The sequence below is a fragment of the Bacillus sp. TH17 genome, assembly GCF_016651125.1.
Taxonomy (GTDB): domain Bacteria; phylum Bacillota; class Bacilli; order Bacillales; family Bacillaceae_G; genus Bacillus_A; species Bacillus_A mycoides.
Genome location: NZ_JAEKEN010000001.1, coordinates 3921659 through 3979329 on the forward strand (window position 1 = coordinate 3921659; position 57671 = coordinate 3979329).

Here is a 57671-nt window from a genome sequence, read left to right on the forward strand (position 1 = left end):
TTGTAATAAATAGTGGGCTAAAAGATGGTATTTCAATAGGAGATAGTATTGAAATATTTTTGGAAGGAGATGAAATAGTTGACCCATTTAATGAAGGTAAGGTGCTCGGGACACTTGACTTCATAAAAGATACACTAGAGGTAACTGAAGTGTATTCAGAATTTGCAGTTTGCAAAAAAATAATAACTAACGAAGTACATATCCCTTCCCCTCTTCAGAAGGCACTTTCTCATAGTATGTCTGGACTTAGTGGAATTACAGGAACTACAGAAACAAGGATAACAGTAAAAAAAATTAAAATAGATGAAAGTGAGATTACAGGGAGAAGAAAAGGCGATAGAGTTATACGGATTGGTGATATAGCCCGAATCGCTCTTAGTAATTAAGTATTGATATAACACTATTAATTAAGATTAATACCGAGGGCGTTGTGTACAGCGCTCTCTCTTTTTAATAGACACACTATACCTCTACTCTACCACTTGCAAACCAATGTTTTTCCACTTCTATATTAAAACTTTAACAATTACTCACGCCCTTTTGCATATAAAATCGGCGATCATATCCGAAACAGGCAACGCCACGATTACGCATGATATCACTTGATAGCAAATAAGTTCTTACACGACTATTAAATATCGATAAGAAGACGAAGACAGACGTTAAAACTGCGTATATTAACGAAGAATCAACGCTGCAAGCTAACATAGGCAAGGCATTATATCATGCGTTATATTATCAGCTAGTGTACAGTCGATTAATGTACGATATCCCAACGATTAACATACGTATTTGCATCGCTTATCATATAAAAATTATACATATACGAAGTCATAAAAAAGACGCTAATGTGGTTAGTCCTAGCGCCATTTAATACGATGTACCTTTTTATAATGCGACTGGTGGTGAGGTCGGGTGTCGTTCGATGTTCGCCGAGGTGGTTAGCCCATTCGCCGTTTCACCGAAAATATTACACGAGTTTACATCAATATTAACATTCGATTTATACAGTATGGAATTTAAATAAACAGAGGTACGATACAGATGCGGAAAAGGTCGAAAATAGTAAATGGACTAATCACCCTAGCACCCTTTTATCAGTTATTTAGTATTCTTTTAAGAGGAATGTGTTTTCGCTACTTATGTTTTTAATCAATTTAAGGAAAAAGCATACGAATCAATTGCCTCATGTCAACTATATTGTATAATGAGGTTATAAAGAAAAAGAGGTGAAAACATGAATTTGTGGATAGTCTTAGGTGCTGTAATAGCAACCTTGAGTCAATTATCATCACTAAGTGAAAACAGTGTAGAATACATACTACAAGGTTAAAGAGAAAAGAGTCGCTCCCACCAAGAAGACGACTCAAAGTAACCACAGGGAGAGAGAAGCCTCTCCTATACCTAAGATTATAACACATTCATACTAATTATGAAAAAATTCATCTGGACAAATGTCCCTGTTGCTTTATTTTTAATTTTTGTTTTAACAACCCTTGATTATAACAATCTAGATACGGGGAGTTATACCTACATTATTTTTACTGGAATAGCTTTATTTTTAATGTTGGTTAATATAATTACCCTGTATATAAAGGAGAAGAATAATGTTTAATTTTGAAACAAAAGAACAACTAACAAAATTCATACAAGATGAAATTTTGAATTCCTCGGAAGCTTTGGATATTCTCGGGTGTTCGAGACAGTATTTAAACAAGTTGATAAAAGAGGAAAAGCTAATACCGATTAAAGAGACAACACGCGATAGATTATTCTATAAACAAGATATTTTAGTAAGGAAGGAAAAAATGAGAAAATAAAAAGCAGTTTGTGCATATCGCCTAATTATTAGTAATGTATAGAAAGAATGGCGAGATACATTACTAAACAATATAACAAAAAACGAAGTGGGCGCAAATTAATGCGTACCGCTTCGTTTAGAAGTGTTAGAAAATTATTATACAATTTCGCATACCTCAAAGCATAGTAGTCCATGATTACTTTAGGCTTGTTCCTAGTAGTTTCAAAATAAAGATTTAGTTTTTTGTATAGAAAATAACTTTTGGAATCTATAACCAAGTTGGGTTATAATACGAATATACGAAAAAAGCCTGTCGTATTGGTAGTACGGCAGACTTTGCAAGGTGGTGAATACATATGGATGCAATCACCGTTACTGCGGTTTGTTCTTTACTCATGGTCGTTATGGGAATGATTAACATGAGCAAAGGAAAGAAATAATATTTTATCGAAAGTCTTTCAGTGTTGGTAGCACTTGAGAGACTTTTTCTTTATATAGTATTCCACGCAAAACTAAAATTATTACACATTTACACATTTACACAACTTCTATTACTATTATAACTCTGCGATAGCGCACATTTCAACATTAAACTTAACATTATCATTAGCAATTCGCTTTGTCTTCTGCCGATTTTAGATTACGAACCGTTATATCTTTCCTCCGTTGTATTTATTAAATCGATTACTCTCGAGTATCTCTTTCTCTTCTTCTCAGTATATTTTCGGTTAAACACGCCAAACCTACCGATAACGCGAATACAACACCGAAAGCTGATACGTATAGATTACCGAATGCCTTCGTTGCACACATAAATAAAAATGCGAATATAATTAAATACCTCTCTTTACGCTTCCTCATAGCATAATTCCTCCGTCTTTTCCGAACCTTTATACGTCCTCTTTTTCCTTCCTCTTCCGCATAAGCTCTCCAATCCTAGCAGTAATAACCGATGCGAGTACAGCCATTGCAAATACTACTGACATTCCACCTATAATGGCATTTCCGATTATCTTTGTAACAACCAACAATACAAATGCAACTATTAACAGGTTCGCCCTTATATTTTTCTCTTTCTTTCTATCCTTCACGCCCTATCTTCCTTTCTAATATTTCTTTTTCGGATTCTCTGCTTAAATCCTCTCACCGTACTTCTAGCGGAATCAAATGATCGCCCCGTCTTCTTCGATAATACTCTAGAGATTTCGGCTTCTGTAACCCTATTGTAATTCTCTGCCGTATGTATCATAGTATCTAGTACAATGAAATCTATTTTCTTCTTGCATATGTTTTCATATAGCTTTTCGTAAGTATCTCGGTTAGTCATTATATTGCAGATTGCTTTCTCTTCCGCAGTTTCTGCACAACCCTCTAGTGTTTCAAGTACGTTTATATCACTTATAAGTTTTAATACCGTTCTTCCTTTTCCTCTTTCTCCGCAATATTTACGTAAAGCTTGATAAATAAAACACTTAACCCTCTTATCGAAATCGCCCTTATTTATATCAAACGTTCTAATCGCATACCTTATTCTCCGAAAACAATCATCAATAAAATGTACCTCGTTATTTATCTTATACCAGTTATCTTTAGCTAAGCGTTCAATCAACGGTATGTAATGCGCTTCAATTTTTTCTACATACTTATTATCGCATATTCCAGTGTAATAATCTTCCACTTCTTCTTTAGCTAGTATCGCTATTCTATTTAATGTTTCGTTTATGTCCTCGTCTTTATTTGCGTATCGTCTTATAGTAAGTCTGCTTTCCATACGTAAGTCTTCCACCTCTTATAGCACCTGCATCCTCCGATATTCAACCCACTTCCGCTAGTGGCATTCAATATCGAATTTATGCTATTGACGATTGGCGGACGACGTCTAGCCGAGGTGAGCGAAGCTAGGTTGAGTTGGGCGCAGTTTTCACCCCTATTCACATCGATAAAAAACAACAAAGCGTTTAAACTTTTTCATAATTTCGTAGTATCTATGCAAATAAGGGGTAAGGCGTTTTACTAGCGTCGGATCGCTTGTAGTGTATCGTAGTAACGCCCCTTCCGTCCCTGCACTTTCGCACACACTATCTCATATCCATACGTCCCAATATGCGCCCAATCTTACGATTAAGCCCGATAGTACACCCTGTTCCTTAGAACAACGTATTGCCACTCCTTGCCGTTAATGGTCGCAATCACCTAGCCTATACGCATGCGGAAGGGGATACATGTTGGTTGTATAGCGCTGATTTATTTGCGTTGGCTCTCGCTCACCTTTTACGTTTTTTAAGCGGTACGGCTTCCGCTTTTTGACTTACCGCATCAGTACCTAAAAAAGACATTACTAAAGACGCCTTGCAATCTTCGAATTTTTTCGATAGAATGCAAAGTAGATGGTCGAACTGATACGGCTCGTCCGTTATTTAGTTTCGATGTGTATAGTTTTGAGTCTCCGATTGCCGTCGGGGACTTTTTATTTACAAGAAATTCCGTAGACTTTCCGCTACTTCATTTTTATCTAAATGCAGATAACGTGTTGTAACAGATATGTCGCTATGCCCTAGCGCTTTAGATATCAGCGCGACATTTGCACCCTTCTTTAAGAGATTCTTCGCAAAACCTCTACGTATGGCGTGTGGATTAATATTTTTAAGCCCGTATTCCTTCGCATGTTTAGTCATTCGTTTTGATATAATGTTATTCGTCGGACTAGTTAAAACACTTCCACCGCTCTTCGTAATAAAGAGATAATCATTATTCTCTTGGTACTCTCTGCGAATAATTTCGTTTTGTTTCATAAGAACGTCTAGCAATCGTGCGAGAGCGTCATCAAACGGTAGATATATCGATTCATGATTCTTAATAATACCACCATCGACACTTAATACTTTCGCTTCTAAATTGACGTGTTTATGTTCGAGTTGCGCTAATGTACCGACCCGTATTCCCGTCTGATACATAAGTAAGATAGCGGTAGCATCTCGTAAATCTAAAAATCGTGTTAAATCGAGCACCGATAACAAGATATTAATTTCACGGTCTGTCGCACCTTCTTTAACAGGCGTATCCACTTTTATCTTCACATTGCGCCAAAAGTTAATATCAATCCATCCATTATCATGGCAACGTCCTAGAAATGCCTTTAGACACTTCAAACGGGTTAATTTCGTTTGATTACTAACATTCATAGACGACAACCACTCGTAAATATGATTAACGTTCAACTCTTCTATATAGTGCGTGTCTGTTATTTTCGCAAAATGACTAACGTGTATGTAATAATCGTTTATCGTGCGCTCCCGTAAGCCTGTCGCTTTCATTTGACGCACAATTATCTCGAGCGCTTTGTCGATTGTTAAATTGAACGTATAACGATTTTCTGCGGTCTCTTTCTTTCGCTGATCGCTTTTCAATCTATCGCCAAAAACATTCGATAAGTCCTCACTAATCGTTAAAGAATCACGTTTTTTTGACATAAAAAAATAAGCCCCCTAACTCGTTAGCGACCGCACATTGTACGATTCAACTTACGAATTAGAGAGCTTATATATTGCGGACTTTGACGTCACCGCAAAAGGTTTTTTTAGCGTCCCAGGAGAGATTCGAACTCCCGACCGTACGCTTAGAAGGCGTATGCTCTATCCGGCTGAGCTACTGGGACATGGAGCGGGTGAAGAGAATCGAACTCTCGACCAGAGCTTGGAAGGCTCTTGTTTTACCACTAAACTACACCCGCATATGTTATTTTATTTTTCTTCGTTAGCGCCGTTGCCCTATCGACAATATTTATTATATTCATAACTACTTATAAAGTCAACACTTTTTTAAAAGAGGATAATTTTTCTTATCCTCTTTTAAAAATTGCTCGTTCCACCAGCTGTCCATCTAATGTTTCAAAACGAACTTCTATATGATTTTCATCCATTTCTAATAAAGCGAATGTCTTTTCCACACGAGAGCGCGGGAGCAAAATACTTCCTGGATTAATAAATAAAATCCCATCAAGTAATTCTGCCCCTAATACATGAGAATGTCCAAAGCACGCTACTTGTGCTCCTACTTCTTCTGCATGATACGCTAACGTTTGTAACGTCATTTTCACATCATGACGATGACCGTGTACAACTAAGAAACGAATTCCATCTACATCAGTTACAATTTCATCTTGAAAGTTAGCATAATCACAATTCCCTTTTACAACTTGGAAACATTGTAGCTCTTCGTGAGCAGGCGTTAGCTCTGAATCACCACAATGAATCATGACATCTACTTTCCCTTCATATTTCTCTTTTAACTGCTGTAATTCCTTCACAGAGCTATGACTATCGCTTACGATTAAAGCTTTCATCAATCTCTCTCCCTTATTCTTCTAAAAACCATTCCGGGATTTTCTCTTCTAATTTACGAAGAGCGCGTCCGCGGTGGCTAATGGCATTTTTCTCATCTGAGCTTAGTTCCGCCATTGCCTTTTTATATTCTTCTACATAAAAAATCGGATCGTATCCAAAACCATTTTCCCCGCGGCGCTGTTTTAAGATTTTCCCTTCACACGTTCCGTTTACAATAACCGGCTCTTTATCTGCCTCAGGGAAAGCAACCGCTAGTGCACAGTAAAAACGAGCTGTACGTTTTTCTAAATCGATGTCAGTTAACTCTTGCAACACTTTATCGATATTCGCTTGGTCATCTTTCGGCTCTCCAGCAAAACGAGCTGAATATACACCTGGTTTCCCGTTTAAGGCATCTACAATAAGACCTGAGTCATCCGCAATTACGATGGAATTCAACTGTCTACTAAGACTGTCCGCTTTCAAAATTGCGTTTTCTTCAAATGTTTCACCAGTTTCTTCGACTTCTTCAATATGAGGAAAATCGTGTAAAGATTTCACTTCTAAGTCAAATCTCTCAAATAACTCAGCAAACTCACGTACTTTCCCAAGATTTTTCGTCGCTACAACAACTTGCTTCATATTTTCCACCTCTACTCTATATGAGATACGATGTCACCTAACGCTTCTTTTTGCTTTTCAACAAGTTGGAAAATCCCTTGTTCAGCAGCATCAAGTAATTCATTTAATTCATCTCTGCTAAACGTCGCTTCTTCTCCAGTTCCTTGCACTTCAACAAACTGACCTTTTCCAGTCATAATAACGTTCATATCAACGTCTGCTTTAGAATCTTCAGCATAATTTAAATCTAAAACAACACCTTGTTCTTCAACAACACCTACTGACGTTGCCGCTAAATAATCTTTCACCGGAATTTTAGATACTTTTTCTGCTTGCAATAATTTTTCAAAAGCTAATACCATCGCTACATAAGCACCTGTAATAGAAGCTGTTCTCGTTCCGCCATCCGCTTGAATTACATCACAGTCAATCCAAACCGTTCTTTCACCAAGCGCTTCTAAATCAACAACCGCACGTAATGCTCGTCCAATTAAACGCTGGATTTCCATTGTGCGCCCTGTTACTTTCCCTTTACTTGACTCTCTGATTGTACGTTGCTCTGTCGCACGTGGAATCATTGAGTATTCTGCTGTTACCCAGCCTTTTCCTTCTCCGCGCATAAACGGCGGTACACGCTCTTCAATTGTCGCTGAACAAATTACCTTTGTATCCCCAACTTCAATTAGTACTGATCCCTCTGGATGTTTTAAATAATTTGTATGAATATGTATATGGCGTAGCTCTGCTTTTCCTCTACCATCTACTCGCATAAAAATAACCCCCTCATAAATACTCTCATTAGTATAGCCAAATTTAAATGTACGATATGTATAACAATAAAAGAAGGGGAACTCAAAAAGCAACTCCCCTTTCTTACATAAGTATATCAAATTATTCACGATTAAAAACTACCTGTATTCACGTTTTGTGGACGATCAACAGGTTTTATTAACTTTTCACCTTTCTCATCCATAAGATTTGCTTTCCCATTCACTTCAATAGAAACATTTTTCACACCTTGTTTTTCCGTTAAAGATAAGACTAACGATTTCAACACATAATTTGAAATCATGTTTTTGTCTGGGTTCACAAATATATTTTCATTAAAGTTTAATGTAATATTTCCGTTCTCCACTTTTGGATTCGTAATAAGCCTAGCTCCTGGATTAAAATCATTTAGTAGCGATCCTTGAATCGGACCTTTTACAAGCTCATCCACAATTGCCGAGTAATCATTTTCTTTTCCTTCTGCAACGCGCCTTGTTACCGGTACGTAATATTGCTGCTTATTATTATTTTGCGCCATAAAGTAAAGTGTAACCGGTTTTGTATGCGTCACATCTGCTACTTGTTCATCATCAAAGTTAATTCCATTCGCACGACTTACACCTTCACCAAGCGGTGTACCCGCAACAGGCATCCTCACTAACTTTTCACCATTTATTTGGAACTGCACTTGTTTTATTTCTGTAAATTGAGTCAAAGTCCACGCTACTGATTCAACAATTTGACGTTCTTCTTCTTTTGAATAATTTTTCATTTCTTTAGAGAAATCAATTACTGCTGTCCCGCCTTTTTTCAAATTCAAGGTCATCGTCGTATTCGCTGGAAGGACTGCTCGAAATCCATTTGGCAATAAATTTGTAACTGGTCCATCTTTCACAAGATACTCTAACGTTTGCTGTACAACTTCATTCGCTTTCGGAGTAGGCATTGCAATAGTTTGCGGTACGACATATCCATTTTTATCAACGAGGTATAACTCTCTATTTACTGTTTGCTCTTGTTTATCTTTTTTAGCAGTTTCTTTCTTTTCACCTTCTGTATACGTAACTTTTTTTGGCGGATCAATTTGTTCTGTCGCTTTCTCTTGATTTAACAAGCCACACCCTGATAATAAAATCGCACTCACAGTAGCACCAACAACCCATTTAAAAGTGGATTTAGGCATGCCATTCCCCCCTAAAATCTAAGTTTGTACTATTATGTATACGAGCTGTTTCATGTTTTAGAACAAGCTATGGCTACTTATACAGAAAAAACCCCTGATTTCTCAGGAGTTCTCTTATATGAATCTACTATTATTCTGTTTCTAAATTGATATGCTTCACATTTTCAATCGGCTGACCGAACCACTTTGATGCAATTTCTTTAAACAGGCCTATTTTACCAGTCGTTAAGAAGAGATGATCACTTTGTTCTTCTCCCTCATTTAGCATCTTACTATGGTATAAAATCGTGCTTACCTCACGCGCTGTTTCATCACCCGAACTAATTAATTGTACTTGATCCCCCATTACCTTTTTAATAACAGGACCTAAAATCGGATAATGCGTACATCCTAGAATAAGCGTATCAATGTCAGTACTTTTCAACGGTTGCAATGTTTCTCTTACAACTTCATACGCCATTTCACTTTCGAAATTCCCACTCTCTACAAGCTCAACGAAAGGTGGGCAAGCTAAACTTTCTACCATAACACGGTTATTAATAGACTTTAACGCCTCTTCATAGGCGCCACTTTTTACTGTTCCAATCGTTCCAATAATCCCAACATGATACGTATTTGTCACTTTTAAAGCTGTACGTGATCCTGGATGAATAACTCCAACTACTGGAATTGGTAATTGTTTCTGCATTTCTTCTAATACAACCGCAGTTGCTGTATTACACGCAATAACTAACATTTTGATATTTAAATCTAATAAATGCTCCGTCATTTCCCACGTAAATTGACGCACTTCTTCACGAGAACGCGGACCATAAGGGCAACGTGCTGTATCCCCTAAATATATAATACGCTCTTTCGGCAACTGACGAATTAATTCCTTCGCTACTGTTAAACCGCCCACTCCTGAATCAATAACACCGATCGCTCTATTCAACTTAATCACCCGTTTTCTCATTCATCATCTTTTATGTTTATCAGTATATTTTACACACTTTAAGTTCGCTAACTTAAAGTGCCCCTGTATAAAAATTTTCATTTGTACCTATATAGATCAGGACATTTTTTATTTTGCTCCTTTTTTTCATAATTTGCAAGACAGAAAAATAACCGACCTTCTATATGAAAGTCGGTTTCTTCTATATAAAATACGCATTTACCCCGCTCTTTGCCGGACAGTAAGACCCCCACCTCAAAATTCAGCGAAAGCAAAGAAGTTATATGGGGGATCGGGCTGCCCGTAAAAGTCCGATTGGTGTAGGCTAATAATTAGCGGGGGATGCCCCCCACTAATTAAAGTTTCACTTTATTGCTCCATCTTTTTTTGGAAAGAAGACATTCCTATTAATAAGAAGAAATGAGCAGAAATTAAAATGATGATTAAAATAAAATTCAAACGATAACTATTTGTAGATTCCATAACTTTGCTCGCTACAGCTGGTCCAAATGCCATACCGAAAAAGTTAATTAAATTATATAAACCAAGACCGACTCCAACTTTAGCTGGATGTAATGTTTTCGGTATAAATGTGTTTAATGATACTTGAATAGCTGAATAACTCATAAATGTTAAAATAACCGCCACTAAAATAATGATTAAGTTCCCGTTCGGAATAAGCCCTAAAATTAAAAAGCCAACGATCATAATGACAGACGCTACATAAATCATATTCACATTTCCAAACGAAGGGACAATCTTCCCCGTAATAAAACTAGATACAATACCAAAGAGTGATGCAACAAACAATGCAATTCCGATAACGAATGGCGACAATCCGTGCACTCTTCCTAACAGTGATGGCAATAATAATAGACTAGCACATAACGCCACATTAATTATAAACCCGACCGCTATTAAACGAAGAAATGGTTTGTTCGAAAATAACTCAATATCAATAAATGGATGCTCCGCGTTCTTCATACGAACCGTGAATAAAAATAAGAAAGCTACCGATAACACAAATAGCCAACTATTAATATTGACACCTAATAAAACAGTCGTAATGAATGCAAATAATAACGCCGCTCCAATGTAATCAAAATGAAACGCTTCATCCGTATGCTGCGCTTCTTCTGGCATAAATTTTATAAGCAAGAAAATCCCAACTACTGAAATAACCATAAATAAAAATAAATATGTCCACCCTAATGTATTTGTAATAGCCCCGCCAACTAAAGGACCAATGCCTATTGCTAATGCAATAGAAGAACTAATCATCGCTAATGCACCAGGCTTCTTAGCAGGAGCAACTAATTTTGCCACTGCAATCATACTAAGCGCAATAAACGCCGCGCCCCCACTCGCCTGCACTAATCTTGCAAGAATGGTAATCGCATAAGATTGATTCATAAACCCAATAATAGAACCCGCTACAAATATGATAATTGAAATAATCAATAGTTTTTTTACGCTATAACGATCAGCCAACTCCCCATATATCATCGAACCAATACCGACAACTAAGGAATAACCTACTACAACCCAACTTACTTTCGATTGACTAATAGATAAATCATTAGCAATATCCTCTAACGCTACATTAAATAAAACCGCATTCATCGGTCCTAATAAAACGATAAAACATAATGTGAAAACAAACCATTTTGAATGGTTACTTATATCTTTCCCCATGCGTAACACCTCTTCTGATTGTAGTAACTGTAAATGAAAAATAAAGTTGTTTAGCTCCTCTATCACTACTAAACAACTTCATCAAATGTATAAATTTATCGTGCGACAAATTGAATTCGAAACGTAACATTATGTTGTTCGATATTCATGGAACTATCATAGTTTCAGCATTACAGTTTGCCAATGAAAAATATACAAAGTAAACTAATTTAGTGTTTTTAGTTTACTTTGTCCATAAATTGTTATACACTAATTTCGAATCCGGTATAAGGGGGACTGACATGGTTATTCAAATTTGCAATTTCTAACTTAATACAATCAAGTAAATAAAGAACTTTTATATAGAAGAAACATTACAGGAGGATTATGATGAAGAAAAAAATGTTAGTTGTATTAACGAGCGTAGAAAAATACCCAAATTTAAATAGAGCTACCGGGCTTTGGCTTGGTGAAGCTGTCCATTTCGTTAAAAAAGTAGAAGAAGCTGGTTACGAAGTAGATTATGTCAGTCCACAAGGCGGCTATACACCGATTGACCCGCATAGTTTAGCGATGGCGGAGAGCATTGATTGGGAATGGTATCAAAAGAAAGAATTTATGAATCGTCTCGGTTCTACAATGAAACCGAGTGAAGTGAATCAAGAAGACTACGCTGTTATTTATTACGCGGGCGGTCACGGAGTTATTTGGGACTTCCCAGAAAACAAAGAACTTCAAACTATTAGCCGCAACATTTATGAAAATGGAGGAATTGTTTCCTCTGTTTGTCACGGAGCTGCTGGTTTATTCCATATCACATTAAGTAACGGGGATCGTTTAATTAACGATAAAAAAGTAACAGGATTCTCAAATGAAGAAGAGAAACTAGCTGAATTAGATCAATTCGTTCCATTTTTAACAGAAAATGAACTCGTTAAATATGGAGGACTTTACGAAAAAGCTGCGCAACCTTGGGAAGCCTACGCTGTAGAAGATAATCGTGTAATTACTGGTCAAAACCCTGCTTCAGGTGGTCCAGTAGCTGAATTAGTATTAAAACAGTTGCAAAAATAATATGTACTAAAAAAGCAGATTTCCCTCTAGTAAGGGAAATCTGCTTTTTTACGAAATCATTTGTAGATTAGCTATAATTTCTTTTTCAATTTCAGAATCATCAACTACATCTAAAAATTCCGGTTTAAACAGTTGGTATTTCTTCAAATTGTAGAAATCAAGTATCGCTTGCTTTAACGTAATATCGTACTGAATGCAAAAAGTATGATCTATAATGCGTCTTAACATCACATCATCTTGCACCATAAATAGTTGCGCATTCATTTTATTAAAGTAACCTTGTTCCATACCCGATTCAAAAAACATTTGCAAATTACGATTGCGATTTTGTTGTGCAGCGACTAATTGATCCGACAAATGCGGATACGCTTCTTTCAAATCTTGTAAAAAGACGTCCGAAATATACGTCACACATTTTAAAGAATGGATAAACGTCTTTTGGAAACGTTCTGTAAACGACATACTTTCATCTTGATTATCCGCATCTCCTTCAAGAAGATAGTTTATAAAATCCTCTACTACTGCCTCAATAATCTCATCTTTCGAAGAAAAACGTTTATATAAAGTAGCTTTACTAATATCCATATATTTCGCAATTTCATCTATTTTTAATTGGCTAAAACTCGTCTTTCGAATAACGGGCTTTATTTTATTAATATAAGTATTTGCACACGCTACTTTTCTCATTTAAAAGAGCCTCCCCTTTTGTTCATACAAAATAGTATAGCAAATTCATGAATGTTTATAAATGAAGTTATTATACTCATTACGTCTTTTTAGTTTATTACAATTTCAATCTACGCTATACATAAAAAGGTACCCGCTACCTTTGTTAGTAGCGGGCACCTTTTCTATAATTTATTTACAACTCTTTTTATAGCCTTACCTATTCCCACACTAGACTGCGGATTCTGCCCTGTAATCAAACGCCCATCTACTACAACATGCGGCGTGAAATTAGGTGCTACATAAAATAATGCCCCTTCTTCTTTCAACTTACTTTCTAGCAAAAACGGAACTCGTTTTTCTAAATGTACAGCTTTTTCTTCATCGTTTGTATAACCTGTTATACGCTTACCGGCAACAAAAAACGAGCCATCTTTATTTTTCACACCAACTAAAGAACTTACCCCGTGACAAACAGCCGCTACGATCCGGTTATTGTTATACATACTCACAATCAAATTCGCTACATATGGATTACCAGGAAAATCTACAATAGCCCCGTGCCCACCACCAAATAATACCGCATCATACTCTGAAGAATGAACAGTTGAAATCGCCCTCGTATTTTGCAATAAAGAAGCGACATGCTTAAATTCACGAGGTATGCCATTCGGAATAGACACTCTATCAATTGGTACTCTCCCGCCTTTTATCGAAACAATATCAACATCGAACTTAGCTTTTTTAAATAAATGATAAGGAGCTGCGAGCTCTTCCAGCCACAAACCAGTCGGGTGTCCATTCAAATCATGAGCGCTTGTTGAAACTAATAATACCCTTTTCAACATATCCCCTCCCTTACTACCTATTTATGTATGAAGCATCCTTATCATTCATATGTAGCATGAAACAAACAGAAAAATAGCCGACCTTTTGTATAAAAGTCGGCTGCTTTCTTATAGTTCTAGCTCTCCCATACGAAGAAGCTCAACAACTGCTTGTGAACGTCCTTTAACCCCTAGCTTTTGCATTGCGTTTGAGATGTGATTACGTACTGTTTTTTCACTTATAAACAGTTCACCTGCAATTTCCTTCGTCGTTTTATCTTGAACCAGTAATTCAAATACTTCTCTTTCTCTCTTTGTGAGTAACGGTTTAGATTGATACGCTTTTTCCTTCAACTGGTATAACCCTCCTTGCTTAAGCCAGAGCTGTATATGTGTAAGTTGGGTGTTTATTTAGTCAAGATATTGTATGAACGAAATGTGCAGGTGGTGAATGAAAATGGGCTTTATTTCTTATGTTATTTTAGACTTTTATACAGTGCGTACACTCTTTTTATCCACTTACTTTTCAGTACGCCATATTTGTTCTAGTAATATGCTGACAACTGTACCTACGAACAAACCATTTCCGAATATATATTGCATCACAGACGGCAAGGATTGGAGTGCTCCAGACGGTAAAAACATAACACCACTTCCAAATAATATAGCAACTCCTAAAATCGTTACATTCCTTTCGCTAAGTGGTACTTGTTTTATATTATGAAATCCAATTCCAATAAGCTGCACGAACGAAGCCATTAAAACCGCTGATGCGACAGCGGATGGTAAAGACGCTAAGTAACGAATGATACTTGGAAAAAGAGACATTAAGACTAGTAACGCACATGCCATTAAGAACGATCGTATATATTTTTGTTTTGTTAAGCGTATAAACCCTGCCGTTGCTGGTAACGGAACGACACCTACAGTTGAAAATACAGAGGAAATGATATGTGAAATCCCTCCAACCCACGTTCCATCCTTCAACTGTTTTTGTTCAATATTCGCTTTATGAATGGTAGCTTGATTAATTGCTATAATAGCTGCCACTGTATTTGAAACTAAAATACATACCATAACGAAACTTGATACAGCCATACCTGTATTCCATTTTGGAATTCCCCACGCAAATATATGTGGAAGTTGCACAAAATGAGTTACTTGAGATGGGATTGTCACTTTTCCTGCAATGAGAAAAATAATCCAGCCACTAATTAACCCTATTAAAACCGCATAACTTTTAACAAACCCTTTTCCGAAGTTGGAGAGTATGACTACGAATAAAAATATGCAAAAAGCAATTAATGCTGTAAATCCATCAATTTGAGAAACAGTAGCTGTAATTCCTAGCATTCCTTTTAAAAATACACCACTTAATTGTAAACATAATAAAAGTAAGAACGTCCCTGTCACGAGCGGCGTAAATAAAAATAAAATACGCCCGATAACTCCCGTTACTCCTAGCCCTATTAAAACAACTCCCGCAACCATCATTCCTAATTCCAAAATTTGCAATGTACTATGTAATTGATCCTGCCCTACAGTTGCATAAGCAAGCACGGTAAATACACCAACCCAAGATCCAGCTGGTCCATCCGCAATCGGAAGCTTATGTCCAAGCCATCCTTGTAAAAAAGAAGATATACCAACTACGAAAAACGTACGCTGCATTAAATAAAATACTTCTTCCGTCGTAAGATGAAATAATCCGCCAACGACAATTGGTAGCGCGATTGAGTTTGCTAATAAAAAAATAAACCATTGCAAAGTTCCCATAATATGATTTTGATTATGTTGATTGTCCAAACTTTTCATCCCTTCTTGCTTCCTTATAAGGAAGTATAGTACTTCCGTGTTTCTACTAAATAAAAAAGAAGGGTTCTATTTTCACAATTAGAACCCTTCTCAAAACATCTAAACGATTCCTCTATACAAGATTATCAGATTTCACTTGATTTAAATCCCCTATAACAACATTCCCTTTATACATAACTACACGCTTCTCTGTTTGACGAGCCACTGCTTCCGCGGCGCATGTTGCATTCGTTAAAACAAAACTTGCCTCATCCCCTACATTCGGCCACACTCGTTTCCCTTCATTATTTAACGTTTCTTTCCCTCCAGTAATAAAACGAAGAACTTTCCCTAAAGACCTTTCATCACTCCAACCAAATCGTTCTGCCAATCGATTTGCCTTTTGAAGCATATCACCTGTGCCAAACGGAGACCAATGATCTGTAATACTATCATTTCCTAATGAAACTTTAACTCCTTTTCGATCTAATAATGGAATTGGGATTACTTGTTTACCGATTGGAACGGTTGAAGTGATATCATTCTTTAATGCTGCTAGTATTTCTGCCACTTCTTCAGCTTCTTTATCAGTAACACCATCAAGTCCAAGCGCATGACTAATTGTTACACGACCTTGCCATCCTGCTTCTTCCGTTAGACTGGCTAATCTCTTCATTGTAAACGTTCCAAGATTATTCGCATCGTGCAAATGAATATCAACATCCGCATTAAATTCTACCGCAATGTCCATAATCGTATGTAATGATTTTTCAATATCATTATCTACTGTAGCTGGGTCCACTCCGCCAACTAATTGTGCGCCCATACGCATCGCATCTTTCACAAGTTGCATAGAATTACTTCGCAATAATCCATGTTGCGGAAATGCAACTATTCTACTAGACAACCGATCTTTATATGTTCCTAAAGCCGCTAACGTTGCCTCTAAATTACGAAGTCCAATAACCGGATCCACATTACAATGCGTTCTAATATTTGTTGCGCCATTTCGAAGCAATAACTCTAGCATATTTTCCGCCCTGTCTTGAGCAGTTGCTAATTGCTTTGGTAAAATCGTTTTTTCTTCATTAAAACGTGTAAAAATATTTTCTGCTGGCATACAAGCTTTCCAAGGCCCACTATAATATGTTTTATCAATATGAATATGCATCTCTTCAAAAGCTGGTAAAACTAATAAACGATTAGCATCAAAAGTTAACGTTCCTTCCTCTTGGGCGATTCCCGCTATAATTCTTTTAATTCGCCCATCTTCAATAAGAAGACTGCATATCTCAGTTTCCGTTTGTGAAATTTTCGTTTCTTCATATGTATAACCTGTTTCAAGCTTTACATTAGTCAACCAATATAATGTCATTACCATTTCCCCACCTTATATTAGAAAATACGTCACACCCTCATTTTCATTTTAATACCAACTGAAAATTAAGACAATTAATCCACTGTATTGTCCTTTCACAAAAAAATGTAATATAACCTAATGGTCTTCTCATAAAGTGAAACTATAATCAGTGGGGGGGGTTCATCCCCCACTGATTATTAGCCTTCACCAATCGGGCGTTTACGGGCAGTTGATCTCCCACCTAACTTCTTTGCTTCAGCCGAATTTTGAGGTGGGAGTTTTACTGCCCGTTAATGCGGGATAAATTTCCATATAGAATAAAAGTACACTGTATCACTCATACATAACAGCGGTGATATAAAAAGGAGAGGATCATAATATGTCGAAGAGGTTATATAAATCCGAAACTGATAAAATGTTATTTGGTATATGCGGTGGTTTAGGAGAATATTTTGATATTAGCTCTACTCTCATTCGCATACTTTGGGGCATTGCTATTTTATGTTTTGGGACGGGGTTTTTAGTTTATTTTATTTGTTTATTACTTATGCCACGCTCTTACTAATAACATTCTTTCATATATTTGAGCATAGCGTATAAAAAATCCCCTATAGATTTTTCTATAGGGGATTTTTTCATGAAGAATATTTCATCGTTAAATGTAATACCGCTACTTCATCCTCTTCATTTTTATAACTATGTTTCTTATTAGCTTCAAACTGAATGGAGTCAAACTCATTTAGCACATATACGTCATTCTCAACTTGAATAGAAACTTTCCCTTTCATTACTGTTACAAGCTCAATTGCTCCTTCATGATGAGCTTCCGGTTCATATATACTATTCGCCCTTAAACAAGCACGGTGCATTTCCATCCCTGTTTCTTTCGTGTAACGGAACATCGTTTCTAAATGCCATGCTTGTCCTACATCTACTGCAAATCCTTCTCCGCAGCGCGCAACAGCTACAGGTTCTCCAACAACCATTAATCTCGATAAAGGAATCGATAACCCTTTCGTTATTTTCCAAATGACAGCTAACGTTGGATTCGTTTCGCCTCTCTCAATTTTCCCTAATGTTAATTTACTAACCCCTGTTTTTTGGGCTAATTCTTCTAAACTTAATTTTTGTTCATTTCGAATTTGTCTTAATAGCTGACCTACTTGCTGAATTACTTCTTTCGTTTGTATATCTTCATTTTCTTTCATATATAAAACCACCTTGAAATATAAAATAGTTTACTTTTAATTAATTTAAGTATATTATACTATACATAAATACTCAATTTCGAAAGGAGTGCCATACTTCATGCGCGCAATATTACTAGGTCTTTTATCATCGGCCTTTTTTTCTGCAACCTTTATTATTAACAGAGCAATGAATGTATCTGGAACAAGCTGGGCTTGGACTGCTTCCTTCCGTTTTCTATTTGCTCTCCCTATTTTATTCCTTATCGTTTTATTTCGCAAAAACTTAGGAGCTTTATGGGAAGAATTAAAAAAACATCCATTTGTATGGATCGGGTGGGGCTCTGTCGCTGGCATCGGCTTCTATTCTTTATTAAGTTTCGCAGCTGTTTTTTCTCCAGCTTGGCTCGTTGCTGGAACTTGGCAAGTTACGATATTAGCAGGTTTACTTTTATCGCCATTATTCTTCATTAAAATAGAAACAAAATCAGGTACAAAACTTGTACGTGGAAAAATTCCACTACGCAGTTTATACGTCGCTTTATTTATTTTACTTGGTGTACTTTGTATGCAAGCTACTGAAGCGGGTCATATTACAATGACTCAGTTCATCTCGGGATTTTTACCTGTCGTTTTAGCAGCTTTCTTATATCCCTTCGGTAACCGAAAAATGATGGAACTTGTTGGCGGGCGTCTTGATGCATTCCAACGTGTATTAGGAATGGCAATCGGAAGTCTCCCTATTACAATCCTACTTGGTATATACGGATTTTCCACTACCGGTATTCCATCATCAAGTCAAATGATGCAAGGATTTTTGTTAGCATTATGTTCCGGAGTTATTGCGACGATGACATTTTTCTTTGCTACTGACTTAGCAAAAGACAATCTTGCTTTACTTGGAGCTGTTGAAGCAACACAAGCTGGAACGATGGTCTTCACTGTGCTTGGTGAGATTATTTTCTTAAATGGTTCATTCCCGAGCGGGCTGTCACTGATTGGGATGATTATTATCATGCTAGGAATGATCGTAAATAGCGTTTTAAACCGTTCTGTTCCAGTCATTAAACAAAAAAAATCAGCATAAAAATAGATATGGTTCTTCTTCATAGAACCATATCTATTTTTATTATCTCCCTATTTCGCCTTATCAGAATAGTATTTCATTAGCTGTTTATACTAAAACCTATGTTATAATACGTTTCATGTGCATTAATAGGAGGTAAATTATGTTAAAAAAAGCAATTGCTGAATTTATTGGTACATTTGTACTTGTATTATTCGGAACTGGAGTAGCTGTCATTGGTGGTGGAATTGAAGGAATTGGAACATTAGGTATCGCTATGGCTTTCGGATTATCTATCGTAGCTATGGCATATAGCATTGGAACAATTTCTGGATGTCATATTAACCCAGCAGTATCAATCGCTATGTTCATCAACAAAAGAATGAACGCTATGGAACTTAGCTATTATTTATTAGCTCAAATTTTAGGTGGTTTATTAGGAACTGCAACGTTAGTAACAATTTTACGATCTGCTAAATTACCTTTAGATAATTTAGGACAAAATAGTTTTGGAACTCTTGGTTTATCTGGAGCATTTTTAGTTGAATTCATTTTAACTTTCGTATTTGTTTTAGTTATCGTTGCTGTAACAGGTAAAAAGGGAAGTTCTTCTTTAGCTGGACTAGTAATTGGTTTCACATTAGTATTAATTCACTTATTAGGTATTCCGTTAACTGGAACATCTGTTAACCCAGCTCGTAGTATCGCACCAGCTCTATTCGCTGGCGGAGAAGCAATTTCTCAACTATGGGTGTTCATCGTTGCCCCAATTTTTGGTGGTATCGTAGCAGCTGTTGTAGGAAAGTTTATTTTAAATACGGAAAAATAGAACTTTCAATATTTCCGAATAAAAAAAGCGAGCCCTCATCATTGATATGATCCCCTTATAGTAGACAGGAAAAAGAAAGCACATTAACCTGTTTACTATGGAGGGGATTTTTTCATGGGAAAAATTAGAGTCACTTACGATGTAGAATTTAAGAAACAAGCTATAGATTTATACTTAAAAGAAGGCATGAGCTATAAAACCATTGCGAAAGAATTAGGTATTCATCACTCGGTTGTAAGTCGTTGGGTGAAACACTTTGAAGCTGAAGGAATCAAAGGACTAGAAGAAAAACGCGGTAAAGCGAAAGGACCAGGTTTAGGTAGACCAAGGGTTAGACCCGAAGATCCTGAAGCTAAGATCAGACGATTAGAAGCGGAAAATGAAATGTTAAAAAAGCTCTTAGGGATGTAAAAGGAGGAATGAAAGTCGTATCCAAAATAAAAAAATTCGAAGTCATCCATGAAATGACAAAAACAGGTTATACAGTGACCATTCTATGCGATATTGCTGGTGTAACCAGAAGTGGATACTACAAATGGCTAAAACGGCATACGACGCCTTCTAAAAAACAATCAGAGGATATCGAAATTAAGAAAAAGATATTGGAGTGTCATAAAAAATTAAGAGGAATTTATGGATATAGAAGAATACAAGTGTGGCTGAAAGCCACATATAACCTTCATTTGAACCATAAGCACATCCAAAGATTGATGAGTGAACTAGGTATCAAAGCCGTAATTAGGAAAAAACGACCTTATTACGGAAAAAAGAAGCTTATGTGATTTCAGAGAACCATCTAAATAGGGAGTTTCAGGCTTCAAAACCGAATGAGAAATGGGTAACCGATATTACCTATTTGATTTTCAATGGACAGCGCTTGTACTTATCCGCTATTAAGGATTTATACAATAATGAAATTGTTGCCTATGAAACCAGTCGTAGAAACGACTTAAAGCTTGTTTTAGATACGCTTAAAAAGGCAAAGAAAAAACGAAATGTGAAGGGAATCCTCTTACATAGTGATCAAGGATCCCAGTATACATCTCGTCAATATAATCAATTACTTAAAAAATATCAGATGAAGGCAAGTATGTCTCGAAGAGGCAACTGTTGGGATAATGCTTGTATGGAAAACTTCTTCAGTCACTTTAAGGCAGAGTGTTTTCATTTATACTCCTTCCGTAAAGCGAATGAGGTCAAACTTGCCGTGCGTAAATATATGCACTTTTATAATCATCAAAGATTTCAAAAGAAATTAAATAACCTGAGTCCATATAAATATAGAACTCAGGTTGCTTAGTTGCGCTTTTTAAATACTGTCTACTTGACAGGGGTCACTGCACATGAGGAAACTCGCTTTTTTTTATTCTTTAATTTTCGACTTTAAATTTGTAACTAATTGCTGCACCGTTACATTTGCAAGTACGTTTTCCATCGCTTCTTGCGATTGTATTAAAATAATCTCTAATACCGATTGAATATTAGCTCCTACTGGACATTCAATGTTGGGATTTTCATGGAAAGAAAATAGATGTCCTTCTTCTACAACTTCCACAGCTTTATATACATCAAGTAATGTAATTTCATCTAAATCACGAGCAAGTGTTGTACCACCTTTACCAGCTTGTACATCAACAAGTCCTGCTCTCTTCAACATTCCTGTAATGCGACGAATCACAACTGGATTTGTATTCACACTACCAGCAATCCATTCAGAGGTACAGCGAGAGTTTCGATCTATTGCAAGTAACGTTAACATATGAACACCTACTGTAAAACGACTACTAATTCCCATCTGCACACCCTCCTTTTTATTCATTCTATTAAAAGACGACTCTTATCATTATATACTATTTTTAATTTATACATAAAGTGAAACTTTAATCAGTGGGGGTTTTGTTCATCCCCCACTGATTATTAGTTGAACCAATCGGGCGTTTACGGGCAGTTGATCTCCCATCTAACTTCTTTGCTCCAGCTGAATTTTGAGATGGGAGTTTTACTGCCCGTTAATGCGGGGTAAAGAAAAAGCATGATTCCATTAGAAAATCATGCTTTCCCTCTATTATTGACGCTTTATAAATTTCGCCAAATCTTTAAACTTCACTTTATCAGAGTAATTCATTACACCATTTACGTAAATGCGGCTTGTAACAGCACTTAATATACCGATTGTTGTTAAAAGAACCGCCATTGTTATCGTAATTTCTAACATACCAGCTTCACCAGCTACAAAGCGTGAGAATGTGATCATCGGGCTGAAGAATGGAACGTAAGAACTTACAACAACAACAGTACTATTTGGATCACCTAGCGATTTAATACTTATAAAGAACGCGGCCATTATTAAAATCGATACTGGCAATATAACACCTTGTAAATCCTCAGTCCTAGAGACAACCGCTCCAGCAGCCGCATACATCATCGCATAAAGGAAATATCCTGTAACAAAATAAATAAGGAACATACCGATAACTTGTGCATCTATCTTTGTAAAATCAATTGGCGCTCCAAATAATGAACCATTTTCTAAATCTACCCATCCTAGTAACCAAGGAACCAAGTAACCACATGCCAATATGGCAAGTTGTAATAACGCCGTTGAAACAACCGCTAAAATTTTCGCATACATCATCGTAAGTGGTTTTACTTTCGGAATCATAACTTCCATAACGCGAGAAGCTTTTTCAGAAGCAATATTCATCGCAATTGTACTTCCGAACATGATAATAAACATATACAAAGCAAATGTAAAGAAATATGCGATTCCTGCGGAAGCAGAACGATCTTTTATCGCTTCTTGTTTCACAGAAATTTCGGTTTGCAATTGCTGTGCAATTTCCGGTGAAACATTATGTTTAGCAATTGTTACCGCCGTATATTGCGCTTTTAAATAACTAGCTATAATTGTAGAAGTTGTTTCACTAGGTAACTTATTAAACATATACGTAACTTCTGGAACTCCATTCTTTTCCGTCACATGGAATAGACCATCTAAATCTCCCTCTTCTACTTGCTTATGTAGTTTATCAAAATCATCTTTTGAACCGACCGTTATTTTTGCTGATGGCAATAGCTTATTTAGCTCTTCTTTTTGTACTTTGTATGCGGAACTCTCTACTACAACTGCAATTTTATCTTTATCCTTATTTTTATCATCGCCTGAAGTAAAATGATTAAATGCAAAAATCCCAAACACAACCAAAAATAAAATCGCACTCGTAATTAATGATTTTTTAGATAAAAATGCTTCTTTAAAATAAAATGAAAATACATGAGAAAATTTACGCATCTTTATTTCGCCCTCTCTACAAAGATTTCGTTTAACGTCGGCTCTAACATTTTAAATTGTCGTAAACCAACACCTTGTTCTTGCAATTGTTGCAAAATCTTTAGAGCTTCTGCATCGCCTTGTACTTTTACATAAAGAAGGCCTTGTTGTTTTTCATACGGAACGTGTATAGCTTCTAATCCCTTTTCATTCTCTACTGTATCTTCAATAGTTAAATTACGGAAACCGTATTCTTTCTTAATATCACTTAACTGTCCTTCTACGACCGCTTCGCCTTTTTTCAAAATACATACATGTTGGCAAAAAGCCTCTACTTGCTCCATACGATGACTTGATAAAATAATTGTCTTTCCACTCTGTACTTGTTCTCCAATAATATTAGCTAACATTCCCGCATTAACTGGATCAAGTCCGCTAAATGGTTCATCTAAAATAAGAAGTTCTGGATCATGAAGAAGAGCAGCAATCAATTGAATTTTTTGTTGATTCCCTTTCGAAAGCTCCCCTGCCGTTTTAAATTTATATTCTGGAATTGCTAATCGCTCTAACCAGTGATCAATTGCAAGATCCACTTCTTTCTTCGTCATTCCTTCTAATCTGCCAAAATATCGCAACTGATCTATTACTCTACTTTTTGTATATAATCCTCTTTCTTCTGGTAAATATCCAATTGTTACCCCGCTATCACCAAATGATTTTCCATCCCACGTAATAGAACCTTCATTTGGCGTTAATAAGCCTAGTAACATTTTAATTGTCGTTGTTTTCCCTGCACCATTTCGGCCAAGTAACCCTAACACTTCACCTTTCGGTAACGAGATTTGCAAACCATTAACCGCTTTAGATTCTCCGAATATTTTTGTTAATTTTTGAATTTGTAAACTCAATGTATAAAGCCTCCCCTTTATTATCATTCGTACCCTCTGTTAAAGCCTATGATTGTTCAGAATGAAATATAGTACTATATTTCATTCTCTTATATGTATCACTACACCTAACCCATCATTTGTTTCATTTAGTTAAAATTGTAAATAAAAATCCCGTTTTTGTCAATTATAATTGTCATTACGACAATAAAACTTGTCAAAATAATTATTATTATTTAACCCATCTTTCTAATATAGGACAAACTACTACATATACAAAAGACAATATGCAAATGTTCATAAAAAAAATATAAAAAGCATTATATTTTAATATATAATATTAAATGATTTACTAACATCAAGGAGGATACATATGAAGATGAAGAGGGGTATTACCACTTTATTATCTGTAGCCGTTCTTTCCACATCGCTTGTAGCATGTTCAGGAACAGCTGAGAAAACAGTGGCGAAAGAAGAAAAAGTAAAATTAACAGACCAGCAATTGATGGCTGATTTATGGTATCAAACAGCTGGTGAAACGAAAGCACTATACTACCAAGGATACAATATTGGTCAATTGAAGCTTGATGCAGCTCTTGCAAAAGGCACAAACAAAAAACCTGCTATCGTACTTGATTTAGATGAAACTGTTTTAGATAACAGTCCTCATCAAGCAATGAGCGTAAAAACAGGAAAAGGCTATCCTTATAAATGGGACGATTGGATTAATAAGGCTGAAGCTGACGCTCTTCCAGGCGCTATTGATTTCTTAAAATATACAGAGTCTAAAGGTGTAGATATTTACTACATCTCAAATCGTAAAACAAATCAACTAGATGCAACAATTAAAAACCTTGAGCGCGTAGGTGCTCCTCAAGCGACGAAAGAACATATATTACTACAGGACCCGAAAGAAAAAGGAAAAGAAAAGCGTCGTGAACTTGTTTCTCAAACACATGACATCGTCCTATTCTTCGGTGACAACTTATCTGACTTCACTGGTTTTGATGGAAAATCTGTAAAAGATCGCAATCAAACAGTCGCAGATTCAAAAGCACAATTTGGTGAGAAATTCATCATTTTCCCTAATCCGATGTATGGCGATTGGGAAGGCGCTTTATATGACTATGATTTCAAAAAATCAGATGCAGAAAAAGATAAAATTCGTCGTGACAATTTAAAATCATTTGATGCAAAATAACAAAGAGGATGGCTTTCGCCATCCTCTTTTATTGCATATTTCTTGTTAAAGGTAAAATAAATACTTCTACACGTCTATTTTTTGCTTTTCCTTCTGGTGTATCATTTGGTGCAATTGAACGGTATTCTCCGTAACCAATTGCACTAAATTTTTCTGGTTGCAAATCTTTATTTTGAAGTAATACCTGCATAAAATTAACGGCACGCTGTGTACTTAACTCCCAGTTTGATGCAAACTGAGCATTTGCGATAGGAACAGTATCTGTATGACCAGACACTGTAATTTCACGAGGTGATGCTGAAACAAGTAGGTTAGACATCTCTTTTGCAATCCCTAACGATTCCAATTTCACATCTGCTTTCCCTGAGTCAAATAGTACATTTTCTAATATCGTTAACATTAATCCTTTTTCAGTTAACTTAGTTTGAAAAGAAGAGGATAGTTGTTTCTCATTAATATATTGATCAATCTTTTTTTGTAATGCTTTCAACTCATCCATTTCTTTTTTTTCTTTAGCTCTATCTTCCGCTTGTTTTTTTGCTTGTTCTGCCTCAAGGCTACTTGCTGATAATTCTTTTTCCTCATTTGGTTTTTGATCACTTAAAAATTCTTTATTTCCTGTTCCACCGGCTAACTCACTTCGAAAAGCAACTGCCATCTGTTTAAATTTCGCAGCATCTATACTACTCATTGCAAATAAAACAATAAACAGTGCAAACAACAAAGTTAGCATATCAGAATACGGAATTAACCAAGTTTCATCAATATGCTCTTCATGTTTTTTCTTTTTGCCTCTTCTATTTTTCTTACTCCGCATTTTTTTCCGCTCCTTTTTCTAGCTTCTTACGCTCAGTCGCAGAAAGCGCACCTAAAATGCGGTTTTTCATAATAAACGGATATGTACCTTCTTGTAACATTAATAAACAATCAATAATTAAACGTTTCTTCTCTAATTCAGCAGCAGACTTTTGCTTCAATTTGTTTGCAAATGGATGCCATAATACGTAACCTGAAAAAATACCGAAAATCGTTGCAATAAACGCACCTGAAATAGCATGCCCTAGCTTTTCAATATCAGTTAAATTTCCAAGTGCAGCTACAAGACCAATAACAGCACCTAAAACCCCTAGTGTAGGTGCATATGTACCAGCTTGCGAAAAAATAGCAGCCCCTTTTGCATGTCTCTCTTCAATCGCTTCTAATTCGGCTTCTAAAATTTGTTCTAAATCCTCTGCAGATACACCATCAATAACAAATTTCATACCACGCAAAAGAAATTCATCTTCAATTTCATCTAATTGTTGCTCTAAAGACAAAATACCGTATTTTCTACTCTCAGATGTCCAATGAACAAATAATTCTAGCAATTGTTCATAACTTAAATCTTTTTTATTTGAACCAAAAAGAACTTTAAATAATTTTGGAACTTTTTTTAGTTGATTCATCGGAAATGCAATACACACTGCAGCAAATGTACCGACGAAAATAATTAGTGCTGCGGCAGGATTTAGTAAGGCTGTTATGTCAGCGCCCTTGACGACCATCCCTACGACTACCGCTAATACTCCTAAAATGATTCCAATAATTGTTGCAAAATCCATTCCCACTCACTCCTAGTCTATACAAGAAGTCTTTTATTCTTGATAATCGCTACATCTTCTTATATACATATATTACATAAAAAATGGACTTCATGAAAGATAAGAAATGAATTATATGAAAAAATACTACATTTTCTGACATTTTCTTTGCATTTCTATTACGTTACGACTCTTATATTTCTTTTTCAATAAGCTAGACTTATAATAAAACCGATACATATTTTATTAAGAAAGGACAGTGATTACAAGGTATCATGAAAAAGATAATAATTATTTCTGCCGCTACTATTGTAATCGGTATCACATCTTTCTCTTACTTTGGTTCTAAATCACCACTGCAAAACGAGGCGAAAGCTGTCGAAAGTCAAAAGCATAGTAACCATCCAAAAGAAGAAATCCCTGCTTTTCCAAAAGCTAATCCTAATGCAAAGAAACTAAATGATAAATTTTCCGTTGTAACAAACCCAGATTCTGCTCTTGTATTAGTCAATAAACATCGTAAATTACCAGATGGGTACATTCCAGAAGATTTGACGAAACCGAACGTACCATTTACTAGTCCAAAAGATAAAGAGAAAACATTACTTTGTAAAGATGCTGCAGACGCTCTTGAGCAGATGTTCCAAGCAGCAAAAGAAGAAGGGTTAGAACTTACAGCAGTTTCAGGTTACCGTTCTTACAAACGCCAACAGTCATTACATAACACATATATTAAACGCCAAGGAAAAGCTGAAGCTGATTCGGTAAGTGCAATTCCTGGAACAAGTGAGCATCAAACTGGTCTAGCAATGGATATTAGCTCAAAATCTGCTAAATTCCAATTAGAACCAATCTTCGGAGAGACAGCAGAAGGAAAATGGGTTGCAGAACATGCCCATGAGTTCGGATTTGTCATTCGTTATTTAGAGGATAAAACAAAGACAACAGAGTATTCATACGAACCGTGGCACTTACGCTACGTCGGCAATCCATATGCCGCATACATATATAAACACCATCTAACATTAGAAGAGGCGATGGAGGACAAAAAATAAGAGAGCGAATCGCTCTCTTATTTTTCTTTTATTCTATTATATCAGCAATTTTTTCCATTCCTCCGGCCACGGTTCGCCTCTTCCAGTTTTTTTCGATGCTTGCACCATCATACCGCGTCCAACTAAACAAACTTCTCCTCCTGCATTTTTGACCATATAGTGTAAATCTAAAGAAGAATTCCCAACCGTCTCTGCCTTTACATATACCTTCAACTGTTCATCAAAATAAATTTGCTTAATGAAATTACATTGTAAATCTGCAACAACGATCATCGTTTCTGATGATTCATGTGTCCATTCTTGCATAAATCCAAGTTCTTTAAATAATGCGATACGAGCTTCTTCAAAATATGTAAAAGCAACGACATTATTTACATGTCCAAACATATCTACTTCACCAAAACGAACTTTGACAGGATTATAAAATGAAAAACCACTTTCCCATTGCTCAAAGTCTTCAATATAAGAAATTCTCTTCATCGTTCCCTCTCCTTTTCGCCCTTAAAATAAAGTGAAACTTTAATCAGTGGGGGCTTTGTTCATCCCCCACTGATTATTAGTTGAACCAATCGGGCGTTTACGGGCAGTTGATCTCCCACCTAGCTTCTTTGCTCCACCTGAATTTTGAGGTGGGAGTTTTACTGCCCGTTAATGCGGGATAAACAGAATAAACAGAAATATAAAGTTATAAATATTGCCTCTTCAACATGAAGAGGCAATATTTATTAATAGTTATTGTCGCTACCAAAGAAATCTTTGAACGATTGAATTGTTGTATCACGGTTTAATGCTGCAATTGAAGTTGTTAATGGAATACCTTTCGGACATGATTGCACACAGTTTTGAGAGTTACCACAGTTTGCAAGTCCTCCATCACCCATAATTGCACGTAAGCGATCTGCTTTATGCATTTCACCAGTTGGATGCGAGTTAAATAAACGCGCTTGTGAAAGCGGTGCTGGTCCAATAAAGTCAGACTTACTGTTTACGTTCGGACATGACTCTAAGCAAACACCACATGTCATACATTTCGAAAGTTCATATGCCCATTGACGCTTTTTCTCTGGCATTCTTGGACCTGGCCCTAGGTCGTACGTACCGTCGATTGGAATCCAAGCTTTAACACGTTTTAACGCGTTAAACATACGGCTACGGTCAACTTGTAAATCACGTACAATCGGGAATGTCTTCATCGGCTTTAAGCGAATTGGTTGCTCTAACTGGTCAATAAGAGCTGTACATGATTGACGTGGTTTTCCGTTAATCACCATCGAACAAGCACCACATACTTCTTCTAAACAGTTCATATCCCATGCAATCGGAGTCGTCTGGTTTCCTTTTGAATCAACAGGATTACGACGAATTTCCATCAGTGCCGAAATAATGTTCATATTTGGACGATATGGAATTTCAAACTCTTGATCAAACTCTTGTGCATCTGGTCCATCTTGTCTCGTAATGATGAGGCGGATTGTTTTCTCAGACATGTTGCTTATCCCCCTTCTCTTCACCCTTAGCAGCTACATCATGTTTTGAGGAATAGTCACGTTTACGTGGTTTAATTAATGAAACATCCACTTCTTCGTAATGGAATGCCGGTGCCTTTCCTTCTCCCTCAAATTTCGCCATCGTAGTTTTTAAGAAGTTTGCATCATCACGATTTGGGAATTCTGGTTTGTAATGCGCTCCGCGGCTTTCATTACGGTTATATGCGCCAATTGTAATAACACGTGCTAACTCGAACATATTTGCAAGTTGGCGTGTAAATGAAGCACCCTGGTTACTCCATCTTGCTGTATCGTTAATGTTAATGCGTTTGTAACGCGCCATTAACTCTTCAATTTTCGCATCAGTTTCTAGTAACTTTTTATTTTCACGAACTACTGTAACGTTATCTGTCATCCATTCTCCAAGCTCTTTATGAAGAACATATGCATTTTCGTTACCATCAAGCATTAAAATATTGTTAAATTTCTCTGTTTCAATTAATTCATTTTGCTCATATACAGTAGATGAAACAGCATCAGATGATTTAGAAAGACCTTTCATATACTCAATTGCGTTCGGTCCTGCTACCATACCACCGTAAATTGCTGATAATAATGAGTTCGCACCAAGGCGGTTACCACCGTGCATAGAATAATCACACTCACCTGCTGCAAATAAACCTGGAATACTTGTCATTTGCTTATAATCAACCCATAATCCGCCCATTGAATAGTGAACTGCTGGGAAGATTTTCATTGGTAGTTTACGAGGATCATCACCTGTAAATTTCTCATAGATTTCAATAATTCCACCAAGTTTAATATCTAGTTCTTTCGGATCTTTATGAGAAAGATCTAAGTACACCATGTTTTCACCGTTAATACCTAGTTTTTGCTCTACGCAAACATCAAAGATTTCACGCGTTGCAATATCACGAGGTACAAGGTTTCCGTAAGCTGGATATTTTTCTTCTAAGAAGTACCATGGCTTACCATCTTTATACGTCCAAACACGTCCACCTTCACCACGTGCAGATTCACTCATAAGACGTAACTTATCGTCTCCAGGAATTGCCGTTGGATGAATTTGAATGAACTCACCGTTCGCATAATATGCACCTTGTTGATATACAGCAGACGCTGCTGTACCTGTATTAATAATAGAGTTTGTTGATTTTCCAAAGATGATACCAGGGCCCCCTGTTGCCATAATCACGGCATCAGCTTGGAAACTTTTTATCTCCATAGTTTGTAAGTCTTGCGCGACGATTCCTCGGCACACACCTTCATCATCTACAACAGCTCGTAAGAAATCCCAACCTTCATATTTCGTTACAAGTCCTGCTACTTCATGACGACGTACTTGCTCATCTAATGCATATAGTAATTGTTGACCAGTTGTTGCGCCAGCAAATGCTGTACGGTGATGTTGTGTTCCACCGAAACGACGGAAATCCAGAAGTCCTTCTTCCGTACGGTTGAACATAACACCCATGCGATCCATTAAATGAATAATACCAGGTGCTGCATCACACATCGCTTTAACTGGTGGTTGGTTCGCTAAGAAGTCCCCACCATAAATTGTATCGTCAAAGTGGATCCATGGAGAATCCCCTTCACCTTTTGTATTTACGGCACCGTTAATTCCACCTTGGGCACATACAGAATGTGAACGTTTTACTGGTACTAAAGAAAATAGTTCAACATTTACTCCTGCTTCTGCCGCTTTAATCGTTGCCATTAAGCCGGCCAAGCCACCGCCGACTACTATAAGTTTCCCTTTCATGCTCTCCCACTCCTTACTGGTTTGCTAGCTGTGGATCGATGAACGCTAATAATGCACTCACACCTACATAAGATAGACCTAAGAAAATAGCTAATGTTACATAAGTAGAGATTCTTTGTGAACGTGGAGATACTGTAATTCCCCAGCTTATACAGAATGTCCATAGTCCATTTGCAAAGTGGAAAATTGTTGAAACAACACCAACTAAATAGAAACCAAACATAAATGGGTTGTTTAAAATATCTGCCATCATATCATAGTTTACCTCTTTACCTAACAATGCTTGAATACGAGTTTCCCAGACGTGCCAAGAAATGAAGATCAGCGTAACGATACCTGAAATTCGTTGGAAGACGAACATCCAGTTACGGAAATAGCCGTAAGATACCGCATTGTTCTTAGCTGTAAATGCAATATATAAGCCATATATAGCATGGTACAGTATAGGTAAAAAGATGATGAAAATTTCTAGCGCATACCGGAATGGAAGGAGCTCCATAAAGCCTGCAGCTTTGTTAAAAGCCTCTGCTCCCCTTGTTGCAAAGTTGTTTACAATTAAATGTTGCGTCAAAAAGACACCAACCGGAATGACCCCCATTAATGAGTGCCACTTACGAAACGTATACTCGCGGCCTTTCATGTCCCCATTACCCCCTTGAATGTTTGACTGCTGTTTTCAGATTAATTTACAACAATAATGTTTTTTCACTATTGGCATAAGAAAAACTGAAAAAATTATTCGAAATATTTCAGCATAATTTGATAACAAGTTCATTTTACCCCTATTTTTGTCGAAGCGTCAAGAAAACGTATACATAATTTGCACATAATTTGCATATAATTTGCCAATTCTTTTTTTTCTTATATATTCAGATTTCCCCAAAGAAAAATCTATTTTTATAAATGAAAAATGTTATATAATAATCCCTATAGAAAGAGGGGAATATTGTGAGCAAAAATACAATCGATATAACATCTTTAGAAGATGTTTCATTGAACGCCTTCGCTTATGAATTGCTACGTGAAGAATTACTACCTGATTTAATTGGTAACGATTTAGATGGTATTTTATACTGGGCTGGTAGAAACCTTGCGAGAAAATATCCGCTAGAAACAATTGAAGAAGTCATTCAGTTTTTTGAAAAAGCTGGTTGGGGCACTTTAAGTATCATTGAACATAAACGTCGTGAAATGCAGTTTCAACTTAAAGGTACACTTATTACTGAGCGTCAAAAACAAAAAAGACATTCATCTTATCAATTAGAAGCTGGATTTATCGCCGAGCAAATTCAAAGACAAAGAAACGTCGTTGCAGAGTCCTATGAGGAACAGAAAAAGCGTTCAGACTCTATTACATTTCTTGTTAAATGGGATATAAAAGATCTCATTGAAGTGTAGCATCTACTTACAGTCAACTAGACATATAAGTTTAGTTGACTTTTTTGTATATTCATTTAGGTGTGTTTATTTTAAATCTTCAGAAATTATACCGAAAAACAGAAGACGTTGTAAACTACAACGTCTTCTTATCTGTTAAATAAGTATAAATCATCTCTGCAACATTTTTCGGCATACCTGCTTCGACAAATTCCGATATGGAAGCTTCTTTCATCTTTTTTAATGAACCAAAATGTTTTAGCAATACCTTTTTTCGTTTATCGCCGATTCCTGGAATATCATCCAATGCTGATTGAATGACCGATTTCCCGTGCAACTGGCGATGGAATGTAATTGCAAATCTATGCACTTCATCTTGAATGCGTTGCAATAAATAAAATTCTTGGCTATTCCTCTCAAGCATCACAGGTTCAGGCGGAGCTCCAATAATTAAATGTGATGTTTTATGTTTGTCATCTTTTACAAGCCCTGCCATCGGAATATATAATCCGAGTTCATTCTCCAGAACATCACTTGTAGCGGCCAGATGGCCTTTTCCACCATCAATAATGATTAAATCTGGTAAAGGTAAATTCTCTTTAAGCGCCCTCGTATAACGGCGTCTTACAACTTCCCTCATAGATTCGTAATCATCAGGACCTTGAACCGTTTTAATTTTATATTTCCGATATTCTTTCTTCGCTGGTTTCCCATCGATAAAAGCAATCATTGCTGAAACAGGATTTGTTCCTTGAATATTTGAATTATCAAACGCTTCAATACGATATGGTGTTTCAATCCCTAGTTGCTTCCCTAGATTATCAACAGCTTTAATCGTCCGTTCTTCATCACGTTCAATTAAGTGAAATTTCTCTTCTAGTGCAATTTTCGCATTTTTATTTGCTAATTCCACAAGATCTTTTTTCTTCCCACGCTTCGGCTGTGTCGCTTCAACTTCTAAAAAGCGCTCTACTAATTCTGAATCTATACTTCCTGGAACAACAATTTCCTTCGGCTTGAAATGACTACTGTTTTCATAAAATTGACCGATAAAAGTTAAAAATCCCTCTTCTGGTTCATCATAAATCGGAAACATAGAAACATCACGTTCAATTAGCTTTCCTTTTCGAACGAAGAAAACTTGAACACACATCCACCCTTTATCAACTGCATATCCAAACACATCGCGATCCACTAAATCACTCATAATCATCTTTTGCTTTTCCATAATTGCATCAATATGAGCAATTTGATCTCGCAACTCTTTCGCCCGTTCAAATTCTAGCTTTTCTGAAGCCTCATACATCTTCGTTTCTAATTCTGAACGAATTTCTTTATGCCCACCGTTTAAGAATTTAATAATTTCATCAACAATTTCTTTGTTTTGCTCATCCGTTACTTCTTTCACACAAGGTGCTAAACATTGACCCATATGATAATACAAGCAAACTTTATCTGGCATATTTGAACATTTACGAAGTGGATACATACGATCTAATAATTTCTTTGTTTCATGTGCCGATTGCGCATTTGGATAAGGCCCAAAGTACTTTCCTTTATCCTTTTTTACATTTCGCGTAATGAGTAAGCGCGGCTGTTTTTCAGCTGTAATTTTAATGAAAGGATATGTTTTATCATCTTTTAATTGAATATTATATTTTGGATCATATTTTTTTATTAAATTTAACTCTAAAATAAGAGCCTCCAAATTTGAGGAAGTCACAATATATTCAAAATCAACAATTTCTCCAACAAGCCGAAGTGTTTTCCCATCATGCGAACCAGTAAAGTACGAGCGCACACGATTTTTGAGTACCTTTGCTTTTCCGACATATATAACCGTTCCCTGCTTATCCTTCATTAAATAACAACCAGGTTGATCGGGCAAAATTGCTAACTTCTCTTTTAAATGCTCGTGCACTCGTCTCCCTCCATTTCTACATGCTTATGCTTATCATTTTTATTTTCACATAAAAACATACTATGCCAAAACACCCAACATACGTTCTTTTATTGTAACGGAAAGGTTGTAAAAAAGAAAATAAAAAAAGCTACCAAATGGTAGCTTCTTTATTTTAGAAGTGTTTAGAAACTAATTCTACTAACGCTTCTTTCGGTTTATATCCTAACGCTTGATCAACCACTTTACCGTCTTTTAATACGAAAAGAGCTGGAATGCTCATTACTTCGAATTGACGAGCAGTTTCTTGGTTTTCATCAACGTCCACTTTTACTACTTTTACTTTCTCGCCTAACTCTGAATCGATTTCCTCTAATACAGGAGCGATCATTTTACAAGGTCCGCACCAAGGCGCCCAGAAATCTAATAGTACAACACCTTCGCTAGTTTCAGCTGCGAAGCTTTGGTCATTTGCATTTATAATTGCCATTTTATTTCCTCCTTCAAGTATATTCTACCAAGAGTATATCATTAACTTTTATACGTGGCGAATATTATGTATCGTTATGTATTGTAACAAAAAAAATGTTCCTTTATACTATATAAAAATATGGATGAAATACTAAAAAGATGAGAGACAGGGGATCTCTCACCTTTTTCTATATATAGGGGTACTTCACTTGGAACTCAAGGGTACTCAAATCATGAATGTACTTTTAACTTTTTAAACTCTTCTGTTAAAAGAGGTAATACTTCAAACAGATCACCGACAATACCATAGTCAGCTACTTTGAAGATACTAGCTTCTGGATCTTTATTAATCGCAACGATTATTTTTGAATTAGACATACCAGCTAAATGCTGAATTGCACCAGAAATCCCGCATGCAATGTATAGGTCTGGTGTAACAACTTTACCTGTTTGACCAATTTGTAATGAATAATCACAGTACTCAGCATCACAAGCACCACGAGATGCTCCAACAGCGCCGCCTAGTACGTCAGCTAATTCTTTTAACGGTTTAAATCCTTCTTCACTCTTCACACCACGTCCACCAGCTATAATAACTTTCGCTTCAGAAAGATCAACACCTTCTGCAGTTTTACGGACAACATCTTGAATGATTGTACGTAAATCTTTCACATCAACTGTAATAGAAGACACGTCAGCTGTGCGAGACTCGTCTTTTTCAAGAGTTGCAATGTTATTTGGACGCACTGTCGCAAATAATATACCATCTGTTACGATCTTCTTCTCAAATGCTTTACCAGAGTAAATCGGACGAGTGAAGATAACATTTCCACCTTCAACTTCTAAAGCCGTTACGTCAGAAATTAAACCAGCTTCTAATTTCGCTGCTAATTTTGGTGATAAATCTTTACCAAGTGCCGTATGTCCAAATACAATGCCTTCTGGCTTTTCTTCAGCATATACAGCTAAAAACGCTTGTGCATATCCATCAGATGTATATGATTTTAATTTATCATTTTCAACTGTCACAACGCGATCTGCACCGTAATGAATCAATTCATTTGCAAAAGAGGCAACGCTGTCTCCAACTAGAAGACCTACCACTTCACCGCCTTCTGCAATTGTTTTTGCTGCTGCTACCGCTTCAAACGAAACGTTACGTAGCGATCCATCACGAACTTCACCCATTACTAATACTTTACGAGCCATAGATTTTCCCTCCTGCATATATAATTTCGTATTTTATTAGATTACTTTCGCTTCTGTATGGAGCAACGATACAAGTTCTTTTACTTGATCTTGCAGCTCGCCTTGTAACACTTTTCCTGCATCTTTCTTAGGAGGCAAATAGATTTCAATTGTTTTTGTTTTTGCTTCCACATCATCTTCTTCTAAATCTAAATCATCTAATTCTACTTCTTCTAGTGGCTTCTTCTTCGCTTTCATAATACCTGGAAGTGATGGATAACGCGGTTCATTTAAACCTTGTTGCGCTGTTACTAGAAGAGGTAATGATGATTCAATTACTTCTGTATCCCCTTCAACATCACGCTCAATCTTCACATTTGTACCATCAATTTCAAGCTTCGTAATCGTCGTTACGTATGGGATATTTAACGCTTCAGCTACTCGTGGACCAACTTGTCCAGATGCACCGTCAATCGCAACGTTCCCGCCTAAAATTAAATCGATTTCTTTATCTTTTAAATATTCAGCGAGCACTTTTGCTGTTGTAAATTGGTCACCATTCTCAACATCATCTTCAATGTTAATTAGTACCGCTTTATCGCAGCCCATCGCTAATGCTGTGCGAAGTTCTTTTTCACTATCCTCGCCACCAACTGTTATAACAGTAACTTCTCCACCTTGTGCATCTCTTACTTGAATCGCTTCTTCAATCGCATATTCATCGTAAGGGTTGATGATGAATTCCGCTTCGCCATCGTAAATTGCACCGTTTTTAATTACGATTTTTTCTTCTGTGTCAAATGTTCGTTTCATGAGTACGTAGATGTTCATTCCATTTACCCCCTTATTTTTCAGAAAGATTCTATCAATTTTAAAATTCTGTTAATTTTTATTAAAAAAATAATTGGACTACCTACCACTAAATGAAGGCTTACGTTTTTCTAAAAACGCTGCTACGCCTTCTCTTCCATCTTCACTCGTAAATACTTCACCAAAAATCTGTGATTCACGCTGTACACCTTCATAATAATGAGACGATTTTGTCGTTTGTAATAACTCTAGCACAGCACGAGTTGTTGCTGGGCTTTTTCCAGCAATCTGTTTTGCAATTTTAAGCGTATCTTCTAAAATGGATTCTTCAGAAAACACTCCGTTAACAAGTCCCCATTGTAATGCTTCTGCACCAGTAATTGGTGTACTTGTTAACATCATTTCACAAGCTTTCGCTTTACCAACATAACGTGGTAAGCGCTGTGTACCTGCAAAACCAGGAATTAATCCAAGTGTTAATTCAGGTAAACCAAGCTTTGTACTTTCAGTTACAAAGCGCATGTGGCAAGACATAGCAAACTCAAGGCCGCCGCCAAGTGCCGCTCCATGAATTGCCGCAATAACTGGTTTTGAGCATTTTTCAACACGCTCAAACGTAACTTGTCCAAGCTGTGCTAACTCTGTTGCTTGCTTCGCTTCAGTAACAGATGTAAATTCTTTAATATCTGCCCCTGCTGAGAAGAAGCGTCCTTCACCATGTAAAACAACAACACGAATGTTATCATCCTTTTCCACTTGATCGATTAATTCAGTAACGTCATGCATAACTTGTGAAGACATCGCATTAGCTGGCGCATGATTTAACGTCGCCACCGCGATATGATCTTCAACTTTTACAGATAGGAATTTCAACATGATCCCTCCCATTATTGACGATAACCACAAGCTGCAATAAGTAGCCCATGTACCGTTTTTGAAAGTGCGACCAGATCATACTTATGATCGCTCATTACCCAATTGGTCACAACTTCATCTACTGTTCCAAAGATCATTTGTCTTGCCACGCGAACGTTTAAATCCGCCTGAAATTCACCTTGCTTTATACCTGTCTCTAAAATCTCATCCATAACTTGTAAGTAGCCTTTTAATACTTCATTTATTTTAAGGCGCAAGTCTTGATTGGACTGCCTTAGCTCTAATTGCGTAACGATAGCAAGAGGATCATTTTGTGACAACAGCAAGAAGTGCGTTTCTACCAACATGAATAACTTCGCTACAGCGCTTTCAATTCCTGCTATTTTTTGACGAATTGTTTCAACAAATTCTCCCATCTTCTCTTGGAATAAGGATATTAATATATCTTCTTTATTTTTAAAATATAAATAAATCGTGCCATCAGCTACCCCAGCTTGCTTTGCAATTTTAGAAACTTGCGCTTGATGGTATCCATTCTCCGCAATCACAATGACTGCAGCATCAATAATCTGATTGTATTTCGGTCTATTTTTCTTCACTTTACTGTCCCCTTCAAGAAGATGACTGAATGAATAGTCATTCATATTCTTATAATACTGACTATTTAGAAAAGTGTCAATCCTATTTTTTCAAAAAGAAAGGGCCTTAGCCCGTTTGCTCATCCTCATTCTTTCTCTTCTCTTCATCTATTAGGACACGACGTAAAATTTTTCCGACTGTCGTCTTCGGCAACTCACTTCTAAACTCATATACCTTCGGAACTTTGTAAGCTGCTAAATATTTACGTGCAAACTGATCTAATTCTTCTTCAGAACACTCAGCGCCTTCTTTCAAAACAACAAACGCTTTTACAGTTTCCCCTCGATACGGATCAGGAACACCGATTGTTACCACTTCTTGCACCTTTTCGTGTTCATATAACACTTCTTCTACTTCACGAGGATATACGTTAAAGCCACTAGCAACGATCATATCTTTCTTACGATCTTTCACATAGAAAAAGCCATCCTCATCCATGTATCCTACATCACCTGTATGGAGCCAGCCATCTTGCAGTACAGCTGCCGTTTCTTCTGGCTTATTCCAATACCCTTTCATAATTTGTGGGCCCTTTACAACAATTTCACCAATTTCACCTGGAGGTAATGACTCTCCTGTTTCAAGTGACATGATGATTGCCTCTGTATCCGGCCACGGTACCCCAATACTTCCCGGCACACGCTTTTCCCACAAAAAATTCCCATGTGTAACTGGTGATGACTCCGTTAATCCATAACCTTCTACTAATTTACCACCTGTAACTCTCTCAAACTCCTCCTGCACTTCTACAGGAAGCGGTGCAGAACCACTAATACAAGCCTGAATTGAAGAAATATCATATTCTTTTAAAAGAGGACTATTTAATAGAGCAATATAAATGGTTGGTGCTCCTGGAAATAGTGTAACTTTATGTTTCTTAATTGCTTCAAAAACCATTTTCATATCAAACTTCGGAATAAGCACCATTTTATATCCTTGCATAATACTTAAATTCATTACAGCTGTCATCCCGTACACATGAAAAAACGGAAGAACACCAAGAATTACCTCTTCTCCTTCTTTACAATTATATAACCAATGCGCTCCCATTAAAGTGTTCGAAACGAGGTTTTTATGCGTTAACATAACCCCTTTTGGAAACCCTGTCGTTCCCCCTGTATACTGCAAAAGGGCTAGATCATTTTCGGGATCACATGGAACTTCAACATCAGCATTACTTTCTCTTTCTACCGATTTCCAAAGATGAATCGTTTCGCTTTCCGACACATTCACAACAAGATTTGCCTGCTTTTTTTGTACAAATGGATAAAGTAAATTTTTAGGGAATGGTAAAAAATCTGCAATACGGGTTACGATAATATGCTCAAGCTTTGTTGCAGTTTGAACATTAGTAACTCTCGGAAACACTAAATCCAGGCAAAGAATAGCTTTTGCCCCTGAGTCATGAAGTTGGTACTCAAGCTCTCTTTCTGTATAAAGAGGATTCGTTTGTACAACAATCCCCCCCGCAAGCAAAGTACCATAATAACCAATTACAGATTGCGGACAATTCGGTAACATAATCGCAACTCTATCGCCTTTTTCAATACCAAGCCTTTGAAGGTAATTCGCAAATTTCTTTACCTTGTCATGGAAATCTGAAAATGTAACATCTTTACCTAAAAAGTGAAGCGCTTTCTTTTCTGGATAACGAGCAGCCATTTTCTCTAAATATCCATGAAGTGGCTGAATATCATATGAAATCGTACCTGGGATTTCCTCTGGATAACTCTGCAACCAAGGTTTTTCCACTCTCATTCCCCCTTCCAATACTTGTGAAAATAAATGAATGTTCATTCATGATGATTGTTTTCATTATATTATAGTCTTAACAGCGTTACAATCATAATATTCTGACTTTTGTATAACTATGCTTTACTTCGTTAACTTCTTATTATATGTATAAACTCTCTTAATTTTAAAAGAATAAGAGAGTTCACGTTACTTAGCTTAATCTTATAATCGTTAAAACTGCACCAGGTGTAGTCGTTGATAACGTGGCAACAGCTAACAATCCAAACAACTGCAAACTAATTGCACTCCCCGCTGCAAGAGTCGTAATAATTGTTGCACTAAATGAAGTCGTTGCTAATGCAGGAGAGTTGATAGTCCCAGCAAGCGGTGCCCCATTAATTGTAATTCGCGAACTAACTAATAATGAAGCTGTTATATTAATTGTATATGAAATATAATAATTCCCTGCATTTGCGGCCGTAAATACTGTGTTCCCCCCCGACACTGTAATTCCTGGACCGATATTCTGATTATTTGGAAGTGGGACATTTGTCCCACCAAGTAATACTGATATTGCCGTACCCGATGTATTATTCGCAAATGCATACGTCGCAGTTATACTTGTACCTGTTACTCCCGTCGCTCCTGTTTCACCTGTTGCTCCCGTTGGACCTGTTGCTCCCGTTGCTCCTGTTGCTCCCGTTATTCCTGTCGCTCCCGTTGCTCCCGTTATTCCTGTTGCTCCCGTTATTCCTGTCGCTCCCGTTACTCCCGTTGCTCCTGTTGCTCCCGTTGCCCCTGTTGCTCCCGTTGCTCCTGTTGCTCCTGTTGCTCCTATTGCTCCCGTTGCTCCCGTTGCTCCTGTTGCTCCCGTTGCTCCCGTTGCTCCCGTTGCTCCCGTTGCTCCCGTTGCTCCCGTTGCTCCCGTTGCTCCCGTTGCTCCCGTTGCTCCCGTTGCTCCCGTTGCTCCCGTTGCTCCCGTTGCTCCCGTTGCTCCCGTTGCTCCCGTTGCTCCCGTTGCTCCCGTTGCTCCCGTTGCTCCCGTTGCTCCCGTTGCTCCCGTTGCTCCCGTTGCTCCCGTTGCTCCCGTTGCTCCCGTTGCTCCCGTTGCTCCCGTTGCTCCCGTTGAACCTGTCGCTCCTGTATCACCTGTCGCTCCTGTTGGACCTGTTGGACCGAGCTTAGGAACTGTCCCATCGCAACTAAAACAGCACGAATCAACATGTAAACCATTTTGATTATTACATCCACAATATCCATTTGCATTATTACTCCATAAAGACATGTTGACCCTCCTTCGTGTTCGATCTTTTAAGTAAGCCCACTAATTAAAAATATCTTTCTAATAAAAATCAGTTTTTATTTTCCTTATCAACTACCCGCTCTGGAACAAACCTTTTATAAACAAAGTTTTTTTCCTTACATTCTAATAAATATTACATGCAATACGCTCTCCTTTCGCTTGTACTTTCGCCTTCCTCATTAAAGGAATTTCAGCTCCTTCAACCTTGATACACGTATGCATTTCAATACGATATATTAAAATCCGTATAAATCATTATTTTTAGTCAAAATTTTAAAAAAATATTGACACTTAAAACGCCCTCATAGTATGATTTTGGTGTTGTAATTGATAACGATTTTCAATATCGTACATATTGCAAATAAAACATTTTATTTGGGGGCAGAAGATGAAGAGAATTTTCAGTATTTTCATAGTAGTTCTTCTATTCGCTGTTGGATGCGGGCAGCAAAAAGAGGAGAAAAAAGAAACAAAAGCGGACAATAAAAATCAAGCTATAACAATTAAACACGCTGAAGGGGAAACGAAGTTAGATAAACCAGCGAAAAAAGTTGTTGTACTTGAGTGGGTATATTCAGAAGACTTATTAGCGCTTGGTGTTCAGCCAGTAGGGATGGCAGACATTAAGAATTATAATAAATGGGTAAATACAGCAACAAAACCAGGTAAAGATGTTGTCGATGTAGGAACACGTCAACAACCAAACTTAGAAGAAATTAGCCGTCTAAAACCAGATTTAATTATCACAGCTTCATTCCGTAGTAAAGCTATTAAAAACGAATTAGAGCAAATCGCTCCTACAGTTATGTTCGATCCATCAACAAGCAATAACGATCACTTTGCTGAAATGACAGAGACATTTAAACAAATTGCAAAAGCAGTTGGAAAAGAAGAAGAAGGTAAAAAAGTATTAGCTGATATGGATAAAACATTTGCAGATGCAAAAGCGAAAATTGACAAAGCAGACTTAAAAGATAAAAACATCGCAATGGTACAAGCATTTACAGCTAAAAACGTACCAACATTCCGTATATTGACTGACAATTCTACAGCTTTACAAGTTACAAAAAAATTAGGTTTAACAAACACTTTTGAAGCTGGGAAATCAGAGGCAGATGGTTTCAAACAAACAACTGTAGAATCATTACAAAGTGTACAAAATTCAAACTTCATTTACATTGTAGCGGATGATGATAACATTTTTGACACGCAACTAAAAGGTAACCCTGCTTGGGAAGGGTTAAATTTCAAAAAAGAAGACAAAATGTATAAATTAAAAGGCGACACTTGGATTTTCGGTGGTCCTGAGTCTGCAAAATCTTTAGCAACACAAGTAGCAGATGTAATGACAGCGAAGAAGTGATTACACGATGAATAGCTTACAACATACACTTCGAGCAAGTCTTGTATTCGGAGGAGGAGCAGCTCTCTTGCTCCTCCTTTTCTTTATTCATATCGGACAAGGGCAAGCAAACATTTCCTATAGTATGATTATTGATGCTCTTATCTCACCGAACCAATCACTAGAGCATCAAACTTTAATCATGCTTCGATTACCTAGAGCTGTAATTGCCATTTTAGCTGGAGGTGCTCTTGCTGCATCTGGGGTTATTTTACAAACATTAACGAAAAATCCACTTGCTGAATCCAGTACAATGGGTATTCACTCTGGCGCATATTTCTTTCTAGTAGCGGCTACAATTTTCTTACCGAAAGGTCTGCAAATTAATTCACTTCTTTTCACATTTATCGGCGGTGCTATTACTGCTTTATTTGTATACCGTATTTCTGGTGGGAAAAAGGGAACCCCACTTAGAATGGCACTAGCTGGTATGGTCGTTACATTAATGCTTTCTGCCTTTACCGGAACGATGCAGCTTTTCTATGAAAATGAAACAGCTGGTTTATTTTTATGGGGAGCTGGATCTCTTATTCAAAATAACTGGGATGGCGTTCAATTTGCTTTTCCATTTATCATTATTTCTTTCCTAGTTTTACTATTTATGTCTCGTAAACTCAACATCCTCTTACTTGGTGATGATGTTGCTGTTTCTCTTGGTGAAAAAACAGCAGTAACACGTTTTATCGCCTTCATTGCTGCGATTTTTTTAACAGCAGTAATTGTAACTGTTGTTGGACCGATTGGGTTTGTCGGCTTAGTTGCACCACATTTAATGCGTCTTATTGGCTACCGTCAACACTTTACTCTCCTTCTCTCTTCTTTCTTATGGGGAGCTGTACTATTACTTGGAGCTGATGTCGTTGGTAGACTAATAGATCCAACTGGGGCTGAACTTCCTGTCGGAGCAGTCACGGCAATGATTGGATCACCTTGGCTTATTTATTTAGTGTATCGAATGATGAAATCGAAACAATATATGAATGATAACGGCGCAAATGCAGCTGGAGCTAGTTCTCGCTATTATTCTTATAAAAAGGTAATCATTATCTCTATCACACTTTGCATTGTGACGATTGCTCTTGGTGTTACAATCGGTAGTAACGCTTATATCGAAAGTATTACAAATGTTATATCAGGACAATTAACACAATTTGATAAAAATATGATGATGAACCTTCGTTTACCAAGAATGCTCGTTGCTGCTATTGCTGGAGCATGCCTTGCGATAAGCGGACTTGTTTTCCAAGGTATATTACGAAACCCACTTGCCGATCCTTCTATTATTGGTATTTCATCGGGAGCAGGTGTTGGCGCTTTAACTATTATGTATGTCTTTCCCGCACTTCCTGGTTTCTTCCTACCAATTGGTGCATTTATTGGTGGACTACTTGCAGTTGGAATTGTCCTCTTCTTCTCATGGAAATCAGGATTTAGCCCAACAGCTCTTGCTTTAATAGGAATTGGCATTTCCGCGCTCGGCTCAGCGATTATTCAAATCTTTATCGTTAGAGCAAATTTGAATGTTGCTGCGGCCTTAACATGGTTGTCAGGCAGTACGTATGCAAGAGGATGGAATCACTTAGAAAATATCATTCTATATCCATCTCTTATTCTTATACCAATTATCTTTTTCTTAATGAAACAACTTGACGTTCTTGTACTTGGAGATGATTTAGCAACCGGACTCGGGCAGCCTGTAAATAAAACGCGTCTTGCTCTAATTGTGTTAGCGACACTACTTGCATCAATTAACATTGCTGCTGTCGGTACAATTGCCTTTTTAGGTCTTGTTGCACCTCACTTAGCACGAATCGTCGTTGGTATGAATCATCAAAGACTATTCGTTTGTTCAGCACTGTTTGGAGCAATCCTTCTTTCCATTGCTGATTTACTCGGACGAACGATTGCATATCCGAAAGAAATCCCTTCTGGCCTTGTCGTTGCTGTACTTGGAGCACCTTATTTCTTATGGTTGATGAGGAAGAGTGGGAAGAAGGTTGGTTAAAAAAAGAGGCTTCTTAATATGAGAAGCCTCTTTTTTATTCGTTCTGATAGGTTAAAAGGAAACTATCTTTTTTTCACGAATGTAACCTATGAACATAACTAGGAGGGATAAATGTGTACCAAACTATTGAAGGTTTTCTACAATCATGGACATACGAGGCTGAGTCTACTCAAAAGATGCTCGATGTATTAACTGATGAATCTTTATCACAGGAAATTGCACCTGGGCACTGGACTTTAGGGAGAGTCGCTTGGCATATCGTTACAGCACTTCCTGTTATGCTATCAGGGACAGGACTTAAGTTTGAAGGAGAAACGAAAGATTATCCTGTACCAACTTCAGCAAAAACAATTGCAGATGGGTATCGCAAAGTGAATACGGCTTTTATTGAAGCACTTCAAAGTGAGTGGACTGATAAAGACTTAGCTACTATTAATAACTTCTTTGGTCGTCCTATGCCGAATTCTATATTTTTAATGACACTCATCAATCATCAAAATCACCACCGCGGACAGATGACTGTTTTAATGCGTCAAGCTGGCTTAACAGTCCCTGGCGTTTATGGTCCTGCAAAAGAAGAATGGGCTGCTACTGGAATGGAAGCTCCCCAAATGTAACGACAGAAAAAGACAAGGTGTTTATGCACCTTGTCTTTTTCTGTAACTTGTTTCATGTGAAACTATTTTCTACTAAATGGTATTTTATGAGAAAATACGTTAAGATAAATTCATATTAATTGGAGGGAACTAAATTGAATACAAAAAACAAAAAAATAACAATAAGAACTCTCTTACTAACTTCTATCATTGGAGTTATCAGTGTATCTCTTTACTTCACAAATTATGGTACCCCTTGGGAAAAACAAACAGCAATTGCAGAATCAAAAAATTATATTACAAAATACTTTAATCTAGATGCAAAAGTCAAAAATACTTCTTACGATTCTAAAATAGATAGCTATGCAATCTCCTTTGAAACAAATGAAGATGGAGAGTTTACTATCGAATATAAAGGTCCAAATAACTTTAACATTTCTCCAGGAGTTCAAGAATATTTAAGTAAACACTACAAATATACAGAGTAGTAATGAAGCATACATATACAAAAAAGAGTTGGTGTAACGCCAATTCTTTTTTCTTATTCTTGTCATACTGTTACATCTTCCTTCTCTATATTTTTAATTCCGTAATATGCAATCGCAAATCCAATTGCTGCCAATGCTAGTTGAAGGGGAAGAAAAGTTGCTGTAGGAAACGTTGGGTTGCTATTCATTGCAATTGATACAACGATAAGGGATGAAACAATTGTAGTTGGCACTGAACGTTTACGCATTCCGAAATATAATGGGATTAAACTCATTCCCGCAGTTGCAATGGCTAAAGGAACCAGTTTTATTCCTTCTTGCATCAATTGATCTACTGTAAATGGATTAGGAAGAATTGAAAAATAACTATCTATCCCAAAGAAAATTCCTACTACTAAAATGTTCGATAAAATAACTGTTATAAATGTTAATGTTGCTGTAATGGCCAACTTACTAACCATCATTTTCTTTCGGTTAATTGGATAAGAAAACATAAGTAGTATTGTTTTATTTTTATATTCACTAATTATTAACCTTGCGATTAACACACTACCAAAAATAATAAATGTTGCTCTTACTAATGTACTAACCGCTAACAAAATCATCTGCGGATCTCTTATTTCTGGATCTCCTTCTATTTGAGAAACGATGCTCATAGAGGTCAATAATGCCAGTATAGCGATATTTGCAATAATTACTCCCCTTACATACCATCCAAGCTTAAACTTCTTCATTTCTAGCTTCATAAGACGTAGCATGATAGTCCTCCTTTCATTTAAATTTTAATCGATATAAATTACCCCTGTTTCACTTAAAATCTCCACTTTGTTTTTTGCATCACCAATAGTTCCTTCTTTTATCTTTTCTGTATTTTTATCTTTCTTAAGTCCGTTTACATTCACCATTATGTCAGCCGAATTACTTTTAGCCGTAAGTTTCAATGAAGCCGGAACACCTTTATACCTTACGCCAATATCTCCTGATTTTGTTTCTACAAATAATGATTTTCCTTCTTTCATATCTTTCAGTAATACTTCCCCAGATGTTGAAGTGATGTTCATATTTGAGTTACTTACATTTGTTATATAGTTATCACCAGTCGTAGACTTTATATTTAACTCTTGTACTGAACTATCTTTTAGAACTAACTCTCCACTTTGCGATATGAATTCACCTTTCTCTGCGGATAGTCCTACAATCATTTCATCTCCAGACTTGCTTTTTGTGACGATATGTTTCACTGCTATATCGCTTATTTTCACATCACCAGATTTATTATTTAATACAATTTTATCTATTTCTTTCTTCGGAATAAATATAGAAATGATATTCTTCTTCCTAAACGTAAAACCATTAACGAATCCGTTCATCTTCTGTTCTTGCTTAATCATCATTTTATTTCCGTCATTTTCTATTTTAACGGGATCTATCTCTTTATCTAATCGTTGACCTTGAGCGGAAATTACTATTTTATTAGAGTCTGTACTTTTAAATTCAATATCCCAGTTTTCATTGTCCACTTCTATTTCTTTTATATTATTTATCTCAAAAGAATTTTCTTTCTTAAAATCTTTCATATGAAATGTCTTAAAACCAAAAACCATACTAGCAATTGTAATCAATAAAATTGCAATTACTATTATTTTTTTCACTATTCATACCCCAGTTCGTTATTGTTTTAAGCTTGCTTTACTACGCCACATCAATCTTGTCGATTTTACGATACGAAAGATAACTAATGAAAATTCCTAATAAACAAAACACCATTGGGATAGCTATGAAATTAAACATACTTACTTGACCGTTTCCAGTACCAACGTTACCGTTAATTATCATCGCGATTATTACTGCAGAAGTAATTGTTGTCGGTGCCGATTTCTTTCTCATACCAAAAAATAAAGGAATTAAACTTATACCAGATATCATAAATGCATTTATAAAAGTAGCTGGAACAGTAGATATTATTTCGCCCATCGTAACAGGTGTTTCAAGTAGGCCCATCATTGGATTCATACAGAATAGAAGCAAACTAATAATGAAAGTAGCGATAATCGTGCTCACAAAGCAAAAACTAAAAACAATTGCTAATTTCGCTCCCATTACCACTTTTCTTTGCAGTGGGTACATAAACAATAATTGCATTGTTTTATTCTTGTACTCATCAATTACTAAACGTGATAAAATGACCGAACTAAAAATAATGAATGTTATCCTAATAATAAGATTTGCTAAAATCATATATTTTGTGAAGTCAGTGATTGCCGCGTCTCCTTCACCTTTCATTCCCAATGCCATAAGGCTCACCGCAGCAAAAATTGCTATAATGCAAATGGCTACCCCTTTAAAGTAACTAGATAATTTATGTTTCTTCCATTCAAGTTTCATTAATTTAAACATATAAACCACGCCTCCATTACTGACATAACTTCCTCTATGCTACTAACATTCTAATTCCAGCCGTAACTACGCTTACTATCCCTATCACTAGTAAAATTAAACTCCACTTTCGTTCTGGCTTTTTATAATATAAAATTCCACTTATGAGCATTACGATAAATCCCGCTATAAGGTTCACTATTAATGCATTCATCATCATATCCCCCTCGCTGAAATTACATTAAGCGTGAATGCCTTCCCCATCCATTACATTTAAGAAATACTCCTCTAAAGAGCTATGTTTCTTATTAATACTTTCAATTTCTACATCGTTCATAATAAGTGCTTTTGAAATGGCTTGCTGAGACGCTACCGTATCATACACACGAATCATATTTCCGCTCATTATTTTGTAATTTTTTATACCGAGTTTATCTTCTAAAATATAAGCTGCACGCTTCACATCAGGAACAGTGATTTCAATGTACTCTGTTTGTTTCCCATTAATACTCTTCATTGAAACTTCTTTTATTAGTTTTCCGTTTTGAATCATACCAATTGTATCTGCCATTTGTTCCATCTCGCCTAAAATATGACTAGAAACTAATAAAGTAATTCCATATTCCTTACACAGCATTTTAAATAAGTCTCTTAATTCTTTAATACCAATTGGATCTAAACCATTAATCGGTTCATCTAAAATGAGTAGTTCTGGCTTTGTCATGATCGCCCTTGCAATACCAAGTCGTTGCTTCATCCCTAATGAAAAATCTTTTACTTTTTTATCATCTATACCGTGCAGTTTTACTAAATTTAAAGCATGATCAATTGCGTTTTTATCGTAATATCCCATATATTCACAATGTAATTCTAAGTTTTCCTTCGCCGTTAATTTATCATAAAAGATTGGATATTCAATAATTGTCCCCATTCTTTTTAATACTTCATAAGATGTGTCTGTTAACCTCTCACCGAAAATTTCAATATCACCGCTCGTCGGTTTTATTAAATTTGTAATCATTTTCATAATCGTTGTTTTACCTGCACCATTCGGCCCTAAGAAACCGTATATCTCTCCTTTTTTCACATGCATGTTAACGCTAGAAATAACTTCTTTCCCTTTAAACACTTTCGTTAACTGATTCGTTTTTAATATATATGTCATGTCACTGTCTCCTTTCGCACTACTTTATATTTCTATAATAGACAACGGAAATCTCTTTTTTCTTACCCGTTCCTTACAAATTCCTTACGCTGAAAAAAAAGCTTGTAGAATCTACTTCTCTACAAGCTAAAACAGCATCTTTGTTAATACAACTGTAAAAATTGTTTTTTCATACGGCTTACTAGAAAGATGTATTTCTCCGTCCATCGCTTCCACAAGCCTTTTCGTAATCGTTAACCCTAAACCGCTTCCTTGGTACAATCTATTTCTGGAATCTTCAAGCGTGTACATACGCTCAAACACTTTATCAATATGAGATTCATCAATTCCTTTTCCTGTATCCCATACATCTATATACACACTCGTTTCATCATCTCTTAACGTCATACCAAGTGTCTTTCCATCGTCACCATATGTAATCGCATTTGATATTAAATTATTCAATACTCTACCTAATACTTCTACATTTCCAAGTGCATATATATTTCTTTCTGCTATATCAATATGAACTTGAAACCCTTTCGTCGTCACTAAATCATAAAAAGATAAAATCTTCTCGCGGCAAACTTCATTCATATTTACTTTTGTCATCTCGATTGCTTTGTCACCGGATTCTAATTTTGCTAAATCAAAAAACTTATGAATCAGTTCCATCACTTCTAGTGTTTTTACATGCACCTTTTCGAGTAATATTTGCTGCTCTTCCTCACTTATCGTTTTATCCTTATTTAACATTTCGGTATATCCCAGAATAACTGTTAGTGGTGTTTTCAAATCATGTGAAATATTTGAAAGCATTTTTCTCATCGAAATTTCCACTTTCGCATGATCTGCATTCGTTTTCTGTTTTGCATCTAATAAATGATTAATTGCCACTAATAACTTTTGCAATTCTAGATCATCTGTCATAACGAGTAACTTCTCACCTGTTTTTTCATTTACAATACCTTCTAATTTTTCATATGTGTACCGTAAATTTTTGCTGCTAGTTTTTCTCATTTTATACTGTATGTAAATGACACATAACAATATAAAAATAATACCAATTAACAGATTGACCATATTACATCCCTTCCAACTTATAGCCGATGCCCCATAACGTTTTAATGTATTCTGGATTAGATGGATCACTTTCAATTTTCTCACGTAATCTTCTCATATGAACATTTATAACGTTATCGTCACCATAATACTCGTCATTCCAAACTAACGTATATATTTGCGCTTTCGTAAATACACGATTTTGATTCTTTACGAACAGTTTTAAAATCTCAAATTCTTTTAAAGTAAGTTTGAGCGACTTTCCGTTTTTTTCTACAGTGAAATTAATTGGATCGATTGTTAAATCACCAATCTGGATCATCTTTTCTGTTGTTTCTGTAACCGAATATTTCGTAGACCTCCGAATACCTGCTTTTACACGTGCTGCCAATTCAATCATAGAAAATGGCTTACAAATGTAATCATCTGCTCCAAGGCCTAATCCAACCGCTTTATCAACATCTGTATCTTTCGCTGACATCATTAAAATCGGAACTGCACTTTTTTCTCGAATGATTCTAACGACCTCTAACCCATCTAACTTCGGCATCATAATATCGAGAATTATCAAATCAAATGAACCTTTTAAATATGTGTTCACGCCTTCTTCTCCATCAGATGCGATTGTAACTTGAAAACCTTCTTTTACTAAATATGTTTCAACCATCTCTTGAATTGAGATGTCATCTTCAACTAATAAAATATGATGTGACATATTTCTATCCCCTTTTTTAACAAACATTAACAATTCAATTGTATCGTAACTGCAAATTAGTTGGTACAATTATATGAATTTTCAAACCAACTTCCCTTCCTTCCTTAACAATGATATGATGAAATTCACTACGATTGTTCATAATTAACTTTATATAAAGGAGACTTATCATGTCAGAAAACAAAAAAGTAAGCTTAGCTGATTTAATGCGCGAACAACTTGCGAAGAAAAAGCAAGGAAATGGAAACGGCTCAAATAATGGAAATCAAAGTCAAGAAACGAAAAAATTACAAAACCAACAAACGAAGAAAACAAACAACCAACGTAGACGTACAGGTGTATAAATGAACGGGCAAAAACGATCTAACATTTCATCAGGTCTTGAAGTTGATATTGTATTAAAACAAGATCAACGTACAGGCAAGCTAACAAGAGGAATTGTAAAAGATATTTTAACTAACTCACCCTCTCATCCGCACGGCATTAAAGTACGATTGCAGGACGGGCAAGTTGGCAGAGTCCAAAATATCATTCAATAAGAAAAGGAGCTCATTTAAACTTGAGCTCCTTTTCTTATTTTCATTAACCTTTAATTTTTTCGATGAAAACTACTTTTAAATAGTCTCCCTCTTTAAATTGATCAATTGTACGGAAATCTTCTGGTAAAGAATGTTCTTCTAATATTTTATATTTACCGTTCATTTCTTTAAATGCTGTATCGATAAAGCCATTAAACTTTTTCATATCGAATGCGCTACAATTTGTAGAAGCAACGATAATACCGTTATTTTCTGTAATGGCAATTGTTTCTTTTAATAAGTTTTTATAATCTTTCGCCGCACTGAACGTATATTTTTTCGAGCGTGCAAAGCTTGGGGGATCAAGTACAACCATATCAAATTTCATCTTTTTCTTAGCTGCATATTTGAAATACAGAAATACATCTTCTACAATAATATCTTGTGCTTCATAATCAATTTCATTTACACTAAACTGCTCAATCGTTTTACTTAAACTACGATTTGCAAGGTCCACACTTGTTGTTTTACTTGCACCGCCAAGCGCTGCAAATACAGAGAAAGCCCCAGTATAAGAGAACATATTTAAAACCGTTCTTCCTTTTGCATATTTATCACGAATTTGTTTTCGAACGTTACGCTGATCTAAAAACACACCAACCATCGCCCCGTCATTTAAATATACAGCAAAGTTTACACCGTTCTCTTTTACGATAAGTGGGAACTCACCGCGCTCTCCTGCGACGAAATCATCACCTTCAATGTATTTCCCTTTCGTATCAAAACGCTTTTTCTCATAAATCCCTTTGAAATTTGCTACTTTTTGAAGTGCTGCTATAATCTCATCGCGGAAAGTATAAACCCCTTCACTATACCAACTTATTACGTAATAGCCGTCATAATAATCGATGATTAAACCACCAAGGCCATCGCCCTCACCATTCAGGGCACGGAATGCTGTTGTATCATTTGATTTATAAAAATGTTTTCGTTTATATAAAGCAGATTTGATTTTACTTTCAAAGAAAGATTGATTCACTTCCTCCTTCTCTTTTCTCGTTAAAATCCAACCATACCCTTTATTTTGTTTTCCATAATAGCCTTTTCCAATGAATTGGTTCTTCTCATCTACTACATTGATGATTGTTCCTTCTTCACGTACATCATTTAAATTTTGAATTGCATCTTTTAAAATAAGTGGATATCCACTTTTAATTTCTTTTATAAACTTCGGCTTTATTTTTATAGTTACTTCAGATCGCATGTAATGTCTTCCTTTCCATTTGAATGCTTTCTAATTAGTAGGAAGCAATGTAAAAAACGAGGCTGAAAAAAGCCTCGTTTCACTATACCATATTATTGCTTTGCTAGTACAACTAGCTCATCCTCTCACATAACCGAAAAAAATTATATATTTCATTATTACTATTGACAATGATAATGATTTTCATTATCATTTAATGTATATGAGTTCTTGAAAATAAAGGCTACATTTATAGGAGGAATAAACATGATTATTGTTACAAATACAACTAAAATTACAAAGGGAAATGGCCATAAATTAATTGAGCGTTTTAATAAAGTGGGTAAAGTCGAAACAATGTCAGGATTTTTAGGATTAGAAGTTCTTTTAACGCAAAATACAGTTGATTATGATGAAGTAACAATTAGCACTCGCTGGAATGCAAAAGAAGATTTCCAAGGTTGGACAAAGAGCTCAGCATTTAAAGATGCTCACTCACATCAAGGCGGGATGCCAGACTATATTCTTGATAATAAAATTGCTTACTATGATGTAAAAGTTGTACGTATGCCAATGGCTGCAGCACAGTAAGCATATTTCTTTTTAAAGTATAGAATATGAAGAGTGTTACCACTTCTCATATTCTATACTTTTTTATTTAATGTCTTTTTACTAGTTTCGCATGTACTACTAATCTTCCCGCTTCTGGATCAAGTGCATAGTCACACGTCGAGAGTGTTACGATTTGATCACTTTCTGTCACTTTTGTATCCGTTTTGTACAGCGATTTTTCTTGAATTTTCTCCAAAAATGATGTGTATTCCGTATCACTACTAAAATCCGTTTCAATGTAATAAAAATCAGTTGTTGTTGTATACGCCGAAAACACTTCAAGATCATATCCTTCAAATAATGTATCGTAATATAATTTACGATGCGACATGAAGAAATCTTCATCCAACATTTTCTTTAAACTTCCAAACATAGAACCATCTTTCATACGGTGACCATATAAAATAGTATTTCGATTTTGAGATTTCACATCATTACGATAGTCCATAAAAATGCTTCCTGCTCTCATATCTTCACCTTTATAATTTCGAAATAAATAGTAATCATTGTCTTTTGCTTGAACGATTGGATAATTAATTTGTGTATCATCCATCGTAATCCATCCAACTATTTCTTGGTTAATTTGCTGCAGAACTTTGAACTGTTTACGTACTTCCCCGTCTTGTGATTGCTCTTCCATCGGACTTTTTTCATAAATGTTTTGTGCTTCGGCCATTACTTTACGATTTTCATAGTAATCCATGAAAATATCACCTAATTCATATACTGAATAGAAAAAGGTACCTAAAAAAACAACTGTAAGTATTCGTTGAAAAAAAGAATTCTTCTTCCTTTCTTTTTTGCTACTCAAATTATCACCTCAAAACGGATTGTTCGCATGTTTAAATACCCATTGGGACCATATACAATCCTGTATCTTCATCTTGCTTTACAACGACATCTACACCGTATATCGTCTTTATCATACTTTCTGTCACAACATCATTCGGCTTGCCTTTTGTAACAATTTCGCCGTCTTTCATAACAATGATATGATCACTATAGCGAATCGCCTGATTAATATCGTGTAATACCATAACGATTGTCAATCCTTGTGCTTCATTTAATTCTTTTACTAACTCTAATATTTCAAGTTGATAATAAATATCTAAATATGTTGTCGGTTCATCTAAAAAGAGCATTGGCGTCTTCTGAGCTAACGTCATGGCAATCCAAACACGCTGTCTTTCTCCACCAGATAAAGCATGAATTTCCTTATCACGTTTACTTAGCAAATTCGTACATGCTAAAGCCCTTTCTATTGCTTCTCTATCTTCATCAGTTTGCGAAGAAAATATATTTTTATGAGGCATACGGCCAAAGCTTGTTAATTTCTCTACCGTCATATCTGCCGGTGCTTCATTTTGTTGATGGACAACGGCTAACTTTCTAGCAAACTCTTTCGGTTTATATTGGCTAATTGCCTTCCCATCAAGTATTACCTCTCCACTACGAGGATCGTGATTTCTTGACATCACACCAAGTAATGTTGATTTCCCGCAACCGTTTGGTCCAATAATTGTTGTAATTTTACCAATCTCTATTTCACTACTAACCGACTTTAATCGATCCGTTACATTATCGTACGAAAAGGTTACATTTTTAATTTCCATGAACTTTATCACTCTTTCTAAGCAAGAATATTAAGAATGGGCCACCAATAACTGCCATAATCGTCGCTGCTGGAATTTCGTTAGGTGGCACAATTAACCTTCCAATCGTATCCGCCGTCAAAATTAATAACGCCCCTGCAAGAGCAGAAAATGGAATTAATGCTTTATGGTCTGAACCAACTAGTTGTCTTGAAATGTGCGGAACGAGTAATCCTACGAAAGCGATAACACCTGCAATTGCTGTTGATACTGCCGCTAAGAGTACTGCAATGGCAGAAATAATAAGACGAACTCTCGTCACGTGCAAGCCTAAGTTTTTTGCAGTCTTATCCTGTAGAGATAATAAGTTACACCAAGCTCCGACAAACAGTGCAAGAATAAGACCAATTGTTCCATAAGTAACCATTATTTCTACATCGCCCCACGTCTTCATCGTTATATTAGAAGTCGTCGTTTGCTTAATACTCTTAATGAAGTATCCACAAATCGTAATGAACGATTCATTTAATCCAGTGAACATCGCATTAATGGCAATACCAATTAAAATAATGCGAAGCGGACTTAATCCTGATTTCCATGAAAACGAATAAACGAGATAACACGCAAACGCACCACCTAGAAAGGCGAATACCGGCGTCCAGAAAAAGAATTGCGGGAATAGCGTAATAATAACAAGTGTCATAAAACTTGCTCCTGAAGATATCCCGATTACCCCAGCATCAGCAAGTGGATTTTTCATGACAGCTTGGAAGAGCACGCCCGAAACAGCAAGAGCTGCTCCAGTAAATAGTGCAATAATAATACGTGGGAAACGTAAATCTTTAATCACTTCAACATCTTCATTTGCCCCTGTAAATATTCCTTGTACAAGGTCAATAATACCTACTTCTAAACTACCTTTCGTCGCTGACAACAAAGTCATAATGATGAGTAATACAGTAACAATAAAGAAACTCCAAAATTTTTTATTCATGCTAATCTTCCTTTATATTAAAATGCATCACGGATACATCATTTTTTTCAATTCATCTAGCGCTTCAGTCGCTGCTAAATTTCCTGTCGTTCCAAATAAACGCTCTTCTAAATCGTAAACACGATTATTTTTAACTGCAGCGAAGTGTTTCCAAATATCATTTGTTTTAAATTCTTTATCAAACATTTTTACAACTTCATCAGGCATACCATGTGCCGCTCGTAAAATAATGTCTGGATCAGCTTTTTTTAAATACTCTGTATTAGAAGCTAAATACTCTACTTGTTCACCTTGTACAATGTTTTTACCACCTAATTGTTTCACTAAATCTCCAATATAAGAATGCTCTGTTGCTACTAAATAACTCCCCGGTACACCTAATAAAATAAGCACTGTCGGTTCTTTCTTTCCCTTTACTGCTTTTTGAATCTCTGCAACCTTGTTATCTAACTTAGTTACAGCTGCTTCAGCCTGCTTTTCACGTCCATATTGCTTACCTAAATTACTAATGGAATTTTGCATATTTTTTAAACTTGTTAGATCTAAAAAGTTTGCTTTCATACCTACACCATCAAAAACTGGCTTTAATTCATATTCAAGTGTTGTCACGGATAATACTTCTGACGGCTTTAATGATTTTACCTTTTCCATATCAGGACTCATCGGATTCCCAACTTCAGGTAAACCTTTATATCTCTTTGGTAAATCTTTAGTACTTGTTGGTACACCAATTAAATCTACTTCTAACGCATCCATAATTTCAGTAACAGCAACTGTCGTTGCGACAATCCTCTCTTTACCCTCACTCTTTACCTGCTTCGCTGTTTCTTTTTTGGGCGCCTGGCATCCAGCTATACTCACTAATAAAATGATAGCCATTAGTACACTTACAATTTTCTTCACTCTTAATCACCACTCCTTTCCAAACAATATGAAACAAGTCTTGATGCATGCAAACATGCATCAAGACTCCAAAAATTACAATCTACCTGCTCTATATTTACGAACTAGTAAAGCAAGTGACCCAAGCAATAGCACCATGTATAAACCTAGTTGTGCTGTATCTGCCGTTTTTGAGTTTTTCTCTTTTTTCGAATCATTTTTTTGATCTTCTTTTTTCTTCTTATCATCTGCATTTCGGTTAAAATCAGGATTATCTACTTTTTTTACATTATCTACTTTCGGTGTAATCACTGGATTGTTCGGATCATTTTTTGGATCTTTTTTTGGATCCTCTTTAATAGTCCCTAACG

At 36.3% G+C, this 57671-nt stretch carries 65 protein-coding genes and 2 tRNA genes (2 of these 67 running past the window's edge); 19 read left to right on the top strand and 48 right to left on the bottom strand.

The genetic code is table 11. The features are described 5' to 3' along the window. Together JFT95_RS20050 and JFT95_RS20055 are read left to right on the top strand one after the other, a co-directional pair. Positions 1–386, top strand: the 3' portion of a protein-coding gene (locus JFT95_RS20050; protein WP_021728096.1) for a hypothetical protein. Its footprint begins 52 nt before the window's first position; only the last 386 of its 438 coding nucleotides appear in the window; its start codon lies off the left edge, out of view; its stop codon occupies positions 384–386. A 1221-nt stretch (positions 387–1607) separates the two neighbouring features. Next, positions 1608–1820, top strand: coding sequence for a DNA-binding protein (locus JFT95_RS20055; RefSeq protein WP_098116619.1), 213 nt, complete (start codon positions 1608–1610; stop codon positions 1818–1820). 665 nt (positions 1821–2485) lie between these two features. Here JFT95_RS20055 and JFT95_RS20060 read toward each other — a convergent pair. The 12 genes from JFT95_RS20060 to JFT95_RS20115 all read right to left on the bottom strand — a co-directional run bounded on the left by JFT95_RS20060 (position 2486) and on the right by JFT95_RS20115 (position 11324). After that, on the bottom strand, positions 2486–2662 hold the full coding sequence (locus JFT95_RS20060; protein ID WP_201053054.1) for a hypothetical protein: 177 nt from the start codon (positions 2660–2662) through the stop codon (positions 2486–2488). Positions 2663–2691: 29 nt separating this feature from the next. Further along, complete coding sequence (locus tag JFT95_RS20065; RefSeq protein ID WP_201053056.1) at positions 2692–2892, bottom strand: hypothetical protein; 201 nt, start codon at positions 2890–2892, stop codon at positions 2692–2694. After that, positions 2889–3572: a hypothetical protein gene (locus JFT95_RS20070; RefSeq protein ID WP_201053058.1), complete on the bottom strand. Its 684-nt coding sequence runs from the start codon at positions 3570–3572 to the stop codon at positions 2889–2891. Before JFT95_RS20070 ends, JFT95_RS20065 begins: the two co-directional genes overlap by 4 nt. A 700-nt stretch (positions 3573–4272) precedes the next feature. Beyond that, positions 4273–5271: a tyrosine-type recombinase/integrase gene (locus JFT95_RS20075; protein WP_021728729.1), complete on the bottom strand. Its 999-nt coding sequence runs from the start codon at positions 5269–5271 to the stop codon at positions 4273–4275. 111 nt (positions 5272–5382) lie between these two features. Continuing rightward, positions 5383–5456: transfer RNA gene (locus JFT95_RS20080), tRNA-Arg, on the bottom strand. Position 5457: 1 nt separating this feature from the next. Further along, a tRNA-Gly gene (locus tag JFT95_RS20085) sits at positions 5458–5531 on the bottom strand. Positions 5532–5639: 108 nt separating this feature from the next. After that, entirely contained in the window at positions 5640–6143 is a 504-nt protein-coding gene (locus JFT95_RS20090; protein WP_201053060.1) for a metallophosphoesterase, read from the bottom strand. A gap of 13 nt (positions 6144–6156) precedes the next feature. Beyond that, a complete protein-coding gene (locus JFT95_RS20095) occupies positions 6157–6765 on the bottom strand; it encodes an XTP/dITP diphosphatase (protein ID WP_201053062.1) in 609 nt (202 codons plus the stop codon). An 11-nt stretch (positions 6766–6776) separates the two neighbouring features. After that, positions 6777–7514: a ribonuclease PH gene (gene rph, locus JFT95_RS20100; protein WP_201053064.1), complete on the bottom strand. Its 738-nt coding sequence runs from the start codon at positions 7512–7514 to the stop codon at positions 6777–6779. Positions 7515–7645: 131 nt separating this feature from the next. Continuing rightward, positions 7646–8695, bottom strand: a complete 1050-nt coding sequence (locus JFT95_RS20105; RefSeq protein WP_201053066.1) for a GerMN domain-containing protein — start codon at positions 8693–8695, stop codon at positions 7646–7648. A 130-nt stretch (positions 8696–8825) separates the two neighbouring features. After that, positions 8826–9638, bottom strand: a complete 813-nt coding sequence (gene racE, locus JFT95_RS20110; RefSeq protein ID WP_002015338.1) for a glutamate racemase — start codon at positions 9636–9638, stop codon at positions 8826–8828. Positions 9639–9998: 360 nt separating this feature from the next. Further along, positions 9999–11324, bottom strand: coding sequence for an MFS transporter (locus JFT95_RS20115; RefSeq protein ID WP_201053068.1), 1326 nt, complete (start codon positions 11322–11324; stop codon positions 9999–10001). Between the two features lie 369 nt (positions 11325–11693). Between JFT95_RS20115 and JFT95_RS20120 the strand changes: the two genes are divergently transcribed. Then, on the top strand, positions 11694–12377 hold the full coding sequence (locus JFT95_RS20120) for a type 1 glutamine amidotransferase domain-containing protein (protein WP_061689559.1): 684 nt from the start codon (positions 11694–11696) through the stop codon (positions 12375–12377). 48 nt (positions 12378–12425) lie between these two features. On the opposite strand, the gene JFT95_RS20125 is transcribed toward JFT95_RS20120, so the two are convergent. From JFT95_RS20125 to JFT95_RS20145, 5 genes are all read right to left on the bottom strand, one after another. Continuing rightward, complete coding sequence (locus JFT95_RS20125) at positions 12426–13064, bottom strand: TetR/AcrR family transcriptional regulator (protein WP_001233017.1); 639 nt, start codon at positions 13062–13064, stop codon at positions 12426–12428. Positions 13065–13228: 164 nt separating this feature from the next. Further along, positions 13229–13891: a type 1 glutamine amidotransferase domain-containing protein gene (locus tag JFT95_RS20130; protein WP_201053069.1), complete on the bottom strand. Its 663-nt coding sequence runs from the start codon at positions 13889–13891 to the stop codon at positions 13229–13231. 108 nt (positions 13892–13999) lie between these two features. Beyond that, on the bottom strand, positions 14000–14224 hold the full coding sequence (gene gerE / locus JFT95_RS20135) for a spore germination transcription factor GerE (protein WP_000659484.1): 225 nt from the start codon (positions 14222–14224) through the stop codon (positions 14000–14002). A gap of 165 nt (positions 14225–14389) precedes the next feature. Continuing rightward, positions 14390–15685, bottom strand: a complete 1296-nt coding sequence (locus tag JFT95_RS20140) for a purine/pyrimidine permease (protein ID WP_201053070.1) — start codon at positions 15683–15685, stop codon at positions 14390–14392. Between the two features lie 112 nt (positions 15686–15797). Further along, the gene (locus JFT95_RS20145) at positions 15798–17039 is read right to left on the bottom strand and encodes an amidohydrolase family protein (RefSeq protein ID WP_201053071.1); all 1242 of its coding nucleotides are present in this window, start codon (positions 17037–17039) and stop codon (positions 15798–15800) included. 364 nt (positions 17040–17403) lie between these two features. Between JFT95_RS20145 and JFT95_RS20150 the strand changes: the two genes are divergently transcribed. After that, complete coding sequence (locus tag JFT95_RS20150; RefSeq protein WP_201053072.1) at positions 17404–17589, top strand: PspC domain-containing protein; 186 nt, start codon at positions 17404–17406, stop codon at positions 17587–17589. A 70-nt stretch (positions 17590–17659) separates the two neighbouring features. On the opposite strand, the gene JFT95_RS20155 is transcribed toward JFT95_RS20150, so the two are convergent. Beyond that, a complete protein-coding gene (locus JFT95_RS20155; protein WP_002138507.1) occupies positions 17660–18232 on the bottom strand; it encodes a helix-turn-helix domain-containing protein in 573 nt (190 codons plus the stop codon). A gap of 100 nt (positions 18233–18332) precedes the next feature. On the opposite strand from JFT95_RS20155, the gene JFT95_RS20160 reads away from it, so the two are divergent. The 5 genes from JFT95_RS20160 (at position 18333) to JFT95_RS20180 (ending at position 21406) form a co-directional block, all read left to right on the top strand. Next, entirely contained in the window at positions 18333–19298 is a 966-nt protein-coding gene (locus JFT95_RS20160) for a DMT family transporter (RefSeq protein ID WP_201053073.1), read from the top strand. A gap of 142 nt (positions 19299–19440) precedes the next feature. Further along, positions 19441–20106 (top strand): aquaporin, encoded by a 666-nt coding sequence (locus tag JFT95_RS20165; RefSeq protein ID WP_002067333.1) that lies wholly within the window; start codon positions 19441–19443, stop codon positions 20104–20106. A 114-nt stretch (positions 20107–20220) separates the two neighbouring features. After that, the gene (locus JFT95_RS20170; protein WP_002135468.1) at positions 20221–20517 is read left to right on the top strand and encodes a transposase; all 297 of its coding nucleotides are present in this window, start codon (positions 20221–20223) and stop codon (positions 20515–20517) included. Positions 20518–20525: 8 nt separating this feature from the next. Then, the gene (locus JFT95_RS20175; protein WP_201052560.1) at positions 20526–20888 is read left to right on the top strand and encodes an IS3 family transposase; all 363 of its coding nucleotides are present in this window, start codon (positions 20526–20528) and stop codon (positions 20886–20888) included. Further along, positions 20885–21406, top strand: coding sequence for an IS3 family transposase (locus JFT95_RS20180; protein WP_201052561.1), 522 nt, complete (start codon positions 20885–20887; stop codon positions 21404–21406). Before JFT95_RS20175 ends, JFT95_RS20180 begins: the two co-directional genes overlap by 4 nt. A 63-nt stretch (positions 21407–21469) precedes the next feature. Here JFT95_RS20180 and JFT95_RS20185 read toward each other — a convergent pair whose 3' ends face one another. The 3 genes from JFT95_RS20185 to JFT95_RS20195 form a co-directional block, all read right to left on the bottom strand. Then, positions 21470–21901: an Rrf2 family transcriptional regulator gene (locus JFT95_RS20185; protein ID WP_002088848.1), complete on the bottom strand. Its 432-nt coding sequence runs from the start codon at positions 21899–21901 to the stop codon at positions 21470–21472. A 270-nt stretch (positions 21902–22171) separates the two neighbouring features. Further along, a complete protein-coding gene (locus tag JFT95_RS20190; protein ID WP_201053075.1) occupies positions 22172–23398 on the bottom strand; it encodes an ABC transporter permease in 1227 nt (408 codons plus the stop codon). A gap of 2 nt (positions 23399–23400) precedes the next feature. Next, positions 23401–24285: an ABC transporter ATP-binding protein gene (locus JFT95_RS20195; protein WP_201053076.1), complete on the bottom strand. Its 885-nt coding sequence runs from the start codon at positions 24283–24285 to the stop codon at positions 23401–23403. Positions 24286–24637: 352 nt separating this feature from the next. On the opposite strand from JFT95_RS20195, the gene JFT95_RS20200 reads away from it, so the two are divergent. Next, a complete protein-coding gene (locus JFT95_RS20200) occupies positions 24638–25465 on the top strand; it encodes a 5'-nucleotidase, lipoprotein e(P4) family (protein ID WP_201053078.1) in 828 nt (275 codons plus the stop codon). A gap of 28 nt (positions 25466–25493) precedes the next feature. Here JFT95_RS20200 and motB read toward each other — a convergent pair whose 3' ends face one another. Both motB and motA read right to left on the bottom strand, forming a co-directional pair. Continuing rightward, positions 25494–26282 carry a flagellar motor protein MotB gene (gene motB, locus JFT95_RS20205; protein ID WP_033709465.1) on the bottom strand — a complete coding sequence of 263 codons (789 nt, stop codon included), beginning with the start codon at positions 26280–26282 and terminating at the stop codon, positions 25494–25496. Further along, a complete protein-coding gene (gene motA, locus JFT95_RS20210; protein WP_002088856.1) occupies positions 26272–27066 on the bottom strand; it encodes a flagellar motor stator protein MotA in 795 nt (264 codons plus the stop codon). Before motA ends, motB begins: the two co-directional genes overlap by 11 nt. 254 nt (positions 27067–27320) lie before the next feature. Here motA and JFT95_RS20215 point away from each other — a divergent pair, with 254 nt between their 5' ends. Beyond that, positions 27321–28100: a M15 family metallopeptidase gene (locus JFT95_RS20215; RefSeq protein WP_201053080.1), complete on the top strand. Its 780-nt coding sequence runs from the start codon at positions 27321–27323 to the stop codon at positions 28098–28100. A gap of 36 nt (positions 28101–28136) precedes the next feature. Here JFT95_RS20215 and JFT95_RS20220 read toward each other — a convergent pair whose 3' ends face one another. The 4 genes from JFT95_RS20220 to sdhC form a co-directional block, all read right to left on the bottom strand. Beyond that, positions 28137–28580 carry an acyl-CoA thioesterase gene (locus JFT95_RS20220; protein WP_098775512.1) on the bottom strand — a complete coding sequence of 148 codons (444 nt, stop codon included), beginning with the start codon at positions 28578–28580 and terminating at the stop codon, positions 28137–28139. Between the two features lie 245 nt (positions 28581–28825). Further along, positions 28826–29587, bottom strand: a complete 762-nt coding sequence (gene sdhB, locus JFT95_RS20225; RefSeq protein ID WP_002088861.1) for a succinate dehydrogenase iron-sulfur subunit — start codon at positions 29585–29587, stop codon at positions 28826–28828. Further along, positions 29580–31373 carry a succinate dehydrogenase flavoprotein subunit gene (gene sdhA / locus JFT95_RS20230; RefSeq protein ID WP_002034228.1) on the bottom strand — a complete coding sequence of 598 codons (1794 nt, stop codon included), beginning with the start codon at positions 31371–31373 and terminating at the stop codon, positions 29580–29582. Before sdhA ends, sdhB begins: the two co-directional genes overlap by 8 nt. A 13-nt stretch (positions 31374–31386) precedes the next feature. Next, positions 31387–32013 carry a succinate dehydrogenase cytochrome B558 gene (sdhC, locus tag JFT95_RS20235; RefSeq protein WP_002015407.1) on the bottom strand — a complete coding sequence of 209 codons (627 nt, stop codon included), beginning with the start codon at positions 32011–32013 and terminating at the stop codon, positions 31387–31389. A gap of 308 nt (positions 32014–32321) precedes the next feature. On the opposite strand from sdhC, the gene JFT95_RS20240 reads away from it, so the two are divergent. After that, complete coding sequence (locus tag JFT95_RS20240; protein ID WP_002015405.1) at positions 32322–32771, top strand: YslB family protein; 450 nt, start codon at positions 32322–32324, stop codon at positions 32769–32771. 115 nt (positions 32772–32886) lie between these two features. On the opposite strand, the gene uvrC is transcribed toward JFT95_RS20240, so the two are convergent. The 8 genes from uvrC to JFT95_RS20280 form a co-directional block, all read right to left on the bottom strand. Then, complete coding sequence (uvrC, locus tag JFT95_RS20245) at positions 32887–34671, bottom strand: excinuclease ABC subunit C (RefSeq protein WP_063219801.1); 1785 nt, start codon at positions 34669–34671, stop codon at positions 32887–32889. Positions 34672–34825: 154 nt separating this feature from the next. Further along, entirely contained in the window at positions 34826–35140 is a 315-nt protein-coding gene (gene trxA, locus JFT95_RS20250; protein WP_000974757.1) for a thioredoxin, read from the bottom strand. A gap of 212 nt (positions 35141–35352) precedes the next feature. Then, entirely contained in the window at positions 35353–36330 is a 978-nt protein-coding gene (gene etfA, locus JFT95_RS20255; protein WP_002015402.1) for an electron transfer flavoprotein subunit alpha, read from the bottom strand. 36 nt (positions 36331–36366) lie between these two features. Continuing rightward, positions 36367–37140 carry an electron transfer flavoprotein subunit beta gene (gene etfB, locus JFT95_RS20260; protein WP_002088867.1) on the bottom strand — a complete coding sequence of 258 codons (774 nt, stop codon included), beginning with the start codon at positions 37138–37140 and terminating at the stop codon, positions 36367–36369. Between the two features lie 78 nt (positions 37141–37218). Further along, on the bottom strand, positions 37219–37995 hold the full coding sequence (locus JFT95_RS20265) for an enoyl-CoA hydratase (protein ID WP_002088868.1): 777 nt from the start codon (positions 37993–37995) through the stop codon (positions 37219–37221). An 11-nt stretch (positions 37996–38006) separates the two neighbouring features. Next, positions 38007–38594, bottom strand: coding sequence for a fatty acid metabolism transcriptional regulator FadR (locus JFT95_RS20270; protein ID WP_012261773.1), 588 nt, complete (start codon positions 38592–38594; stop codon positions 38007–38009). Between the two features lie 106 nt (positions 38595–38700). Then, positions 38701–40386, bottom strand: coding sequence for a long-chain-fatty-acid--CoA ligase (locus JFT95_RS20275; RefSeq protein WP_113734146.1), 1686 nt, complete (start codon positions 40384–40386; stop codon positions 38701–38703). Between the two features lie 193 nt (positions 40387–40579). After that, the gene (locus JFT95_RS20280) at positions 40580–41653 is read right to left on the bottom strand and encodes a BclA C-terminal domain-containing protein (RefSeq protein ID WP_201053082.1); all 1074 of its coding nucleotides are present in this window, start codon (positions 41651–41653) and stop codon (positions 40580–40582) included. Between the two features lie 406 nt (positions 41654–42059). On the opposite strand from JFT95_RS20280, the gene JFT95_RS20285 reads away from it, so the two are divergent. From JFT95_RS20285 to JFT95_RS20300, 4 genes are all read left to right on the top strand, one after another. Next, a complete protein-coding gene (locus tag JFT95_RS20285; protein WP_201053084.1) occupies positions 42060–43034 on the top strand; it encodes an ABC transporter substrate-binding protein in 975 nt (324 codons plus the stop codon). 7 nt (positions 43035–43041) lie between these two features. Further along, positions 43042–45078 (top strand): Fe(3+)-hydroxamate ABC transporter permease FhuB, encoded by a 2037-nt coding sequence (gene fhuB, locus JFT95_RS20290; protein ID WP_201053087.1) that lies wholly within the window; start codon positions 43042–43044, stop codon positions 45076–45078. Positions 45079–45191: 113 nt separating this feature from the next. Continuing rightward, positions 45192–45695 carry a DinB family protein gene (locus JFT95_RS20295; RefSeq protein WP_016120862.1) on the top strand — a complete coding sequence of 168 codons (504 nt, stop codon included), beginning with the start codon at positions 45192–45194 and terminating at the stop codon, positions 45693–45695. Positions 45696–45829: 134 nt separating this feature from the next. Next, positions 45830–46162, top strand: a complete 333-nt coding sequence (locus JFT95_RS20300) for a YfjL-like protein (protein ID WP_016120863.1) — start codon at positions 45830–45832, stop codon at positions 46160–46162. Between the two features lie 62 nt (positions 46163–46224). Here the strand turns inward: JFT95_RS20300 and JFT95_RS20305 are convergent, their stop codons facing one another. From JFT95_RS20305 to JFT95_RS20335, 7 genes are all read right to left on the bottom strand, one after another. Then, positions 46225–46920: an ABC transporter permease gene (locus JFT95_RS20305; protein ID WP_002129315.1), complete on the bottom strand. Its 696-nt coding sequence runs from the start codon at positions 46918–46920 to the stop codon at positions 46225–46227. 24 nt (positions 46921–46944) lie between these two features. Further along, complete coding sequence (locus JFT95_RS20310) at positions 46945–47814, bottom strand: DUF4097 family beta strand repeat-containing protein (protein WP_201053089.1); 870 nt, start codon at positions 47812–47814, stop codon at positions 46945–46947. A 40-nt stretch (positions 47815–47854) separates the two neighbouring features. Then, positions 47855–48559 (bottom strand): ABC transporter permease, encoded by a 705-nt coding sequence (locus JFT95_RS20315; protein ID WP_002034266.1) that lies wholly within the window; start codon positions 48557–48559, stop codon positions 47855–47857. Between the two features lie 34 nt (positions 48560–48593). Beyond that, complete coding sequence (locus JFT95_RS20320) at positions 48594–48752, bottom strand: hypothetical protein (protein WP_162181133.1); 159 nt, start codon at positions 48750–48752, stop codon at positions 48594–48596. A gap of 27 nt (positions 48753–48779) precedes the next feature. Next, positions 48780–49703 (bottom strand): ABC transporter ATP-binding protein, encoded by a 924-nt coding sequence (locus JFT95_RS20325; protein ID WP_201053091.1) that lies wholly within the window; start codon positions 49701–49703, stop codon positions 48780–48782. Between the two features lie 126 nt (positions 49704–49829). Beyond that, positions 49830–50765 (bottom strand): HAMP domain-containing histidine kinase, encoded by a 936-nt coding sequence (locus JFT95_RS20330; RefSeq protein ID WP_016120865.1) that lies wholly within the window; start codon positions 50763–50765, stop codon positions 49830–49832. Position 50766: 1 nt separating this feature from the next. After that, positions 50767–51459 (bottom strand): response regulator transcription factor, encoded by a 693-nt coding sequence (locus JFT95_RS20335; protein ID WP_002167605.1) that lies wholly within the window; start codon positions 51457–51459, stop codon positions 50767–50769. 170 nt (positions 51460–51629) lie between these two features. On the opposite strand from JFT95_RS20335, the gene JFT95_RS20340 reads away from it, so the two are divergent. Together JFT95_RS20340 and JFT95_RS20345 are read left to right on the top strand one after the other, a co-directional pair. After that, positions 51630–51803: a hypothetical protein gene (locus tag JFT95_RS20340; RefSeq protein ID WP_002112138.1), complete on the top strand. Its 174-nt coding sequence runs from the start codon at positions 51630–51632 to the stop codon at positions 51801–51803. Further along, on the top strand, positions 51804–51998 hold the full coding sequence (locus tag JFT95_RS20345) for a YwbE family protein (protein ID WP_001014315.1): 195 nt from the start codon (positions 51804–51806) through the stop codon (positions 51996–51998). A 43-nt stretch (positions 51999–52041) separates the two neighbouring features. On the opposite strand, the gene JFT95_RS20350 is transcribed toward JFT95_RS20345, so the two are convergent. Further along, the gene (locus JFT95_RS20350; RefSeq protein ID WP_201053092.1) at positions 52042–53241 is read right to left on the bottom strand and encodes a class I SAM-dependent rRNA methyltransferase; all 1200 of its coding nucleotides are present in this window, start codon (positions 53239–53241) and stop codon (positions 52042–52044) included. A 246-nt stretch (positions 53242–53487) separates the two neighbouring features. Here JFT95_RS20350 and isdG point away from each other — a divergent pair, with 246 nt between their 5' ends. After that, positions 53488–53811: a heme oxygenase gene (gene isdG, locus JFT95_RS20355; RefSeq protein WP_002015426.1), complete on the top strand. Its 324-nt coding sequence runs from the start codon at positions 53488–53490 to the stop codon at positions 53809–53811. A 67-nt stretch (positions 53812–53878) separates the two neighbouring features. Here isdG and srtB read toward each other — a convergent pair whose 3' ends face one another. From srtB to JFT95_RS20380, 5 genes are all read right to left on the bottom strand, one after another. After that, the gene (gene srtB, locus JFT95_RS20360; RefSeq protein WP_201053093.1) at positions 53879–54643 is read right to left on the bottom strand and encodes a class B sortase; all 765 of its coding nucleotides are present in this window, start codon (positions 54641–54643) and stop codon (positions 53879–53881) included. Positions 54644–54674: 31 nt separating this feature from the next. Further along, complete coding sequence (locus JFT95_RS20365; protein ID WP_002088890.1) at positions 54675–55445, bottom strand: ABC transporter ATP-binding protein; 771 nt, start codon at positions 55443–55445, stop codon at positions 54675–54677. Next, entirely contained in the window at positions 55435–56418 is a 984-nt protein-coding gene (locus JFT95_RS20370) for a FecCD family ABC transporter permease (RefSeq protein WP_002034255.1), read from the bottom strand. The genes JFT95_RS20365 and JFT95_RS20370 overlap by 11 nt, the downstream gene beginning before the upstream one ends. A 27-nt stretch (positions 56419–56445) precedes the next feature. After that, positions 56446–57321, bottom strand: coding sequence for a heme ABC transporter substrate-binding protein IsdE (gene isdE, locus JFT95_RS20375; RefSeq protein WP_002034254.1), 876 nt, complete (start codon positions 57319–57321; stop codon positions 56446–56448). Between the two features lie 75 nt (positions 57322–57396). Beyond that, positions 57397–57671, bottom strand: the 3' end of a protein-coding gene (locus JFT95_RS20380; protein WP_201053094.1) for an NEAT domain-containing protein. Its footprint extends 3091 nt past the window's final position; the window shows 275 of its 3366 coding nt (coding positions 3092–3366); its start codon lies off the right edge, out of view — the gene reads right to left on this strand; it ends in the stop codon at positions 57397–57399.

Excerpts from the sequence above, each read along its gene's own strand:
- JFT95_RS20055 (WP_098116619.1), top strand. The coding sequence starts at position 1,608 with ATGTTTAATTTTGAAACAAAAGAACAACTAACAAAATTCATACAAGAT.
- JFT95_RS20060 (WP_201053054.1), bottom strand. The coding sequence starts at position 2,662 with ATGAGGAAGCGTAAAGAGAGGTATTTAATTATATTCGCATTTTTATTT.
- JFT95_RS20070 (WP_201053058.1), bottom strand. The coding sequence starts at position 3,572 with ATGGAAAGCAGACTTACTATAAGACGATACGCAAATAAAGACGAGGAC.
- JFT95_RS20075 (WP_021728729.1), bottom strand. The coding sequence starts at position 5,271 with ATGTCAAAAAAACGTGATTCTTTAACGATTAGTGAGGACTTATCGAAT.
- JFT95_RS20090 (WP_201053060.1), bottom strand. The coding sequence starts at position 6,143 with ATGAAAGCTTTAATCGTAAGCGATAGTCATAGCTCTGTGAAGGAATTA.
- JFT95_RS20095 (WP_201053062.1), bottom strand. The coding sequence starts at position 6,765 with ATGAAGCAAGTTGTTGTAGCGACGAAAAATCTTGGGAAAGTACGTGAG.
- rph (WP_201053064.1), bottom strand. The coding sequence starts at position 7,514 with ATGCGAGTAGATGGTAGAGGAAAAGCAGAGCTACGCCATATACATATT.
- JFT95_RS20105 (WP_201053066.1), bottom strand. The coding sequence starts at position 8,695 with ATGCCTAAATCCACTTTTAAATGGGTTGTTGGTGCTACTGTGAGTGCG.
- JFT95_RS20115 (WP_201053068.1), bottom strand. The coding sequence starts at position 11,324 with ATGGGGAAAGATATAAGTAACCATTCAAAATGGTTTGTTTTCACATTA.
- JFT95_RS20120 (WP_061689559.1), top strand. The coding sequence starts at position 11,694 with ATGAAGAAAAAAATGTTAGTTGTATTAACGAGCGTAGAAAAATACCCA.
- JFT95_RS20125 (WP_001233017.1), bottom strand. The coding sequence starts at position 13,064 with ATGAGAAAAGTAGCGTGTGCAAATACTTATATTAATAAAATAAAGCCC.
- JFT95_RS20130 (WP_201053069.1), bottom strand. The coding sequence starts at position 13,891 with ATGTTGAAAAGGGTATTATTAGTTTCAACAAGCGCTCATGATTTGAAT.
- JFT95_RS20140 (WP_201053070.1), bottom strand. The coding sequence starts at position 15,685 with ATGAAAAGTTTGGACAATCAACATAATCAAAATCATATTATGGGAACT.
- JFT95_RS20145 (WP_201053071.1), bottom strand. The coding sequence starts at position 17,039 with ATGACATTATATTGGTTGACTAATGTAAAGCTTGAAACAGGTTATACA.
- JFT95_RS20150 (WP_201053072.1), top strand. The coding sequence starts at position 17,404 with ATGTCGAAGAGGTTATATAAATCCGAAACTGATAAAATGTTATTTGGT.
- JFT95_RS20155 (WP_002138507.1), bottom strand. The coding sequence starts at position 18,232 with ATGAAAGAAAATGAAGATATACAAACGAAAGAAGTAATTCAGCAAGTA.
- JFT95_RS20160 (WP_201053073.1), top strand. The coding sequence starts at position 18,333 with ATGCGCGCAATATTACTAGGTCTTTTATCATCGGCCTTTTTTTCTGCA.
- JFT95_RS20165 (WP_002067333.1), top strand. The coding sequence starts at position 19,441 with ATGTTAAAAAAAGCAATTGCTGAATTTATTGGTACATTTGTACTTGTA.
- JFT95_RS20170 (WP_002135468.1), top strand. The coding sequence starts at position 20,221 with ATGGGAAAAATTAGAGTCACTTACGATGTAGAATTTAAGAAACAAGCT.
- JFT95_RS20175 (WP_201052560.1), top strand. The coding sequence starts at position 20,526 with ATGAAAGTCGTATCCAAAATAAAAAAATTCGAAGTCATCCATGAAATG.
- JFT95_RS20185 (WP_002088848.1), bottom strand. The coding sequence starts at position 21,901 with ATGGGAATTAGTAGTCGTTTTACAGTAGGTGTTCATATGTTAACGTTA.
- JFT95_RS20190 (WP_201053075.1), bottom strand. The coding sequence starts at position 23,398 with ATGCGTAAATTTTCTCATGTATTTTCATTTTATTTTAAAGAAGCATTT.
- JFT95_RS20200 (WP_201053078.1), top strand. The coding sequence starts at position 24,638 with ATGAAGATGAAGAGGGGTATTACCACTTTATTATCTGTAGCCGTTCTT.
- motB (WP_033709465.1), bottom strand. The coding sequence starts at position 26,282 with ATGCGGAGTAAGAAAAATAGAAGAGGCAAAAAGAAAAAACATGAAGAG.
- motA (WP_002088856.1), bottom strand. The coding sequence starts at position 27,066 with ATGGATTTTGCAACAATTATTGGAATCATTTTAGGAGTATTAGCGGTA.
- JFT95_RS20215 (WP_201053080.1), top strand. The coding sequence starts at position 27,321 with ATGAAAAAGATAATAATTATTTCTGCCGCTACTATTGTAATCGGTATC.
- JFT95_RS20220 (WP_098775512.1), bottom strand. The coding sequence starts at position 28,580 with ATGAAGAGAATTTCTTATATTGAAGACTTTGAGCAATGGGAAAGTGGT.
- sdhB (WP_002088861.1), bottom strand. The coding sequence starts at position 29,587 with ATGTCTGAGAAAACAATCCGCCTCATCATTACGAGACAAGATGGACCA.
- sdhA (WP_002034228.1), bottom strand. The coding sequence starts at position 31,373 with ATGAAAGGGAAACTTATAGTAGTCGGCGGTGGCTTGGCCGGCTTAATG.
- sdhC (WP_002015407.1), bottom strand. The coding sequence starts at position 32,013 with ATGAAAGGCCGCGAGTATACGTTTCGTAAGTGGCACTCATTAATGGGG.
- trxA (WP_000974757.1), bottom strand. The coding sequence starts at position 35,140 with ATGGCAATTATAAATGCAAATGACCAAAGCTTCGCAGCTGAAACTAGC.
- etfA (WP_002015402.1), bottom strand. The coding sequence starts at position 36,330 with ATGGCTCGTAAAGTATTAGTAATGGGTGAAGTTCGTGATGGATCGCTA.
- etfB (WP_002088867.1), bottom strand. The coding sequence starts at position 37,140 with ATGAACATCTACGTACTCATGAAACGAACATTTGACACAGAAGAAAAA.
- JFT95_RS20265 (WP_002088868.1), bottom strand. The coding sequence starts at position 37,995 with ATGTTGAAATTCCTATCTGTAAAAGTTGAAGATCATATCGCGGTGGCG.
- JFT95_RS20280 (WP_201053082.1), bottom strand. The coding sequence starts at position 41,653 with ATGTCTTTATGGAGTAATAATGCAAATGGATATTGTGGATGTAATAAT.
- JFT95_RS20285 (WP_201053084.1), top strand. The coding sequence starts at position 42,060 with ATGAAGAGAATTTTCAGTATTTTCATAGTAGTTCTTCTATTCGCTGTT.
- fhuB (WP_201053087.1), top strand. The coding sequence starts at position 43,042 with ATGAATAGCTTACAACATACACTTCGAGCAAGTCTTGTATTCGGAGGA.
- JFT95_RS20305 (WP_002129315.1), bottom strand. The coding sequence starts at position 46,920 with ATGCTACGTCTTATGAAGCTAGAAATGAAGAAGTTTAAGCTTGGATGG.
- JFT95_RS20315 (WP_002034266.1), bottom strand. The coding sequence starts at position 48,559 with ATGTTTAAATTAATGAAACTTGAATGGAAGAAACATAAATTATCTAGT.
- JFT95_RS20320 (WP_162181133.1), bottom strand. The coding sequence starts at position 48,752 with ATGAATGCATTAATAGTGAACCTTATAGCGGGATTTATCGTAATGCTC.
- JFT95_RS20325 (WP_201053091.1), bottom strand. The coding sequence starts at position 49,703 with ATGACATATATATTAAAAACGAATCAGTTAACGAAAGTGTTTAAAGGG.
- JFT95_RS20330 (WP_016120865.1), bottom strand. The coding sequence starts at position 50,765 with ATGGTCAATCTGTTAATTGGTATTATTTTTATATTGTTATGTGTCATT.
- JFT95_RS20335 (WP_002167605.1), bottom strand. The coding sequence starts at position 51,459 with ATGTCACATCATATTTTATTAGTTGAAGATGACATCTCAATTCAAGAG.
- JFT95_RS20340 (WP_002112138.1), top strand. The coding sequence starts at position 51,630 with ATGTCAGAAAACAAAAAAGTAAGCTTAGCTGATTTAATGCGCGAACAA.
- JFT95_RS20345 (WP_001014315.1), top strand. The coding sequence starts at position 51,804 with ATGAACGGGCAAAAACGATCTAACATTTCATCAGGTCTTGAAGTTGAT.
- JFT95_RS20350 (WP_201053092.1), bottom strand. The coding sequence starts at position 53,241 with ATGCGATCTGAAGTAACTATAAAAATAAAGCCGAAGTTTATAAAAGAA.
- isdG (WP_002015426.1), top strand. The coding sequence starts at position 53,488 with ATGATTATTGTTACAAATACAACTAAAATTACAAAGGGAAATGGCCAT.
- JFT95_RS20365 (WP_002088890.1), bottom strand. The coding sequence starts at position 55,445 with ATGGAAATTAAAAATGTAACCTTTTCGTACGATAATGTAACGGATCGA.
- JFT95_RS20370 (WP_002034255.1), bottom strand. The coding sequence starts at position 56,418 with ATGAATAAAAAATTTTGGAGTTTCTTTATTGTTACTGTATTACTCATC.